Source organism: Streptomyces asoensis (genome assembly GCF_016860545.1).
Lineage (GTDB): Bacteria > Actinomycetota > Actinomycetes > Streptomycetales > Streptomycetaceae > Streptomyces > Streptomyces asoensis.
Genome location: NZ_BNEB01000003.1, coordinates 1,596,659 through 1,652,732, shown reverse-complemented (window position 1 = coordinate 1,652,732; position 56,074 = coordinate 1,596,659). Strand labels below are relative to the sequence as shown.

Below are 56,074 nucleotides of genomic sequence, written 5' to 3'. Positions count from 1 at the left end.
CGCGCTCCAGCTGGTCGTAGGCGCCCTCCTCCGCGCTGGCCATGTCCGGCATCGGCTTGGAGAGCAGCTTCAGGCCGAGGATGCGGCGGCGCAGGGCGGAGCGGGAGAGGTTGACGACCGTCTGGCGCAGATAGGCGAGGGTCTTCTCGGGGTCGCGGACGCGTTTGCGCGCGGAGTGGACCCGGATGAAGGCCTCCTGGACGACGTCCTCGCAGGACGCGGTGTCGTCGAGGAGGAGTGCGGCGAGGCCGAGCAGCGAACGGTAGTGCGCCCGGTAGGTCTCGGTGAGGTGGTCGACGGTGGTACCGGCCGCCACGGTGTTCTCGGTGGCGGAGGCCGCTTCGGCGGTGTCGGCGCCGTCGCGCTGGCTGGGTATGCGGGAGGGCCGCGCTGCGGGCATGGGCGCGATCACCGGCATGCCGCCGGACGCGCCGGGCGTACGGGGTCGGAGTACGGCTCGCGGCGGCCGCAGGGCCGCGCCGAGGGGCGCCACTGGGAGTTCGAGTACCTCTGCCACGCCAGTTGGACACACTTCCCCCCGTGGGGGTTGTACGCGTCCGGTGTCACTTCTGCGTCGACCAAGGCCACGCGCACCCGTCTCATGTGTCCCGCTCTTCCCCTGTATGCCATATGAACGGGCGTCCCCACGCCCGGATCACCGCGTCCCCGAACGCTGTGATCGTTCACACGTCTGCGCCACCCCGAGGGGTGACCGCAAAGACGCTCCCCGCCCTGCGCACGGTTGCGGAGAGCGGGGAGAAAAATCTTCGGACGTCAAAGGTGTCCGATACAAGTGGTTCGGACCGTCGACCGGCTCACATTGCTTCGAAGATCCTACAAAGCCGTCAAGCTCTGGCCAGCGCATTTCCTCGCGGGAAGCGCTTCCCGGTCGGCCGCCGGGCCGCCTCAGGACAGCTCGGCCGCCACCAACTCCGCGATCTGCGCGGTGTTCAGAGCCGCACCCTTGCGCAGGTTGTCCCCGCACACGAACAGTTCGAGCGCCGTCGGGTCGTCGAGGGCCCGCCGCACCCGGCCCACCCAGGTCGGGTCGGTGCCGACCACGTCGGCGGGCGTGGGGAACTCCCCCGCGGCCGGATTGTCGAAGAGGACGACACCCGGCGCGGTCGCGATGATCTCGCGGGCGCCCTCCACCGTCACCTCGTCCTGGAAGCGGGCGTGGACGGTGAGGGAGTGCGTGGTGACGACGGGGACACGGACGCAGGTCACCGCCACGGGCAGCTTGGGCAGCCCGAGGATCTTGCGGGACTCGTCCCGCACCTTCATCTCCTCCGAGGACCAGCCGTCCGCGCGCAGCGACCCGGCCCAGGGGACGACGTTCAGCGCCACCGGCTCGGGGAAGGGACCGGTGGCGTCGCCGACCGCCCGCCGCAGATCGCCCGGTCCGGTGCCCAGCTCGGTGCCGGCGACCAGCGAGATCTGCCGCCGGAGCGTCTCCACCCCGGCCCGCCCGGCCCCGCTGACCGCCTGGTACGACGACACCACCAGCTCGCGCAGCCCGTACTCGGCGTGCAGCGCGCCCAGGGCGACGATCATCGACAGCGTCGTGCAGTTGGGGTTGGCGAGGATCCCGCGCGGCCGGTTGCGCACCGTGTGCCCGTTGACCTCGGGGACGACCAGCGGCACCTCGGGGTCCATCCGGAAGGCGCCGGAGTTGTCCACCACGACCACGCCCTTGGCGGCCGCGATCGGCGCCCACTGCGCGGCGACCTCGTCGGGCACGTCGAACATGGCGACGTCGACCCCGTCGAAGACCTCCTCCGACAGGGCCGCCACCTCGACCTCCTCGCCGCGCACGGCCAGCTTGCGGCCGGCCGAGCGCGGCGAGGCGACGAGTCTGATCTCGCCCCAGATGTCCGCCCGCTGGGAGAGGATCCTGAGCATGACCGTGCCGACGGCGCCGGTCGCCCCGACGACCGCGAGGGTCGGCCGCACCTTGTCGGCCATCAGCGGCCGGTGCCCCCGTAGACGACGGCCTCGTCGCTGTCGGAGTCCAGCCCGAAGGCGGTGTGCACGGCGCGCACGGCCTCGTTGACGTCGTCGGCGCGGGTCACGACCGAGATGCGGATCTCGGAGGTCGAGATGAGCTCGATGTTGACACCCGCGTCGGCCAGCGCCTTGAAGAAGTCGGCCGTGACGCCCGGGTTGGTCTTCATCCCGGCGCCGACCAGGGAGATCTTGCCGATCTGGTCGTCGTAGCGCAGCGAGTCGAAGCCGATGCCCGACCGGTTCTTCTCCAGGGCGTCGATGGCCTTGCGGCCCTCGGCCTTGGGGAGCGTGAAGGAGATGTCCGTGAGGCCGGTCGAGGCCGCGGAGACGTTCTGCACGATCATGTCGATGTTGATCTCGGCGTCGGAGATCGTCCGGAAGATCGCGGCCGCCTCGCCCGGCTTGTCCGGCACGCCCACGACCGTGACCTTGGCCTCGGAGGTGTCGTGCGCGACACCGGAGATGATGGCCTGCTCCACCGGCTTGTCCCCTTGCTGCTGTGTCTTGAGTGGCTCACTGCTGACCCACGTGCCCTCGTGTCCGCTGAAGGACGAGCGGACGTGGATCGGGATGTTGTAGCGGCGGGCGTACTCCACACAGCGGTGGAGCAGCACCTTGGAGCCGGAGGCCGCGAGCTCCAGCATGTCCTCAAAGGCGATCCAGTCGATCTTCCGCGCCTTCTTCACCACGCGCGGGTCGGCGGTGAACACGCCGTCCACGTCGGTGTAGATCTCGCAGACCTCGGCGTCGAGCGCGGCGGCGAGGGCGACGGCCGTGGTGTCGGACCCGCCGCGCCCCAGCGTGGTGATGTCCTTCTTGTCCTGGCTGACACCCTGGAACCCGGCGACGATGGCGATGTTGCCCTCGTCCAGCGCGGTCCGGATGCGGCCCGGCGTGACGTCGATGATCCGGGCTTTGTTGTGGACCGAGTCGGTGATGACGCCTGCCTGGCTGCCGGTGAACGACTGGGCGCTGTGGCCCAGGTTCTTGATCGCCATCGCCAGCAGGGCCATGGAGATCCGCTCTCCGGCGGTCAGCAGCATGTCGAATTCCCGGCCGCTGGGCATCGGGGATACCTGCTCGGCGAGATCGATCAGCTCGTCCGTCGTGTCGCCCATCGCGGAAACGACGACGACCACCTGGTGGCCGTTCTTCTTCGCTTCCACGATCCGCTTGGCGACGCGCTTGATGCCCTCGGCATCGGCTACGGAGGAGCCTCCGTACTTCTGCACGACAAGGCCCACGTGCGCTCCTCGCTCAGTTTGTCTGTTTCCGCACATACGCCCTTGTACTGCGGGTCGGCTCAGTCTAACGAGCGCCCGAATTCCGCCCCCCGGGTACCGCATCGTGAGACTCGTGGAGACCCGCGGAAGAGGCCGGAGGGAGGCCCGGACGCCCGTCGTCGGATCTTCCCTTCCCACTGTCGCCGAAGTGATAGCTGTGAATTAAGTTTCAAGCACTATCGTGCGGCTGTGCACGTACTCCTGGTGGAAGACGACGAACCGGTCGCCGAGTCGCTGCGACGCGGACTGAGGCGCTACGGCTTCGAGGTCGACTGGGTCACCACCGGCGGCGCCGCGCTCGCCCACCCCGGCCCCTACGACGTCGTCCTGCTCGACCTGGGTCTTCCCGACACCGACGGCCTCGACGTCTGCAAGGCGCTGCGCGAGCGCGGTGACGTGCCGATCATCGTGATCAGCGCCCGCAGCGACGAGACGGACCGCGTGGTCGGCCTGGAGCTGGGCGCCGACGACTACGTGTCCAAGCCGTTCGGGGTCCGGGAGGTCATCGCCCGCATACGCGCGGTGATGCGGCGCGTGCGGCCGCGTACCGGGCCGGGCGCCGCGCCCGGCGGGCCGGAGCGGTACGGGTCCCGGCTGACCGTCGACCGCAAGGCGGCCCGCGTCCACGTGGACGGCCGGGAGGTCGCGCTCGCGCCGAAGGAGTACGACCTGCTGTCCTTCCTCACCGAGGAGCCCGGCGCGCTGATGTCGCGCGAGCAGATCATGGAAGCGGTCTGGGACGCGAACTGGTTCGGGCCGACGAAGACGCTGGACGTGCACGTGGCGGCGCTGCGCCGGAAGTTCGCCGGGGTCGTCGCCATCGAGGCGGTGCGCGGCGTCGGCTTCCGGCTGGAGATAGTCGGCGGGGCCGCCCCCGGCCCGGGCGGCCCGGCGTCATGATCAGGCAGCTCATCCGCAGCTATGTGCTGCTGGTGGCCGTCGCCGTCCTGCTGTTCACGGTGCCGGTGGCGTTCACCCTCACCGCCCAGTTGCGCGGCGACACCGAGGTCTCCATGGAGCGCGAGGCGACCACCATGGCGCTGCTGCTCGGCAACGGCGACCCCGCCTCCTGCCGGGCGCTGGAGAAGATGGCCGGCGCGTACGCCGCGGAGACGAAGGGCAAGGACGAGGTCCAGGTCACGGCCGCCGGCGGGTGCGCGGCCGGTGTGCCGCGTCCGGACCGGGACGCGGCGCTGGCCAGGGCCCTGGAGCAGGGCCGGCCGACCACCGACTGGGGTTCGGACCTCATCTGGGGCCGCGAGCTGGTGATCACCGTCCCCGCGCAGGAGGGCACCGCGGTCGTCGGCGCCGTCCGGATCGTCTCCTCGACCTCGGGACTCACCCACAGGCTGTGGACGATCTGGGGATTCCGGGCCGGCCTCGCCGTGGCGGTGCTCGGTGTGGCCGCGCTGATCGGCACGGCCGTCGCCCGCCGGATCACCCTTCCGCTGCGCCAGCTCAACGACATGGCGAGCAAGTTCAGCGACGGCGACCTGACCGCCCGCTCCCCCGTGACGGGCCCCCAGGAGACACAGACCCTCGCGCGCACGCTCAACCAGGCGGGCGAGCGCCTCGACACGCTGATCGCCTCGCAGCGCAACTTCGTGGCGGACGCCTCGCACCAGCTGCGGACCCCGCTGACGGCGCTGCGCCTCTCCCTGGACAACATCGCCGACGGTGTCGACGACGCGTTCGTCCGGGAGGACGTGGAGCAGGCCACGGCCGAGGTGGTGCGGATGAGCAGGCTGGTCAACGGCCTGCTGGTGCTGGCCAGGGCCGAGGCCAAGGTGACGGCGGCGGAACCGCTGTCGCTGACCGACATCGTGGCGGAGCGCCTGTCGGTGTGGAGGCCGGCCGCCGACGAGCGCGGAGTCACCATCGCGCTCAGGGGGAGTGGTGTCGACGACCGGCCGTCTGTGATGGCCGGCCCCGGTCATCTGGAGCAGGTGCTGGACAACGTGTTCTCCAACGCCCTGGAGGTGTCGCCCGACGGCGGGCGGATCACCGTGCGGACGGAGCCGGAGGGCGACCAGGTGGTGCTGTCGGTCGCCGACGAGGGCCCCGGCATGTCCGACGCGGAGAAGTCCCGTGCCTTCGACCGCTTCTGGCGCGGCCAGGGTCTCACCGGGCGCTCCGGGTCCGGACTCGGCCTCGCCGTCGTCCGGCAGCTGGTGACGGACGACGGCGGGACGGTGGCGCTGGCGGACGCGCCCGGGGGCGGCCTGTGTGTGCGCGTGACGCTCCGGGCGGCCCCGCGCACGGGCTGATCAGCCCTCGGGCATCGCGGACGAGTGGTGGTTGACGATCTTCCACACACCGCCGCGCTTCTCGTACTCGTAGGTGTAACGGGCCTCGACGACGCGCTTGGCGCCGGTGACCGGGTCGGTGAGGGTGAACGCGTAGACGCCCGTGTCGAGGGCGGAGTCGCGGTCCAGGACGTTGATGATCGTCCGCACCTTCTTGCCGACCGGCTTGTTCAGCAGGAAGTGCTCGAAGTAGTCGACGATGCCCGCGCGGTCGGTGCGCACCCGGTTGGAGACGGTGGGCAGCAGGACCGCGTCGTCCGCGTACCGGTCGGCCACCGTCTCGGCGTCGCCGGTCCGCAGCGCGGCGTTCCAGCCGTCGAAGAGGGCGGCGATCTGCTTCCTGGTGGGCTCGGAGGACTTCTCGGGACCGGCCGCGCTGACGCCGGCCGACACCGCGGTGGCGGTGACGACCGCGGTGGTGGTGACGAGGGCGGCGCGTATGCGGGTCTTGCGGGTCATCGCAACTCCTGTGCGGTTTGGAGCTCCTGGGAATGACCCAAGCCTCGCGTCCGGCCGGTCAACGCCCGTGCAGCGCCGGTGCAGCGGGCGTACAGGGCACCGCCAATTCCCGGGAACGGCGGCCCTGTTCGTCAGGAGGCGGGCCTCGCCCTGCGGTCGCGGACCAGGCCCGCGCCGGCCCCGAGGGACACGGCCCCCATGCCGGCCGCCGTCAGCACCCCCTGCGCTCCGTCGATCACGAAGGGGGCCGCGGCGGCGACCATGAGGTTGAAGAGGAAGAGGAACCACAGGACGGGACGGGAGGGGAGCAGGGCCTTCATGACGGGACTTCCTTCGGGACGCCGGAACGGGGCTCGCGCTTGCGAGACCAACGATCCCGCCCCGGACCTGCGCAAACGAGGGAGCGTGCTCCCCAGGTCATGGTGTAGACAGGTACACCATGACGATGGACGTACTGCGATACGTGGCCTTCACCACCGACCCGGCCGGCGGCAACCCGGCGGGGGTCGTCCTGGACGCCACCGGCGCCGACGAGGCGGCCATGCTCGCGACGGCGGCCGAAGTGGGCTACTCGGAGACGGCGTTCGTGGTGCCCGGTGACGACGGCACCCTGTCGGTGCGGTACTTCAGCCCGCTCGCCGAGGTGACCTTCTGCGGACACGCGACGATCGCCACCGCCGTCGCCCACGCGGACCGGCACGGCCCCGGGCCCCTGATCCTGCACACCAGGGCGGGCGTCGTCCCCGTCACCAGCACCGTGGCCGACGACGGGACGACCAGCGCGACCCTGGTGAGCGTCGCGCCGCGCACCGAGCCCCTCGCGGAGGCCGACCTGGCCGAACTGCTGTCCGCGCTGCGCTGGTCGGCCGGCGACCTGGACCCGGCGCTGCCGCCGCGGGTGGCCTACGCGGGCGCCTGGCATCCGGTGCTGGCCGCCGCCGACCGGGGCCGCCTGGCGGACCTCGACTACGACATGCCCGCGCTCACCGCGCTGATGGCCCGCCGGGGCTGGACCACGATCGACCTGGTCCGGCGGGAGTCGCCCACCGTCTTCCACGCCCGCAACCCGTTCCCGCCCGGCGGTGTGGTCGAGGACCCGGCGACCGGAGCGGCGGCCGCCGCCCTCGGCGGGTACCTGCGCGAACTCGGACTCGTCCCCGTACCCGCGACCCTGACGATCCATCAGGGCGAGGACATGGGACGCCCGAGCCTCCTCACGGTCTCCGTCCCCGAGGGAAGGGACACCGGCATCGCCGTCACGGGCGCGGCCGTCCCCGTCTGAGCGGGGAACGGGAGAGAGGGCTGTCCGGAGCCGGGTCGGCGCGCGGCCCCGGGCGGGGTGGCCGGTGGCCCCCGTTATCCCCGGTTCGCCGGGTGGACGCCCAGCCGCTCGCCGATCTCCTCCGCCATGACCCGGCCGGCCTCGAACTCGAGGGTCTCGTCGCCGAGCGTGCTCTGGTCGGTGTCGAGACCGTCCAGCTCCTCCAGGGGCTGGTTCAGCCGGATGTGCGCGAGCACCGAGTGCAGGGCGCGCAGGGTCGCCGAGGCGGTGGAGCCCCAGTTGGAGAAGTAGGAGAACTGCCACCACCACAGGGCCTCGGTGACCCGGCCCGCGCGGTAGTGGACCATGCCGTGGCGCAGATCGGCGATGACGTCGGCGAGGTCGTCGGAGATCCGGGCCGGCACGGGCGCCTTGCGGGGCTCGTACGGGTCGAAGACCTCCGAGTAGACGTCCACCGGCTCCAGCAGCCGGGCCAGGTTCTCGCGGAGCTCGTCGGCGTCGGGCTCGAAACCCGGGTCGGGCTCGTAGCGCTCGTCGGGGACGATGTCCTCGTGCGCGCCGAGCCGGCCGCCGGCCAGGAGCAGCTGGGAGACCTCCAGCAGCAGGAAGGGGACCGCCGAGCCCGGCTCGTCACCCTTCGCCACCTCGGTGACGGCCACCAGGAAGCTCTCGACCTGGTCCGCGATCTGGACCGCGAAGTCGTCCGGGTTCCGTCCCGTCGCGTGCAGCGTGGCGTCAGACATCTAGGAGTCGTCTCCCCTCGAAGGCGCGGCCGAGGGTGACCTCGTCCGCGTATTCCAGGTCGCCGCCCACCGGGAGGCCGCTGGCCAGGCGGGTGACCTTCAGGCCCATGGGTTTGATCATGCGGGCGAGGTAGGTGGCCGTCGCCTCGCCCTCCAGGTTGGGGTCCGTGGCGAGGATCAGCTCCGTGACCGTGCCGTCGGCCAGCCGCGCGAGCAGCTCCCGGATGCGCAGGTCGTCGGGGCCGACGCCCTCGATGGGGCTGATGGCGCCGCCCAGGACGTGGTACCTGCCGCGGAACTCACGGGTGCGCTCGACCGCGACGACGTCCTTCGGCTCCTCGACGACGCAGATGACCGCCGGGTCGCGGCGCGGGTCCCGGCAGATGCCGCACAGCTCCTCCTGCGCCACGTTGCCGCAGGTGGCACAGAAGCGGACCTTCGCCTTGACCTCCATCAGGGCCTGCGCGAGCCGCCGTACGTCCGTCGGTTCCGCCTGGAGGATGTGGAAGGCGATCCGCTGCGCGCTCTTGGGACCGACGCCGGGCAGCCGCCCCAGCTCGTCGATGAGGTCCTGGACCACGCCTTCGTACAACGGACTGCCGTCCTTCCTGAGGTTCCTTGCGGTACGTACGGTAGTCGGCCGAGGCCGGTCCGCGTAAGGCGGACCGGTCCTAGAAAGGCAGACCCGGGATGCCGCCGCCGCCCAGTCCCTGGGCCAGCGGGCCGAGCTTCTGCTGCTGGAGCGTCTGCGCGTTCTCGTTGGCCGCCTGGACCGCCGCGACGATCAGGTCGGCGAGGGTCTCGGTGTCCTCCGGATCCACCGCCTTCGGGTCGATCCGCAGTCCGCGCAGCTCGCCGGAGCCGGTCACGGTGGCCTTCACCAGGCCGCCGCCCGCCTGACCGTCGACCTCCGTGTTCGCCAGCTCCTCCTGGGCACGGGCCAGGTCCTGCTGCATCTTCTGGGCCTGCTGGAGCAGCTGCTGCATGTTGGGCTGGCCACCACCGGGAATCACGATCAGCTCCTGTGTCCTGCGACTGTCGGGCGTGCCTTCGGGCGGGTCTTTCCCGCTCGGCACGAGCCTACGTGGTCTGTGCGGGTGTCGCCCCAGCACTCTTTCGAGTGAGTTATGTGTGAGTCCTATACCTGATCAAGGCCCACTTCCAGGCGTAAAAGAGGCGAAACCTTCCTCTTCGCCACCCATTGGGAGGTAGGAAAGGTCCGGCGCGTCAGCATCAGCCGTCACGGGTGTCACGCGACGTGAGGGGTCGGACCGGTCGGGATGGAACGGTCCGGGTCGAGGGTCGGGATCAATCGGCCGGGATCGGTCGGGATCAGTAGGGAGTGCCGGGTGGGTCAGCAGCCGGAGATGCAGCCCGAGGGTCCGCCCCAGGACGGGCGGAGTGAGGGCGCGGCCGGACTGCGCCCGGGCGATCTGGCCGGGCGGACGCTTCCGCACGGGGACTGGGGCGAGCCCGCCGAGCGGCTGGACGAGCTGTACCGCTGGGTGGAGTCCGGGGCCCTGGCGACCGCCGCCTGGTACCTCGCGGACCGGGTGGGCAAGCGGCGGGCCGCCCGGGTCCTGCGCACCGGGGCGGCGGTGGGGGCGGTGTGCGCGGCGGCGCTGCCGCTGCTGGACGTGACCCGGGTGGTGGGCGGTGTCGCGCCCTGGGGCTATCTGGCCCTGCTGCTGGCGGTGGCGTGCCTGGCCGTGGACCGGTTCTTCGGCGTGACGTCCGGCTGGATGAGGGACGTGGCCACCGCCCAGGCCGTGCAGCGCCGGATCCAGGTGCTCCAGTTCGACTGGGCCTCGGAGAGCGTCCGCGAGGTGCTGGGCCCGGCGGAGGGCACGGCGAGCGAGGCCGCCGAGCGGTGCCTCGCGGTGCTGCGCCGCTTCTCGGAGGACGTCACGGAGCTGGTGCGCACGGAGACGGCCGACTGGATGGTCGAGTTCCGGACCGGGCCCGCTCCGATGGGGATGCAGGCGGCGGTCGCCCCCGGCGGACGCCCGGAGGCCGGTTCGGGATACGGCCGCCTGCCGATGCCGCCCGGCGCGAACACCCGCCCCAACATGCCCCGCCAACGCCCCCCGGAACCCCGCTGACACCCCCGGCCCGGACCGCCTCCCCGGTGGGCGCCCCGCCCCGTCACCCGGGCGAACGCGGAAGCCGCCCTGCGGTCGCCCGCAGGGACTCGCGGACCGGACGGCACACGCGAGGGCGGCTCGCTCGGGCGATCGCAAAGTCGTCGTGCGATCGCAGGCCGGACATCCCGGAATCGGCGGCCCCGGTGAGGGAACGGCCGCCCGCTCGCCCGCGCCCTCGGCAGCCGACCGCTTCCCCGGGCCCGGAGGTGACGGGGTCAGTTGCGGGTGTAGGTGAGTTTTTCGCCGGTTCCGGTGTTCTCGCGGCGCAGGCCGCCGTCGGTGAGGAGGGTGACCTCCGAGGCGGCGCCGGGGGTGCACGCGGAGAGGGGTTCTCCGGCGGTGACCTTCGAGGGGCCGATCTCCAGCGGGCCGTCGCCGCCCGGGCGACGGGAGAGCGTGGCGCTGAACTCGCAGTGGTAACCCTTGCCGTCGGCGATGAGCGCGAGCACCGTGTCGCCCACCTTCCCCTGGGTGAGGGTCAGCCGCCGGGTCTCCTTGCCGCCCGCGCCGGTGACCGTGGTGGTCCAGCTCCCGAGGTAGGAATCGGGAACCACGCCGTCCGCCGCGGACGCGGAGGGGGACGCCGAGGACGGGGCGGACCCGGTCGGGTCCGGTGACGGCAGCTGCGAGCCCTTCGCCGCGGAGGACCCCGCGGGCGTGGGCTGCGCGGTGGTGTCGCCGTCCCCGTTCATGAACGCGTACACCGATCCGCCCGCCGCGACCGCGACCACCAGGGCCACCGCCACGAGCAGGCCGGTCGTACGGCCGCTGCGGCGCGGCGGCTCCTGCGGCTCCTGCGGGTCCGCCGGTCCGTACCCGCCGTACCCGGCGCCGGTACCGGGGCCCGCCGGACCGTCCGCGTACGGGTTGTACGGCGCCTGTCCGCCGGGCGCGGGCGACCAGCCGTCCGGCAGGGCCGGGGGCACGGACGGCTGCGGATGCTGCTGAGGGCGGCCGTACGCCGGGTGGGCCGGGGCGGTCGCCCCGGGCGGGAGGGGCTGCGCGGGGATGCCGTCGGCGCCCGCGAGCAGCGTGGGGCGGTGGTCCGCCGAGGACGCGTCCTCGCGCGGGCCGGAGTGCTGCGGGAAGGCCTCGGAGGCGGCCGCCGGGTAGGCGCCCGCGGCGGGCCGGGCCGGCGGACCCGACTGCGCGGGGGCCGCGGGGTGGACGGACGGGCCGGAGTAGGAGGGGGACGGGAAGGGGGAACCCGGACCGGACAGGTCCGCACCCGCCGTTCCGCCGGTGCCCTCGGGGTCCTCCACCTCCAGCAACCGCACGGCGTGACGGCCGAGCTCGGCCACCAGGGAGCCGGGCAGCCACGGATCGCGGGAGCGGCCGTCGGAGACGGTGTCGTCGACCCCGGTGAGCTCCAGGACGCGGTCGAGGGAGGGACGGGCGCCCGGGTCCTTGCGCAGACAGCCGCGGACCAGGTCGGCGATGCCCTCGGGGACGCCCGACAGGTCGGGTTCGTTCTGGGCGATGCGGAACATCAGGGCGTGCGGCCCGCTGTCGGCCGGACCGAAGGGCAGCCCGCCGGTGGCGGCGTAGGTGATGACGGAGCCGAGGCAGAAGACGTCGCTCGCGGGCGTGACCGGGGCGCCGCGCAGCTGCTCGGGGGCCATGAAGCCGGGCGAGCCGATGACCGCGCCGGTCTGGGTCAGCCGGCTGTCCCCGCTCACGCTCTCCAGGGCCCGCGCCACACCGAAGTCGATGACGCGCGGCCCCTCGATGGTGACCATCACGTTGGACGGCTTGAGGTCACGGTGGACGATCCCGGCCGCGTGGATGTTGGCCAGCGCGTGGGCGAGCCCGGCGGCGAGGATGCGCACCGACCGCTCGGGCAGCGGGCCGTGGTCGTGGCTCACGACCTGCTGGAGGCTCGGCCCCGCGACATAGCCGGTGGCCACCCAGGGCACGGCGGCCTCGGTGTCGGCGTCCAGGACGGGCGCGGTCCAGAACCCGCCGACCCGCTGGGCGTTGCGCACCTCCTGCCGGAACCGCGCCCGGAACTCCTCGCGTGCCGCCAGCTCCCGCCGGACCAGCTTCACGGCGACGGTCCGCCCCCGGTCCGACCGGGCGAGGTAGACCTGCCCCATGCCGCCCGCGCCCAGCCGCGCGAGCAGCCGGTAGCCGCCGATGCGCTGCGGGTCCTCCGGGCCCAGCTTCTCCATCGCAGCGCCGCCTCTCCCGCACATGTGTGATCGGTCCATGTGCATTCCAGCCGAGAATAATCCGGCGGTCCGGGCCGTAGTGCGGCGCGCTGTCTACGGTTGCGTAACAGCGCGCTCGGCCCGCCCGGCGGCTCGGACAGCCGTTCCCCCGGGGCCGGGGTCCGCCCACCCCCGGCCCGCCGGCGTGCGCGGACCCGTCCGCACGCCCGACAACCTGTCGCTAAAACGTCCCCTCCACGGAACAGGACGCCGATACCGCTTCCGCATCGCGGACATTTACGCTCACCGGCATGACCCCTCAGACCGACCCCCAGGCCGGCGCCGCCGTGAAGGCCGCGGACCGCGCGCATGTCTTCCACTCCTGGTCCGCCCAGGAGCTCATCGACCCGCTCGCCGTGGCCGGCGCGCAGGGGTCCTACTTCTGGGACTACGACGGCAAGCGGTACCTCGACCTCACCAGCGGGCTCGTCTACGCGAACATCGGCTACCAGCACCCGAAGGTCGTCGCCGCGATCCAGGAGCAGGCCGCCCACCTGACCACCTTCGCGCCCGCCTTCGCCGTCGAGGCCCGGTCGGAGGCGGCCCGTCTGATCGCCGAGCGCACCCCCGGCGACCTCGACAAGATCTTCTTCACCAACGGCGGGGCGGACGCGGTCGAGCACGCCGTGCGGATGGCCCGGCTGCACACCGGGCGCGCCAAGGTGCTGTCCGCCTACCGCTCGTACCACGGCGGCACCCAGCAGGCCGTGAACCTCACCGGCGACCCGCGCCGCTGGGCCTCCGACACCGCGACGGCCGGCGTCGTGCACTTCTGGGCGCCCTACCTGTACCGCTCCCGCTTCTACGCGGAGACGGAGGAGCAGGAGACCGCGCGGGCGCTGGAGCACCTGGAGACGACGATCGCCTTCGAGGGGCCCGGGACGATCGCCGCGATCATCCTGGAGACCGTCCCCGGCACCGCCGGGATCATGGTGCCACCGCCCGGCTACCTCGCCGGGGTGCGCGAGCTGTGCGACACCCACGGGATCGTCTTCGTCCTGGACGAGGTCATGGCCGGGTTCGGTCGCACCGGCGAGTGGTTCGCGGCCGACCTGTTCGACGTGAAGCCCGACCTGATGACCTTCGCCAAGGGCGTGAACAGCGGCTATGTCCCGCTCGGCGGGGTCGCGATCTCCGGCGCCATCGCGGAGACCTTCGCCAGGCGGCCCTACCCGGGCGGTCTGACGTACTCCGGGCACCCGCTGGCCTGCGCGGCCGCCGTCGCGACGATCGGCGTCATGGCGCAGGAGGGCATCGTCGAGAACGCGAGGGACCTGGGTGCCTCGGTCGTCGGTCCGGGGCTGCGGGAGCTGGCCGAGCGGCACGTCAGCGTCGGCGAGGTTCGCGGGGTCGGCATGTTCTGGGCGCTGGAGCTGGTCAAGAACCGGGAGACCCGCGAGCCGCTGGTGCCGTACAACGCGGCCGGCGAGGCCAACGCGGCGATGGCCGCGTTCGGGGCGGCCGCCAAGAAGGCCGGTGCGTGGCCGTTCGTGAACATGAACCGCACCCACTTCGTTCCGCCGCTCAACGTCTCCGAGTCCGAGGTCAAGGAGGGCCTTGCGGCCCTGGACGCGGCCCTCACCGTGGCCGACGAGTACACGGAGCGCTGACACCACCCGGCGGGAACCGGGGTGCGTCCGGGGCGGATCACGGGGTCCGTGCGCAGCCGGTCCGGAATTCGTCGAACGCGTAAGGTGGCGTGCTCGTACATACCGACGAGCACGCCCTTTCCTTCCGCACCGACGATGGAGACGCCCCGACCATGCCCGGCAGCACCGGCAGCGGAGCCGTGACGCGCAGCACCCTGCGTCAGCAGATCGCCGACGCGCTTCGCGACGAGGTGCTGGGCGGACGGCTCAAGCCGGGCCAGGAGTTCACCGTCAAGGAGATCGCCGAGCAGTACGGCGTCTCCGCGACCCCCGTGCGCGAGGCCCTGGTCGACCTCTCCGCGCAGGGGCTCCTGGAGGCCGACCAGCACCGGGGCTTCCGGGTCCACGAGTACTCCGTGCAGGACTTCCGGGGCATGATCGAGGCGCGCAGCCTGATCATCGAGGGCATGTTCCTCGCCCTGGACGAGGGCCGGCGGCACCACCACGACTACGAGGACCCGCGGACCGCCGCCGCCATCGCGGGGGTGCGCCGCCGCGGCGAGGAGGCGCAGCGGGCCGCGTCCGCCGGCGACCTCACCGTGCTCATCGGCTACGACCTGCGTTTCTGGCGCGAGTTGAGCGCCCTGTTCGGCAACCCCTATCTCGCCGACTTCCTGCACCGGCTGCGGTTGCAGTCCTGGGTCTGCACGGTCCAGCACCTGCCCCGGCCGGCCGATCTGCGCGGCCTGCTGTGGTCGGGACACACCGAACTGGTCGACGCCCTGTACGACCGCGACACCGCCACCGCGCGCGTGATCCTCGCCGCGTACAACGACGACTCCATGGCCCTGATCGAGCGGCTGGCCGCTCAGTGAGCGGGGCACAAGCCCCCGGCCCGCCCCGCACCGCACGGCACACGGGGCCCGTCGCGCTCTCCGTCGTCATCCCCGCCTACAACGAGGAACGCCGGCTGGGCCCCACCCTGGACGCCGTCACCCGCCACCTCGACGGGGAGGGCGGCCGCTGGGGCAGCTGGGAGGTCCTGGTCGCCGACGACGGCTCCACCGACGCGACCCGTGAACTCGTCACCGTCCGCCGGGACCCCCGGATACGGCTCGTCGCCGGACCCGGCACCGGCAACCGGGGCAAGGGCCACGCCCTGCGCAACGGGGTCGCCGCCAGCCGGGGCCACCACGTCCTGGTCATGGACGCCGATCTCGCCACCCCCGTCGAGGAACTGGAACACCTGGAGAAGGCGCTCGCCGACGGCCACGCGGCGGCGATCGGCTCACGGGCCGTGCCCGGCGCGACCCTCGGCGACCGCCAGCACCGGATACGCGAACTCCTCGGCACGGCGGGCAGCGTCCTCATACGCCGGACGACCCTGCGCGGCACGCGGGACACCCAGTGCGGGTTCAAGCTGTTCGAAGGCGACCGGGCCCGCACCGCGTTCGCCGCCTCCCGCCTCAACGGCTGGGCCATCGACGTGGAGGTGCTGAGGCACTTCCAGCGCGCCGGCTGGCCGGTCGCCGAGGTGCCCGTGCACTGGTCGCACCGGCCCGGCTCGAAGGTGCGGCCCGCGGACTACCTCCGGTTCCTGCGCGACCTGGTCCGGCTGCGGATACCGGTCCCGAGGGCGGCGGACGTCGTCGCCGTCCTGCTGTTCCTCGCGATGGCGGCGGCCCTGCACTCGGGCCACCTCCTCGACCCGGCCCACCGCTACCTCACCGACTCCCTCCAGGACCAGAACCAGTGGGAGTGGTTCTTCGCGGTCACCGCGGACAACGTCGCCCACCTGCGCAATCCCCTGTTCACCGACCTCCAGGGCTTCCCCGGCGGCGTGAACCTGATGGCCAACACCACGATGCCGGGTCTCTCCGTCCCGCTCACCCCCCTCACGCTGCTGCTCGGCCCGGCCGTGACGCTCACCCTGGTGCTGACGCTGGGGACGGCGGCGACGGCGGCCGCCTGGTACCGGCTGATCGTGAAACGCCTGGTGCGCCAGCGCGCGGCCGCCTTCGCCGGGGCCGCGCTGGCCGCGTTCGCCCCGCCCCTGGTCAGCCACGCCAACGCCCACCCGAACTTCGTCGTGCTGTTCATGATCCCGGCGATCATCGAGCGCGCGCTGCGGCTCACGACCGGGGAGCGGGTCACCCGGGACGCGGTGGTCCTCGGCCTGATGACGGCCTACCAGGTCTTCCTCGGCGAGGAGCCCCTGCTGCTGGCCGCGGTCGGCATGCTGCTGTTCGCCGTCGCCTACGGCGCGGTCCGCCCCGACGTCGCCCGCCGGGCGGCGCGGCCCCTGCTGACCGGTGTGGCGATCGCCGCCGCCGTGTGCCTGCCGCTCGTGCTCTACCCCCTGGCCTGGCAGTTCTCCGGACCGCAGAGCTACACCGGCATCGACCACGGCACCGCGCCCGGCGTCGCCAACTCCGTGCGGGCGCTGCTCTCCTTCGCCGAGCGCTCGCTGATCGCGGGCGACGCCCGCCGGGCCGACGCGCTCTCCCTCAACCCCACCGAGCAGAACGCCTTCTACGGCTGGCCGCTGGTCCTGCTGGCCCTCGCGATCACGGTGGGGCTGTGGCGGCGGCCCGCGGTCAGGGCGCTGGCCTTCACGGCGGCGGGCGCGGCGGTGCTGTCGCTGGGGTCGCGGATCGCCCTCCCCCTCACCGGCACCTCCGTCCCCGGGCCGTGGGCCGCGCTCGCCGCTCTCCCGCTCTTCGAGTCGGTCATCGAGAGCCGGTTCGCGCTGGTCTGCGCCCCGCCGCTGGGCATGCTGCTCGCCCTGGCGGTCGACCGGCTGGCGCGCGCCCGCCGCCTGGGCACGCAGTACGCGGGCGTGCTCGCCGTCTGCCTCGCCCTGCTCCCCCTCGTCCCCGCCCCGCTGAAGTCCGGGCCGCGCGCCGAGGTGCCCGCCTTCTTCACCGAGGGCACCTGGAAGACGTACGTCAGGGACGGCGAGACGCTGGTCCCGGTGCCGCTCGCCGACCCCCAGGACGCCGAGGCGCTGCACTGGCAGACGGTGTCGGGCCTCGGCTTCCGGATGCCGGGGGGCTACTTCAACGGCCCCCAGGGCGACGGCGACCGCACCGGCGTCTACGGTGTCCCGCTGCGCTTCACGGCGAGCCTGCTGCGGGACGTGCGGTACACGGGCGTCGTCCCGGTGGTGGACGCCCGCGCCCGGGCCGCGGCCCGCGAGGATCTCGCCCACTGGCGGGCGGGCGCGCTGGTGCTGGCCCCGCAGCCGCACGCGGACCGGCTGCGTGAGACGGTGGACGAGCTGGTCGGCCGGCCGGGTAGGCGGGTGGCCGGAGTGTGGGTATGGGACCTGCACGAGGGGAGCTGATGCGTGCCGCACCGACTAGTCTTCCCTGACCGGTCAACGTACTGAGTGAGGAGCTCTCTTTGGCCTGTGACCTGTGGCTGGTGCCGCTCGTCGACGTGTTGTGCCACACCCCCGACAACCCCTTCGCCGACGAACTCGCCCAGTACAACAAGGTGCTGGCCGAGGCGGGTCTCCCGCCGGTGCCGGTGTACCAGTACATGCCCGGGCTGTCCGGCGAGGTCGCCCCGGTGGCCGGCTTCGACTACGACGCCCTGCACTTCCTGCGCCGCGCCTACCTCCTCCAGGTGTGCGGTCTGCCGGTGACGCCGGTGGACGAACTCGGCGGCGACTACGAGCAGCTCCTCGAGATGTTCGAGGCGACGGCCAAGCAGTCGCACCTGGTCTGGCACTACGACCACGCGGGCGCGTACGTCCCCGTGGACTTCCCGCAGCCGCTGTCCAATGACGAACTCCTCGCGGGCGGCGGCCCGTTGGGTTCCGCGCAGTCCCTGTTGCGGGAGCTGGAGTTCGTGGGTCCGTCCATCGGCATCGATCCGGCCAATCCGCCGGCCGCCCCGCAGCCGCCCGCCGGTCCGACGGAGTTGGAGGAGCCCGCCGTCGCGGCGCCGTACGATCCCAGTCCGTTCGCGCGCGAGCGCCACGTGTGGCTGGGGCTGTACGCGGCGGCGACGCGGAGCCTGGCGCAGGGTTCGATGATCGTCTTCAGCTGACCGGACGTTCAGCGGCCGAGCTGGGACAGACCCCGCTGCACGTCCTCCATGTTCATCACGGGCGTGTAGGAGATCTCGGCTCCGAGGTTGAGGAAGAACGGTTCGCTCAGCACCGGCATCTGCGCGCTGTCCTGCATGTCGAAGAACACGTAGGCGGTGCGCTTGCCGTGGTCGGTGGTGAAGTAGGCCGCTTCGGGCTTGATCTGCTCCATCGACTCCTCGATCAGCTTCGCCAGGGTGCCGCTGCGGATCGCCTCGTTCGCCTTCTCCGTGTCCATGGACGCCTTGAGCAGTACGCGCATCGCACTCACCTTCCTCGGCCGACGCACGTGGATCGTGCAATGCCCAGAATATTCCCGTTCGACCCGTATCGCCCGGTTCGAACAGCGGCTTGGGGAGCACAGCGGAACGGGCCGGCCCGGGGTGTCCCGGACCGGCCCGTGAAGGCGGCGACGGCGCGCCGCCCCGTCGTCACAGGAACGAGTTGATCTCGATCGTCTCGTCCCGGCCCGGGCCCACGCCGATCGCGGAGATCGGGGCGCCGGACATCTCCTCCAGCGCCTTCACGTACGCCTGGGCGTTCTTCGGCAGGTCGGAGAAGGACTTGGCCTTGGTGATGTCCTCGGACCAGCCCGGAAGCGTCTCGTAGATCGGCTTCGCGTGGTGGAAGTCGCTCTGCGAGTACGGCAGTTCCTCGACGCGCTTGCCGTCGATCTCGTACGCCACACAGACCGGGATCTGCTCCCAGCCGGTCAGCACGTCGAGCTTGGTGAGGAAGAAGTCCGTCAGGCCGTTCACCCGGGTCGCGTAGCGGGCGATGACCGCGTCGAACCAGCCGCAGCGGCGGTCGCGGCCGGTGGTCACGCCCCGCTCGCCGCCGATGCGGCGCAGCGCCTCGCCGTCCTCGTCGAAGAGCTCGGTCGGGAAGGGACCCGAGCCGACCCGCGTGGTGTAGGCCTTCAGGATGCCGATGACCCGGCTGATCTTCGTCGGGCCCACGCCCGCGCCCGTGCAGGCGCCGCCCGCGGTCGGGTTGGACGAGGTGACGAAGGGGTACGTGCCGTGGTCGATGTCGAGGAGCGTGCCCTGACCGCCCTCGAAGAGGACGACCTTGTCCGCCTCCAGGGCCTGGTTGAGGAGCAGGACCGTGTCGGTGACGTACGGAGCGAGCTTCTCCGCGTAGCCGAGCAGTTCCTCGACGACCTGGTCGACGGCGATCGCGCGGCGGTTGTACAGCTTGGTCAGCAGCTGGTTCTTGCCGTCGAGCGCCGCCTCGACCTTCTGGGTCAGGATCGACTCGTCGTACAGGTCCTGGACCCGGATGCCGACGCGGTTGATCTTGTCGGCGTAGGTCGGGCCGATGCCGCGCCCGGTGGTGCCGATCTTGCGCTTTCCGAGGAAGCGTTCCGTCACCTTGTCGACAGTGACGTTGTAGGGGGTGATGATGTGCGCGTTGCCGCTGATCAGCAGCTTCGACGTGTCGACGCCGCGCTCGTTCAGACCGCTCAGCTCGGAGAGCAGGACCGACGGGTCGACAACGACACCGTTACCGATGACCGGCGTACAGCCGGGTGACAGAATGCCCGAAGGGAGCAGGTGGAGTGCGTACTTCTGGTCGCCCACGACGACCGTGTGGCCGGCGTTGTTGCCGCCCTGGTAGCGCACTACGTAATCCACCGAGCCACCGAGAAGGTCGGTGGCCTTTCCCTTGCCTTCGTCACCCCACTGAGCACCGAGCAGCACAAGTGCGGGCACGCGCGTACACCCCTTCCGGGTGGGGCATGTCCAAGGCCAGGGGCGTACGCGGTGGCACTTTCCACCGCGTGCACCACGTGCACCGCGACCGCCGTCGGTCGCCGCTTGTCGGACCCGGATGCCCCGGAATAGACCAAGCCCCTGGCGCAATAGCGCAAGGGGCTCTTGCACAAAGATGCTACCCGAGGAAGCGAGGCAGGACCGAGGTGGCGACTTCTCCGACGTCCGATCAGCTGCTGGTGATCGTCGACCCGGCCGCCCGGCGCACGGACGGGGAGTCCGTACGGATCGCGAAAGACGTGCTCAGCGCGGGTGCGGCGAGCACCAAGGTGTGCCTTCCGGAGGACCCGGAGGAGTTCGCCCGGGTCCTGGCCAGGCGGGGTTCGCGGCGGCCCGTGGTGATCGGGGACGACCGCGCCCTGATCCGCGCGGTGGCCCTGCTGCACCGGCAGCGGGCCCTGGCCGAGTGCGTGCTGTCGGTGGTGCCGGTGGGCGCGGCCCTGGGCGTCGCGCACGCCCTGGGGGTGCCCACGGGGGCCGTGGCGGCGGCCCGCGCCGTCCTGGACGGCGCCGAACGCCGTCTCGACGTACTGGTGGACGACAGCGACGGGGTGGTGCTGGGTGCGCTGCGGATACCGCCGGTGCCCCTCGCCACCGCTCCCGAGCCGTCCGTCGCGCAGGCCGGGCTCGTCGCGGGCGGTCATCCGTGGCTGCGGACCTACCAGTCGCTGTTCCGCACGCTGGTCCCGTCGCGGCCGTCCCGGCCCTCCCCCGCGCTCGCCCCGCCCGGACCCGCGCGGCTGCGCATCGAGGTGGACGGCGTGACGCTGGTCGACCTCGACCAGCCGGTGGAGGCGGTGTCGGTGACCCCGGGACCTTCCGGCACGGCGGTCGTGGAGGTCCGGCCGCTGTCCCTGGGCGCGGTGGCGGTGCCCCTGGAGGCGCGGGGGCGGACGGTCACCGTGTCCGGCGCGGACTTCCGCTACCGGGCGGACGCGACGGTCGCCGGCCCGGTACGCCGGCGCACCTGGACGGTGCGGGAAGGGGCCCTCGGCCTGATGCTGCCGGGGCGCTGAGCCGGCTAGCCCTCCTCGAACAGCGTCGCCCGGTGCACGCGCCAGCGCTCCGTCATGGCCACGAGCTCGCCCTCCACGAACTCGAAGAACGCGAGTGTCTCGGCCATCCGGCGCCCGGCGGGCGTGTGCGGGCCGAGACTCAGGACACCCTCGCGCAGCGCGCCCTCCCACCGTTTGACGATCGCGTCGCGGCTGGTCAGCGCCTCGTACCACTGGTCGCCGTGCACCCGGTAGCGCTCCCGCCGCGATCCGGGCTCCCGCTCGCGGGAGACCATGTGCGCCTGGGCCAGGTAGCGCACCGCGCCGGAGACGGCGGCGGGGCTGATCCGCAGCTGTTCGCCCAGTTCGGCGGAGGTCAGCACACCCTCGTCGGAGGAGAGGAGCGCGGCGAAGACCCGCGCCGCCATGCGCTGCATCCCCGCCTCGACGAGCTGGGCCGCGAAGGACTCGACGAACTTCGACACGGCCTCCGCGTCGCGCCCACCCGGGCGTCCACCCGCTGTCTCGCTCATGACCCCATCCTAACGTTTCTTCATGAACTTCCTTATCTTCACAAATTTCTGAAAGAAGCGTAGGTTCGGAGCCATGACGAAGGCCATCTCGGTGTCCGGACTGCACAAGTCCTTCGGCCGTACCCGCGCACTCGACGGACTCGATCTGGAGGTCGGGACGGGCGAGGTGCACGGCTTCCTCGGCCCCAACGGCTCCGGCAAGTCCACCACCCTGCGCGTCCTGCTCGGCCTGCTGCGCGCCGACTCCGGCACCGCGCGGATCCTCGGCCTCGACCCGTGGACCGACGCCGTCGAGGCGCACCGCCGCATCGCGTACGTGCCGGGCGACGTGACCCTGTGGCGCAACCTGTCCGGCGGCGAGGTCATCGACCTGTACGGCAGGCTGCGCGGCGGACTGGACGCGGGCCGCCGGGCCGACCTGGTCGACCGCTTCGAACTGGACCCCACCAAGAAGGGCCGCACCTACTCCAAGGGCAACCGGCAGAAGGTCGCCCTGGTCGCCGCGTTCGCCTCGGACGTCGACCTGCTCGTCCTGGACGAGCCGACCTCGGGCCTGGACCCCCTCATGGAGGAGGTCTTCCGGCGCTGTGTGCGGGAGGAACAAGGCCGCGGCCGCACCGTCCTGCTCTCCTCCCACATCCTCGGCGAGGTCGAGGAGCTGTGCGACCGCGTCAGCATCATCCGCAAGGGCCGCACGGTGGAGACGGGATCGCTGGCCGAGCTGCGCCACCTGACCCGGACCACCGTCACGGCGGAACTCGCGGGCGAACCGGACGGGCTGACCGGACTCCCCGGCGTGCACGACCTCGACGTGCGGGGCCGCCGTGTGAAGTTGCGGGTCGACCCCGACGGACTCGACGCCGTCCTGCGGTCGCTGACCCGGTCGGGCGTCCGCTCGCTCACCTCGGCGCCGCCGACCCTGGAGGAACTGTTCCTGCGCCACTACGAGACGAGCGGGCGGTGAGCGCCCTCGCCGGCACCGGCACCCTGCTGCGCTTCGCGCTGCGCCGCGACCGGCTGCTCGTCCCGGTCTGGGTGGCCGTGAACACCCTGATGGTCCTCTCCATGCCGAGCACCCTGGAAGGGATCTACTCCACCCCCGCCGACCGCGCCCGTCTGCTCCGCCAGATGGACGCCAACGCCTCCTTCCGCGCGCTGATCGGTCCCGTCTTCGACGACTCCCTCGGCGCGCTCACCGCCTGGCGGGTGGGCGTCTTCGCGGGCCTGATCGCCGCGGTGACGAGCCTGCTGGTCGTCGTACGGCACACCCGGGACGAGGAGGAGAGCGGCCGTCAGGAACTCGTCGCGTCCGGTGCGGTGGGCCGCCGGGCCTCCCTGACGGCGGCGCTGCTGGCCGCGGGCGTCGCGAACGGCGTCCTGGCCCTGCTGGTGACGGCGGGCCTGGCGGGGCAGGGGGCGGCGGGCGCGGCGGCCCTGGGCCTCGGCCTCGCCGGGGTCGGCATGCTCTTCGCGACCATGGCGGCGATCGTCGCGCAGCTCACCGAGAGCGCCCGGGCGGCCCGGGGCCTGACGTCCGCCGCCCTCGGCTGCGCGTTCGTCCTGCGCGCCGCGGGCGACTCCGCGGCCGACGACGGGTCGGCGGCGCCGACCTGGCTGTCCCCGCTGGGCTGGCTGGAGAACCTGCGGCCGTTCGCCGGCGAACGCTGGTGGGTGCTCGCGCTGTTCGCCGGCGCGGCCGCCGCACAGGGGGCGGTGGCGTACCTGCTGGCCGGCCGCCGGGACGTCGGCATGAGCTTCCTGCCGGCCCGGCCGGGGCCGGCGACGGGCCGCCTCGGCACGGCCGCCGCGCTGGCGTGGCGGCTGCAACGCGGCGCGGTGGCCGGCTGGAGCGCCGGCTTCCTCCTCGCCGGAGTGGTCTACGGCGGGCTGACGGACGGCGTGGCCGATCTGGTCGGCGACAACGACCGGGCCCGGCAGATCTTCGAGCGGATGGGCGGCCGGTCGGGGCTCACGGACGCGTTCCTCGCCTCGATGGCCGGCATGCCCGGCCTGATCGCGGCGCTGTACGTCGTCGGGTCCGTCCTGCGGCTGCACGGTGAGGAGACGTCGGGCCGCGCGGAACCCGTCCTGGCGAACGCGGTGGGCAGGCTGCGCTGGGCGGCCGGCCACCTCGTGGCCGCCTTCGGCGGCTCGGCGCTGATCATGCTCCTGGCCGGCGCGGGGCTGGCGCTGGGCCACGGCCGGGACGTCCTCCCGCTCCTCGGCGCCTGCCTGGTGCAGCTCCCCGCGATCTGGGTGGTCGGCGCTTCGGCCGTCCTGCTGTACGGCACGGCCCCCCGTCTCGCGCCGGCGGCCTGGGGCGTGGCGGGCGCGATCCTGCTCATCGGCTGGATCGGTCCCGCGCTGGACGCTCCGCGGGCGGTCATGGACCTGTCCCCCTTCGCCCACCTGCCGAAGCTGCCCGGCGGCGGGATGCGGTGGACCCCGGTGCTGCTCCTGCTGACGGCGGCCGCCGCCCTGACCACCGCCGGCCTGGCCGCCCTGCGCCGCCGCGACATGACGACGTAGACAGCCGCGCGGGGCGGCAACCGGGGCGGGCGGGGCCGCGTCCGTGTCCGGTATGGGACAACGTACGCAGGCGGCCGGCGGGTGCCTCGCCATGGCGCTCGGCTGGGGCGCGGGCCTCGCGGTGTGGTCCGTCGACGTCCGCGCCCGCTTCTGGCGCTTCGAGCAGAGCCCCGACTTCAGCGTCCTCTACGCGCAACTGCCGCTCGCCCTGCTGGGCGGGACGGCCGCGGGCCTGGCCCTGTGGGCCGTGTCCACCCGCCTCGCGAGCCGCCTCAGACGGTGACGTCGAGCCCCTCCAGCCCTCTGATCACGAAGTTCGGCTTGCGCCGGGGCTCCGCCGCCAGGGCCAGCTTCGGCGCCTTCTCCAGCAGGGCCGTCATCGAGGCGGCGAGCTCGATGCGGGCCAGCGGGGCGCCGATGCAGTAGTGGATTCCCGCGCTGAAGGAGATGTGCGGGTTGTCGGCGCGGGTGAGGTCGAGCCGGCCGGGCTCGGCGAACACGGCCGGATCGTGGTTGGCCGACCCGAAGAGCATCGCGATCTCGGCGCCCCGCGGCACGGTCGTCCCGTCGATCTCGATGTCGTCGAGCACCCACCGCTCGAAGAGCTGGAGCGGGGTGTCGTACCGCATCAGCTCCTCGACGGCGGTGGGCACCAGCGAGTGGTCGGCGCGCAGCGCGTCCAGCTGCCCGGGGTTCCTGAAGAGCGCCCACCAGCCGTTCACGGTGGCGTTCACGGTCGCCTCGTGGCCCGCGTTGAGCAGCAGCACCGCGGTCGAGATCAGCTCCTGCTCGGTGAGCCGGTCGCCCTCGTCGTGCGCGGCGATGAGACCGGAGATCAGGTCGTCGCCCGGCCGCGCGCGCCGCAGGGCGATGAGCTCGCGCAGGTACGCGGAGAACTCCTCGGATGCCCGCACGGCCCTCGCCGCGGTCTGCGGCGACGGGTTGAGCTCGTACATCCCGCAGATGTCCGCCGACCAGGGCCGCAGAGGCCCCCGGTCCGACTCGGGGATGCCGAGCATCTCGGCGATCACGGCGACGGGCAGCGGTTCGGCTACGTCGACGAGCAGGTCTCCCCCGCCGGCCTCCACCAGCCGGTCCACCAGTTCCCCGGCCAGCCGCCGTACGTACGGCTTCAGCCGCTCCACCGTGCGCGGGATGAACGCCTTCGACACCAGCCGCCGGATCCGGGTGTGGTCGGGCGGCTCCAGGTCGAGCATCCCGTGGTCGTTGAGCGTGTGGAACGGCTCCTGATCCGCCGGGGGCGCCGTCCGCCCGAAGTCCTCGTGCGTGAAACGGTGCTGGTACGTCCGCCCCAGCCGCCGGTCCCGCAGCAGCGCCGACACGTCCGCGTGACGCGGTACCAGCCACTGGCCGGTCGGCTCGTAGCGGATCACCCGCCCCCGCTCCCGCAGTTCGGCGTACGCCGGGTACGGGTCCGACAGGAACGCGGGATCCCAGGGATCGAAGGAGAGGTCGTCGACTGCTGCCATGGACGGACGCTAGCCGCTGGACGGGCTGCTGACCAGGGGGGTCCTGGCACGACGGGTACGGCGGGAGGAGGCGGGCGGGCACGACGGCCCGCCGCAGGAGACAGCCGCGGGGCGCCTCCGCCCCGGCCCGGCCGCCCCGGCGCGGGCGGTGCCGGACGCCCCCCTGGGGCGTGTTTCGCCCTAGCCCGGTGTCACCAGCCTCGCCTCGTACGCGAAGACCGCCGCCTGGGTGCGGTCCCGCAGCCCCAGCTTGACCAGGATCCGGCTCACATGGGTCTTGACCGTCGACTCGGCCACCACCAGCCGCCCGGCTATCTCCAGGTTCGACAGGCCCTGGGCGATCAGGACCAGCACCTCCGTCTCCCGCTCGGTCAGGTCGCCGTAGGCCGCGAGGGCGGTCGGGGACAGGCGCGGGGTGTCCGACAGCTTCGAGAACTCGGTGATCAGCCGCCTGGTGACGGACGGGGCCAGCAGTGCCTCGCCGGCCGCCACCACCCGGACCCCGTCCGCCAGTTGCCGGGCCGACGCGTCCTTCAGCAGGAAGCCCGAGGCACCCGCGCGCAGCGCCTGGTAGACGTACTCGTCCAGATCGAAGGTCGTCAGCACCAGGACCTTCGCCGCGCCGTCCGCCGCCACGATCTCCCGCGTCGCCTCGATGCCGTTCAGCTCGGGCATGCGGATGTCCATGAGGACCACGTCCGGGGCCAGCTCCCGCACCCGCTCGACCGCCTGGCGGCCGTTGACCGCCTCGCCCACCACCTCGATGTCCGGCATCGCGTTCAGCAGGACCGAGAAGCCCTCGCGCACCATCATCTGGTCGTCGGCGATCAGTACTCGGATGGTCATGTCCCACTCTCGCTCGCGGCGGCCACCGGCAGGAACACCGTCACCTCGTAGCCGCCCGCCGGCGTCGGCTCCGCGGTCATCTCGCCGTTCAGCATGCCCACCCTCTCCCGCATCCCCGTGATGCCGTGCCCGGCCCCCGGCGAGGGCTTGACCAGGGACGGGTTCGGCGGCGGGGCGTTGACCACCCGAAGTCCCAGACCGCCCAGGACGTACCCGATCTCCACGCGGGCGCTCGCGCCGGGAGCGTGGCGCAGCGTGTTGCTCAGCGCCTCCTGCACGATCCGGTACGCCGAGAGCTCCACGCCCTGGGGCAGTTCCCGGACCGCGCCCGTGACCGTCTTCTCCACGTCCAGGCCGGTCTCCCGCACGTTCGCGAGCAGACCGTCCAGTTCGGCGAGCGTGGGCTGCGGGGCGTCGGGGACCTCGTAGTCCTCGGCGCGGACCACCCCCAGCACCCGGCGCAGCTCGGTGAGGGCGGCCACCGCGTTCTCCCGGATGGTGGCGAAGGCCTTCTCCAGCTCCGGCGGCGGGTTCTCCACCCGGTAGGGCGCGGCCTCCGCCTGGATGGCGACCACCGACATGTGGTGGGCGACCACGTCGTGCAGTTCGCGGGCGATCGTGGTGCGCTCCTCCAGCAGGGTGCGGCGGGAGCGTTCGTGGGCGGTGACCGTCTGCTGGGCCGTCACCTCCTCCTCGGCCTGCCGGCGGATGTGCCGGACGGTGACGACGAGGAGCACGATCGCGGAGAAGACCAGCATGGGGGCGACGTCCGTGTCGTAGTGGCCCCAGCTGAAGAAGGTGTCGGCCACGAAGCCGTAGGCCGCGGTCAGCATCCACATCCACGCGGCGATGCGCGGGCGGGTGCGTATCGCCACGACGGTCAGGACGATCAGGTGGGCGGCGAAACTGCCCGGCAGCCAGGGCCACTCGCCGTACGTGGAACCGATGGCGGCGACGACGGTGGTCGCCGCGAGCGACAGCCAGAACGCGCCGACCGGCCGCACCAGCGTCAGCAGCACCGGGGCCAGGGCGAGCAGGCCGGTCAGCATGCCCGTACCGCCGCCCGGGTCGTCCGCCCACGCGATGAACATCGCCAGGGCCCCGGCCACGCCGACCGTGATGTGCCGCGACCATGCCGCGTACTCCCGCCTGCGGCCCTTCGTACCGCGCAGCAGGCGTCCCTGCGGCTCCTTGCGGGGCAGCGGACGGTAGGCGAAGGCGTCGTCGAAGAGGTCCTCGCGCAGGCCGCGCAGGGCGTCCACGGCTGCCCGGAACTCGGGGCTGCGCGGCCGGTAGGCCTCGTAGGAGTCGTCCGGGTCGCCCGGCGCGGGGTGCGGCTGCGTCATGTCGGTCACGTTCGAAACGGTAAGCGCGCGCGGGGCCGGCGTCGTCAGCAGTGAGGGGGGTTCCGACCGGTCCCCCTCAAGTACTACGGGTCCCGCGGGCGGCCCGCCGGCACCCCCGGTTCAGTACCCCGACGGCCGCACCAGCCCCGACTCGTACGCGAACACCGCCGCCTGGGTGCGGTCCCGCAGGCCCAGTTTCACCAGGATCCGGCCCACGTGCGTCTTCACGGTCTGCTCGGCCACGAAGAGCCGCTCGGCCATCTCCGCGTTGGACAGGCCCTGCGCGATCAGCGTCAGCACCTCCGTCTCGCGCTCCGTGAGGTCGCCGACCCGTTCCCTGCGGGGGGACCTGGGCCTGCCGTCGAGACGGGAGAACTCGGCGATCAGTCTGCGGGTCACGCCGGGCGCGAGCAGGGCGTCACCGGCCGCCACCACCCGGACCGCCTCGGCGAGCCGGTCGGCGGAGGCGTCCTTGAGCAGGAACCCGGAGGCCCCGGCCCGCAGCGCGTCGTACACGTACTCGTCGAGGTCGAAGGTGGTGAGCACCAGCACCTTGACGTGCGGGTGCGCGAGGGTGATGCGGTGGGTGGCCTCGATGCCGCCGAGTTCGGGCATGCGGATGTCCATCAGCACGACGTCCGGGGCGAGTTCGTCGACCTTGGCGACGGCGTCCAGGCCGTGCACGGCCTGTCCGACCACCTCGATGCCCGGGTGGGCGTCGAGCAGCACGGTGAAGCCCTGCCGGACCATCTCCTGGTCGTCCGCGATCAGTACGCGGATGGTGCCGCCGGTCGTCATGGGATTCCTTCTCCTGTCGGTGGGGCGGGGGCCGGGCGGGGCGTCGTGTCGTCCGGGTCACGCGCCGGGGCCGTCGGCGGGCGGCGCCGTGCCGTCCCGCGGGAGGAACGCGGACACCGCGAAACCGCCCTGCGGGGTCGGGCGGGCACTGACCCGGCCGCCCAGCATGGCCGCCCGCTCGCGCATCCCGAGCAGACCGTGCCCGGCCCCCGGGGAGGACGGTACGGGGTCCCGCGGGCGCGAGTTGACGATCTCCAGGTACAGGCCGCGGGGACGGTGGGCGACCTCCACCCGCACCCGCGAACCCGGCGCGTGCCGCAGGGCGTTGCTGAGCGCCTCCTGGACCATCCGGTACGCCGACAGCTGCACCCCCGGCGGGTACACGGGCATCTCGCCCTCGACGGTGGCGACCACGTCGAGACCGGCGGCGCGGGTGTTCTCCATGAGGGCGTCGAGGCGGTCGAGCGTCGGCTGGGGCGTGTCCGGGGCGGCGCCGGTGCCGGCCGCGCCGAGCCCGTAGGGGTCATCGGGGTTCTCCGAGCGCAGCACCCCGAGCACCCGGCGCAGTTCGGCAAGGGCCTCGAGGGCGTTCGTCCGGATGCCGGCGAGGTTCTCCTTGAGCTCCTCGGACGGGTTCTCCACCAGGTGCGGGGCGACCTGGGCCTGGATGGAGATCACCGACATGTGGTGGGCGACCACGTCGTGCAGTTCGCGCGCGATCCGGTTGCGCTCCTCCAGCAGGGTGCGGCGGCCGCGTTCCTCGGCGGTGATCGTCTCCTGTTCGACGAGCCGGGTGCGGGCCTCGCCGAGGCCGCGGAAGGCGGCGCCGACGAGCACGACGGCACCGAAGACGCCGACCGCGGTGACCCCCGTCGAGGTGTAGGTCGCCCCGCCGACCAGGCCCTGGACGACCCAGGTCGTCACGGCGGTGGCGGCCAGCGCCGCGAACGACACCCGGGTCCGCGCGCGCAGCGCCAGCAGCAGGAGCACGAAGGCGTGCGCGAGGACCTCGGCGTCGTTCCAGGGCCAGTCCGGGCCGGGCAGCGGGTGCCCCACCAGGACCGGCCGCGCGGCCACCGCGGCGACGACGACACCCGCCAGGGACAGCGCCCACGCGGGCGCAGGCCGCCACAGGGCGAGCACGACCGCCGCGCCCTGGGCGAACCCGGTCACGACCGACAGGTCCGTGCCCAGGCCGTAGCGGCCCATCTGGTCCGTGACGGAAAGCGCGATACCGAGGGCCGTCCAGCACACCACCAGGTACCCCGGCAGCCTCAGCCGGCGCAGCACCCGCCTGCCCAGGTCCCGGCGCCGCCGCGGGCCACCGGCGGACCGGCCCGCCCCGGGAACCTCACCGCCCGGCGCACCCCGGGCGCCACGGGAACGACGAACGACCCGCCCGCCGACCTGCCCCGCAGCACGTCGGGCGGACGGCACGGGGGTGCGGCCGGTGGGGGCGGCGGGGTCGTCGGTGGGGGTGTCGCCGTCGTCGGGGGTCTCCTCGCCGTTCACGGCCCCAACCCTAGGCACCGCGCGCCGCCTTCGACCCGGCCCGGTCGCGGCGGTGCTGGACGCGGACCACCCGGGTCGCACGTCCGCGGGGAGCGCGCGGCCCGCGTTCGCAGCAGTGGAACGCCGCCCGGCACACCGCCAGCACCAGGGCGAAGACCGGCAGCCACAGCAGCCGGGCCGCCACCCACCGCGGCCCGTCGGGAGCCGTGTGCAGACCGTCCAGGCGGCCCGCGAGCAGGCCCACGGCGGTGGTCGCCATCAGCGCCGTCTGGTGCCAGAGGAACACCGTCATCGCGGACAGGTTGAGGAGCGCGACCACCGCCCAGACCAGGGGCGCCCGCATGGCCCGGCGCAGCCGGTCCCGCAGCAGCAGGGCCACTCCGCACTGGGCGAGACCGAACGTGACGGCGGCCAGCGTGGGCGGGTCGAGGTTCGACACCGCCGCGCCCGGCACGCCCACCATCGACGCGGGGTACCCGGCGCAGCCGACGAGCAGCGCCGTCGCCACCGTCCCGCCGACCAGCAGGACCCGTCCCGCCCGGGGCCCTTCGAGTTCCCCCCGGGTCCAGGCCGCGCCCAGGGTGTACGGCACCAGCCAGCCGGCCGCGACGTTCACCCAGCCCAGCCACGCCGGGCCGTCCAGGCCGAAGCGCACCACGTCCACGTGCAGGACGACGGCCAGCGGCCACAGGGGGCCGAGCCGCAGCAGCAGCGGGGTGGCGGCCGTCAGCACGGCGAAGACCAGCAGGAACCAGAGCGGGGACAGCGCGAGCTTGACCACGGTGTGCACGGTGACGAAGGAGGCGCCGCCCAGGACCAGCCCGGCCGCCGCGACCGTCCACACGGCCGTCACCGCGGCGACCGGGAGGAACAGCCGCACCAACCTGCCCGCGAGCCACGCGCCGTAGGTCCCGCCCCGCGCCCGGGCCGACGTCCAGCCGCGGGTCGCCACATGGCCGCCCACCATGAAGAACACCGCGAGCGTCTGGAACGCCCACGACACCGGCGCCAGCCCGGGCATCGCCCCCAGCGGGCTCGCGGCCCGCAGGGTCGCGCCGTCGGCGACCAGCGCCGTCACCAGCCAGTGCCCGAGAACCACCCCGAGGATCGCCAGGGCGCGCAGGGCGTCGACGGCCCGGTCGCGCTCCGGCGGTGTGGCGGCGTCGATGCGCAGGGCGGCCCGCCGGATCCCGGACGGCACCCACCCGCGCCCCCGTCCGCGGTTCTCACCCACCGGTGACCTCCCCGACCGCTCCGACGACGATCCGGGCGATGTTGGCCAGGGAGGGCGACCCCGGCCTGAAGTAGTCGCTGTGCCCGCCGGACCCGGCCGCGAAGACCCGGGCGCCGAACGCCGGGGACAGGGGATCGGCGCCGAGACCGACCGTCGTGCCGAACAGGTCGGCGCTGACGTGCGGGACGTCCGCCACCCAGTCGTCGGCGCCCCGGGCCGCCCAGACCCGCGCGCGGGTGCCCAGGCCGGCCGCGGACTGCGCGCCCGTGCCCGGGCTGCCGAGCAGCACGAGATCCGTCACGTCGAGGTGCGGTGCGGCGCGCCCGCACACGACCGTGCCGTACGAGTGGCACAGGAGCGTGAACCGGGCGCCCGGCGCGGTGACGTCGCGCAGCCCGCGCAGGAACTCCGCCAGGGCGGGGGCGGCCTCCCCGGCGCGGCCCGGGGTGAGCACGGCGGGGCTGACCGTGCCGGGGGTGGTGTAGCCGAGCCAGGCCACCACCGCCGTCCGGGGGCCGGTGCCGGTGTTCCCCGGGAGCAGGCGGTGCAGTGCGGCCGCGCCGGCCCTGAAGCGGCCGAAGGTGTCCAGCGAGGTGTCGGAGCCGGGCACGAGGACGGCGACCCGGTCGGCGCGGGCGAGGTCGCCGAACACCTCGACCGCCCGGCCGGCGCCCCGGCCGTCGAAGGCGAGCAGATCGCGGGAGGGATCGGCCAACTCCCGCTCCGCGGCGGCCCGGTGACGGTCCCCGTGGGCGGCGGCCATCCGGGACGCCAGCGCGGCGTCGGCCCGGTTGACGGCGTACGCCTGCTCCAGGGTCGCCGGTGTCAGCGGGGCGAGGACGGCGGGTGCGGGCGCCGGGATGCCCGGCCGGGCCGCGGCCGCCGTGAGGGGGACGACCACGGCGGCGGTGATGAGGACCGCCAGCAGGGCGCGGACCTGGCGCCGCCCCCGGCGCGACCCCCGCGCACGACGCCACCACCCGCGAGAACGACGCTCCGCCATCCTGCCCTCCCCCGCCCGTACGCCCGGCCATCGGGCTTGTACGGCTGGGAAGTTACGGAGCGGAGGCCGTCGTCCGCGTCCCGCTGAGGAGCTCTTCCGCGACGTAGCTCTCAGGTACTACGGGTACGACGACCAGGGATCGGTCGGGGGCCGGTCGGGGGCGGGTCAGGGGGTGGTCGGGTGTACGGCGGCCGGGCCCGGCGCCCGTCACCAGGCCAGCTGGGCGATCTCCTCCGCCACCACCGCGCACGCGTCCGCCGTCGGGTCGATCAGCGGGAAGTGGCCCACGTCCTCCAGCAGGGTCAGGCCCACCACCTCCCCCGCCTTCGCCGCCGCGTCCGCGTACGCCTCGGCGACCGCCTGCGGGACGACGAGGTCGGTACGGCCCTGGACCAGGGTCGTCGCGACCCCGGTCGGCAACAGCAGCGCGGGGTCGGCGTACGGCCGCCGCTCCTCGAACAGCTCCTCCGCGCCGAGGAGTTGACCGGCCGCCCCGCCGCACACGTCCAGCTTTCCGGCGACCTCGAAGTCAGCGATCGGGGCCAGCGCGACCACACCCCGCAGCGAGGCCGAACCGCCGGTGCGCCAGGGCGCGTCGGCGGGCAGGACGTGCCGGGCCGCCGCCCACAGGGCGAGATGGCCGCCCGCCGAGTGACCCGTCAGCACCGTGCGGCGCGAGTCGGCCTGCGGCACGGCCTCCCGGACGAGCGCGGGAAGCGCGTCGAGGGCCGCGGCGACGTCGTCGAAGGTGTCCGGCCAGCGTCCCGCGACCGGAGAGGCCCCCTCCGCGTCCGGGCCGTCGGCACCCCGCCGGTACTCCACGTTGGCCACGGCGAAGCCGCGCCGGGCCAGGAAGTCCGCGAACGGCGTGATGTGGCGCCGGTCGTACGGGGACCGCCAGGCTCCGCCGTGCAGGACGACGACGAGCGGGACGGATCCCCCCGGGCCGGCCTGCACCCGCGGGACATAGAAGTCGATCACCTGGTCGGGGTGATCGCCGTACGCCGCGGTGACGTCGGGCCCGACGGGCGGATGCGCGAAGGCCGACGCCTCCTCGGCGGCGGCCCGGGCTGCGACGACGTCGTCCGGCATGCTCCAACCTCTCAGCGGCGATGGGCACTTCCCGGACCCACGGCCCTGGGAAGTTCTTGCGGACCAGGTGGGAATCCGGCCGTTGGCCGGGACGGTATCAGGCCCGTGACGTGCGCGGACACGCGGATGTCACGCTCGGTGAGAGGTAAACGGTTCTGCTCCCGCGTCACCCGCCCGGCCGTCGGCCCAGGGACCGGCCTCCTGGACGTACCCCCAAGTACGCCCAGGAGAGCCGGCCGGCTCAATCGGCACGGCGCAGGATCAGCGCAGCTCCTCCGCGAGCAGCCGCGCCGCCCGCTCCACGTCCGCGAACCCGACGTAGAGCGGGGTGAAGCCGAACCGCAGGACGTCCGGGCTGCGGAAGTCGCCGACGACCCCACGCCCCACCAGCCGGTCCATCACCTCGGCGGCATCCGCGCAGCGCAGCGCCACCTGGCTGCCGCGCTCCTCGTGCCGCACCGGGGTGAGCGACTCGACGCGCCCTGCGGGGACGTAGGCCGCGACGCACTCCAGGAAGAAGTCCGTCAGGGCCAGCGACTTCTCCCGCACGTCCTCGACGCGGACCCCGTCCCAGACGTCGAGCGCGGCCTCCAGCGCCAGCATCGACAGGATGTCCGGGGTGCCGACCCGCCCGCGCCGCGCACCGGCCACCGGCGCGTACTCCTCCCGCATGCCGAAGGGCTCGGTATGCGAGTTCCAGCCGGGCAGCGGCGAGTCGAACCGGTCCTGGAGACCCTGGCGGACGTACAGGTACGCCGGTGAACCCGGGCCGCCGTTCAGGTACTTGTAGGTGCAGCCCACCGCGAGGTCCACACCGTGCTCGTCGAGGCCGACGGGCAGGGCGCCCGCGCTGTGGCACAGGTCCCAGACGGCGACCGCGCCCGCCGCGCGCACGGCGGCGGTCAGCGACGGCAGGTCGTGCAGCCGTCCGGTGCGGTAGTCGACGTGGTTGAGCAGCACGGCGGCCGTCCGCTCCGACAGCGCCGCCGGCACCTCGTCCGGCGTCACCGGGCGCAGGGTGCGGCCGGTGAGACGGGCCGCGGACCCGGCGATGTAACCGTCCGTGGGGAAGGTCGTCGCGTCGACGAGGATCTCGTCCCGGCCGTCGTCCACCAGGCGTACCGCGCCGACGAGCGCCTTGAAGACGTTGACGCTGGTGGAGTCACCGACCACGATCTGCCCGGCCGCCGCGCCCACCAGCGGGGCGATCCGGTCGCCGATCCGCTCGGGCGCCGTCCACCAGCCGCTCTCGTCCCACGACCGGATCCGCAGCTCGCCCCACTGGCGGCGCACCACGTCCTCGACCCGGCCGGGGACGGCCGCGGGCAGCGCGCCCAGCGAGTTGCCGTCCAGGTAGACCACGTCGTCCAGGACGAACCCGGCGCGCCGGTCCGCCAGCGGATCGGCGTCGTCCCGTTCCTTCGCCGCGAGGACCAGGCGCTCAGACATGGGACCTGGCCGTCCACAGCTCGGGGAACACGTTCTTCTGCGCGCGCTTCTCCAGCCAGGCCACCCCGGCCGAACCGCCGGTGCCGGCCTTCGCGCCCATCGCGCGGCGGGTGGCGACGAGGTGGTCGTTGCGCCAGCGCCACACCAGCTCGGCCACGTCCGTCAGCGCCTCGCCGAGGCGTGCGACCTCGTCGCCCTCCTCGCCCGAGTACACGGCCGTCCAGACCGCCTCGACCTCCGCGGAGGGCTCGTAGCGCCGCGAGACGTCCCGCTCCAGGACGGACGACGGGATCGCGTGACCGCGCCGGGCCAGCAGCCGCAGCACCTCGTCGTACAGGCTGGGCTCGTGCAGCGCCTTCTCCAGTTCCGCGTGGACGCGGGGCGCGCCCCGGTGCGGCACCAGCATGGACGCGGACTTGTCCCCGAGGAGGAACTCCATGCGGCGGTACATCGCCGACTGGAAACCCGACCCCTCGCCGAGCGCGGAACGGTACGAGTTGAACTGCGCCGGGGTCAGCTGGCCGAGCGGCCGCCAGGACGCGTTCAGGGCGTCCAGTTCACGGACGGAACGCTTCAGCGCGTCGATCGCCACCGGCACCCGGTCCTCGCGCAGCGCCTGCGCGGCGGTCTCCCACTCGTGCACGATGACGGTGAACCACAGTTCCATCACCTGGGTCGTCACGAGGAAGACCATCTCTCCGGGGTCGTCGGAGAGGGTGTGCTGGAGGTGGGTGAGCACGTCCGCCTTGACGTAGTCCTCGTACGGCGTCGTGCCGGCGAAGTCGAGATGCGGGGTCTCGGGCTCCGAAGCCTCTTGGGGCTGAGCCTGCTGGGACATCGCTGTCTCCTGTTGTACTCCGGGTAGCGGTCCGCCCCTGCCGTTACCGACACGGGGGCCCCGGTCCCCACCGGCACATAGTGCGCAATGCCGTCCGCAAAACGCAAGGCCCGCACGGGTCACACCCGGGCGGGCCTCGCGGGAAAGCGCAGGTGAACGGCTATCCCAGGGTCTGGGCCGCCGTGGGCGAGGAGTCCTTCAAAAACTCCGAGCAGCGCTCCCACTCCTCCTGCTCGCCGATCGCCTGGGCGGCGCGGGCGAGGCCGTGCAGGGCGCGCAGGAAGCCGCGGTTCGGTTCGTGTTCCCAGGGCACCGGGCCGTGGCCCTTCCAGCCGTTGCGCCGCAGGCTGTCCAGGCCGCGGTGGTACCCCGTACGGGCGTAGGCGTACGACTCCACCACGCTGCCCCGCTCGAACGCGTCGTCACAGAGCTGGGCCCAGGCCAGCGAGGACGTCGGGTACTTCGCGGCGACGTCGGCGGGCGCCGTGCCGTTCGCGAGGAGCTCGCGCGGCTCGGGGTCGTCGGGAAGGTGGGTCGGGGGCGGTCCCCCGAGAAGGTTTTCGTGAATGGACATGCGTCCAGTCTGCGCTATCGGCGGCCGGGAGGAAGGCGGCCCCGCCCTCCTGGCCGCCCTCCTCCCGGACGGCCGCCGCCCGGCCGGGTCAGTGCCCGTCCGGCCGGGTCAGCCGTCGCCCAGGGTCAGGCGTCCCTTGGTGCGCTCGCCCTCCAGCGGGGGCGCGAGCACGCTCCCGTGTGTCCTGCACTCCGGCCTGCGGCAGTCCGGGGCCGGGCGGCGCACCGTCGCGAAGGCGAGCACCGCGCCCACCACGAGCACCGCCGCGCACAGGACCATCGCCCGCCCGAAAGCCTCGTCGAAGGCGGTGGCCGAGCGGTACGCCTCCGCGCTCATGCCGGTCAGCAGCGGCAGCGCGGCCACGGCCACCAGACCGGCTGCCCGGGCCGCCGCGTTGTTGACGCCGCTGGCCACACCGGCCCGGGAGACGTCCACGGAGGCCAGGACGGTCGCGGTGAGCGGCGCCACCAGCGTGACCATGCCGCAGCCCAGCACCAGCACGGCGGGCAGCACGTCGGCGGCGTAGGAGGCGCCCGGCCCGACCCGCAGCATCAGGAGCATGCCGGCGGCGCACAGCAGCGGGCCGACGGTGAGCGGGATCCGCGGCCCGATGTGCTCGGCCAGTTCGCCGGAGCGGGCGGACAGCAGCAGCATCAGCACGGTCGTCGGCAGCAGCGCCGTACCCGCGCCGAGGGCGGACCAGCCGACCACGACCTGGAGCTGGACCGCCGACAGGAAGAAGAAGCCGCCGAACGCCGCGTACACGCACAGGGTGACCAGGTTGACGGCCGTGAACTGGCGCGAGCCGAAGATGTCCAGCGGCAGCATCGGGTCCGCGCTGCGACGCTCCACCACCACGAAGGCCGCCCCGGCGGCCAGTCCCGCCACCGCCGCCACCGAGACCACCCCCGTGGAACCGCCCGGGGCCTCGATCAGCGCGTACGTGACGAGGGCGAGCGCCAGCGCGCCCAGGAAGGCGCCCAGCACGTCGAAGGGGACGTGCGGACGGCCGTGCGGACGGGCCTTCCCCGCGCCGGCACCGGCCCCGGCGGCAGCGCGGGCGGACGTGTCGCCGGACGGGCCGGCGGCGCCCGCGGCCGCGTCGGCCCGCACGGGACGGCCGTCCGACTCCGGTACGTGCCGCAGCGCGACCGGTACGCACACCACCGCGAGCGGCACGTTCAGCAGGAACACCCAGCGCCAGCCCGGACCGTCCACCAGCCAGCCGCCCAGGAACGGGCCCACGGCAGCGCCGATGCCCCCGAAGCCGGACCACAGGCCCACGGCCCGCCCCCGGTCGTCGTGGTGGAAGGAGGCCTGGATGAGCGCCAGGGAGCCCGGTGTGAGGAGCGCGCCGCCGACCCCCTGCAAGGCGCGCGCGGCGATCAGCACGCCCGCGTTCGGGGCGATCCCGCACAGCAGCGAGGCGGCGGCGAACCACACCACCCCGATCACGAACACCTTCCGGCGCCCGTAGTGGTCCCCGAGCGACCCGCCGAGCAGGATCAGCCCGGCCAGCGTCAGCAGGTACGCGTTGACGGTCCACTGGAGGACGGCCAGGTCGGCGTCCAGGTCGCGGCCGATGCGCGGCAGCGCCACGTTGACGACGGTCGAGTCCAGCAGGGCCATGCTGGAGCCGAGGACGGTGGTGAGCAGGATCCACCTGCCGCGGGGCGAGGCCATCCGGACGTCGGGCATGCCCCCAGGTATACAGCGAGCCCGGCGCCGTAGACAGACGCCGGGCTCACCCGTACCCGTGGAACCGCGGGGTCACCCGGGAAGCGCCCCGGGGTGACCCCTCGCGGGACTACTTGATCTTCTGGCCCGCGGACCGCAGGTGCTGCGTGGCCTCGGTGACGCGGGCGGCCATGCCCGCCTCGGCGAGCTTGCCCCAGGTGCGCGGGTCGTAGGTCTTCTTGGAGCCGACCTCGCCGTCGACCTTCAGGACGCCGTCGTAGTTGCGGAACATGTGGTCGGCGACGGGACGCGTGAAGGCGTACTGCGTGTCCGTGTCGATGTTCATCTTGACGACGCCGTTCTCCAGCGCGGTCGCGATCTCCTGCGGGGTGGAGCCCGAGCCGCCGTGGAAGACGAAGTCGAACGGCTGGGAGCCGGCCGGCTTGCCGTACTTCGCGGCGATGCCCTCGTTCAGCTCCTTGAGCAGGTCGGGGCGGAGCACGACGTTGCCCGGCTTGTACACGCCGTGCACGTTGCCGAAGGACGCGGCCAGCAGGTATCGGCCCTTCTCGCCCAGACCGAGCGCCTCGACGGTGCGCACCGCGTCGTCGACCGTCGTGTACAGCGAGTCGTTGATCTCGTGCGAGACGCCGTCTTCCTCGCCGCCCGTCGGGGTGATCTCCACCTCGAGGATGATCTTCGCGGCGGCGGTGCGGGCGAGCAGCTCCTGCGCGACGGCGAGGTTGTCGGCGAGGGTCTCGGCCGAGCCGTCCCACATGTGGGACTGGAAGAGCGGGTTGCGGCCGGCCTTCACGCGCTCCTCGGAGATGGCGAGCAGCGGACGGACGAACCCGTCGAGCTTGTCCTTCGGGCAGTGGTCCGTGTGCAGCGCGACGGTGACCGGGTACTTCTCGGCGACGATGTGCGCGAACTCGGCGAGGGCCAGGGCGCCCGACACCATGTCCTTGCTGTACTGGCCGCCCGCGAACTCGGCGCCACCCGTCGTGATCTGGATGATGCCGTCGCTCTCCGCCTCCGCGAAGCCGCGCAGTGCCGCGTGCAGGGTCTGGCTCGAGGTCACGTTGATGGCCGGGTAGGCGAACTTGCCTGCCTTCGCCCGGTCGAGCATCTCGTTGTAGACCTCGGGGGTTGCGATGGGCATCTGTCCGCTCCTTGGTATCTGCGGGTTGGCGATCTGTCGATCTGCGTACTACGGCCCTGACCTAGACCTTGGGTGCGACGTCATCGTCGATCCCATCTTTCCAGACATGCGCGAATGGTCCATGCCTGGTCCACACGCCGGTCACGTGCAGGTCGGAGCGGCCCGTCAGTCCAGACCCAGTTCATCCTTCGAGAAGGCGAACAGGTACGGCACGCCCGCGCCCTCGCGGATCTTCTCGTCGGCGCCGGTCGCCCGGTCCACGATCGTCGCCACCGCCACGACCTCGGCGCCCGCCTCGCGCACGGCCTCCACGGCGGCGAGCGGTGAGCCACCGGTGGTGGAGGTGTCCTCGACGACCAGGACGCGCCGGCCCTTGATCTCGGGGCCTTCGACCCGCCGCTGCAACCCGTGCGCCTTCGCCGCCTTGCGGACGACGAAGGCGTCCAGCCGCCGGCCGCGCGCGGCGGCCGCGTGCAGCATGGCGCCGGCCACCGGGTCGGCGCCCATGGTCAGCCCGCCCACCGCGTCGAAGTCGAGCCCGTCGGTCAGGTCGAGCAGCACCTGCCCGACCAGCGGAGCGGCCTCGCCGTCGAGGGTGACCCGGCGCAGGTCGATGTAGTAGTCCGCCTCCAGGCCCGACGACAGGGTCACCTTGCCGTGCACCACGGCCTTGTCCTTGATCTGTTGCAGCAGCGCGCCGCGTGCATCCACGTCCGTCATGCCCCTCAGCTTAGAGGCGTGCCCCGGGGCCGGAGGTCAGAGCCTCGTCCAGCGCCAGGTGGTGGTGGCCTCCAGCGGCTCCAGCGGGGTGACCAGGCGCGGAAGCGTGTTCAGACCGTCCGGCGGGCCGGTCTGCGGCTCCACGCACACGGCCGCCTCCTGCTCGTCGTAGACGACGACCCACTCCTCGGGGCTGGTCACCCGCAGCTCCAGCAGACCGGGCCAGGTGAGGCCGACGTCGACACCGCCGGGCATGCCGAAACAGTCGTCCCAGGGGCCGGGCCGCGGTGCGACGCGGTTGCCGGTCGGCAGGTGGTCGGCGCCGCGCTCCTCCTGCCACGCGGGCTCGAAGGAGACCCGCACGTCCTGGCCCTCCCGGCCGCCCAGGGCACGGTTGAACCAGGGGTGCCAGCCGATCTGCGCCGGGAAGGACGAGTCGTACGTCTCGACGGACATCGCGAGGGTCAGGTCGTCCCCCGTCAGCGTGACCATCTGGGTGACCAGGCCCGTGAAGGGCCAGGGCGCCACCAGTTCGTACGTCAGCACGGCCTCGGCCGCCGACCGCCGCGCCACCTTCCACGCACCGTCACGGGCGGTGCCGTGGATGGCGTTCGGCGCGGCGTTGAGCGGCATCTGGTGCACGGTCCCGCCGTCCCGGAAGCGCCCGTCGCGGATCCTGCCGCACCAGGGGACCATCGGGAAGCAGCCGAACCGCTCTCCCTGACGCAGCAGTTCGAGGCCGCCCACGCGCAGCCCACCGACCCGGCCGCCGTTGCCCGGCTGCACGGTCACCTCCGCGTCACCCGCGGTCAGCGTGATGTCTTCGTCGCTCACGGGACGACCCTACTGGGACGATCAGGCGGTCGCGGTGGCGGTCCGGCCGGGAGGCGGCGCGCGACCGGCACCGCCCGTCCGCCCCGAACCCGGCCGGTCGCCGCGGCCGTTGACGACGGCGGTCGGGCTCAGCCGCGTCGGCGCAGTGCCCTGCCGACCACGATCGCGGACGCCACCACCAGCGCGGCCGCCGGAGCGGCCCACCGCAGGGTGCTGTTCGGTACGACGGTCTGCGGCGCGGGGACCGGTGCGTAGCGCCCGCGGGGCGGGGCGTGGTCCACCTCTTCCGCGCTGCGCCCGATCATCGTCCGGCGCGCGTGCGCGGCCTCCGCGGGCGGCTCCGCGGGCCCGGTGAGGTCGTCGAGCCCGCCGGGGGGCACCTCCGCCTCGAAGACGGCCGCGGAGGCCCCGTCGTCCACGACGTCGTCGGCCTCGTCGGCCTCGTCGACCTCGTCCACATCGTCGACGTCGTCGACGTCGTCGACGTCGTCCAGTGCCTCGGCGTCGTCCACCTCGTCGTCACCGCCGCCGGTGACGTCGTGGGCGTCCGTCCCGCCGGTGGCGGCCGCGGTGCCGGCGGGCTCCGCGGTCCCGGCCGGGCCCTCCGGGGCCGTCTCCTGCGTGAGCGTCGCCGTGAGGTTCGCCGCGAAACGGTTCAGCAGCCGGGTGACGGCCGAGTCCACCGCCTCGGACGGCAGCTCCGTGATCCGGCCCTGCGCCGACGCCGTCCCCTCGACGCGGAGCGTCACGCCCTCCCCGGACTGCGCCAGCCGGAGCGTGAGGGCCAGTTTCACCCCGCCGCCGCCGCGCGCCTCGGTCGCGTCGCCCTCCACGGCGAAGGCGCCGTCCGCGCGCGGGGAGACCCGTACGGTGCCCCGGTACGTGATGGTGTGGCCGCCGACCCGCATCTTCAGCCGCCCCGCGACGGGCTCGGTGCCGGCGTCCTGCTGGAGGCCGGGGACCGCCCGGGCCACCTGCGCGGGATCCGCGAGGGCCGCCCTCAACCGCTCGGCCGGAACCGGAACGAACACCTCTTGCTCCATGACAGCGGAGCCTACCCAGCGGTCACCGGAAAGCACCCGGCGAAACCGGGAATCGCACCCGGCGGGCCACGCCCGGTGGTACGCGCCGGGTACCGCCGCTCAGTACCGCGGGTGCAGCAGCGTCGAGGCGCTCAGCCCGTCGACCCGGGTGCCCTCCACCGCCCGCGCGTCCGCGGTCAGCTCGGCCTGGGTCAGGGTGCGCGGCGCGGGTTCGCGCCGGTCGAGGCAGAGCGGCGGGCGGGTCTCGGCGGTGGCCAGGACGAACCCCCAGTCGCGGGGCGCCCGGGAGGCGTCCGCGCTGCGGTCGGGGTCCGTGGTGCGGCCGAAGTCGCGGCCGGCCACGCGGTAGGGGGCGGTGTGCAGGCCCGCCGCCCGCATCGTGGCCTCCACCGTCCAGAACACGCGCGGCCGGGTGGCGACCTGTCCGGCGTGCACGACGAGACGGCCGCCGGGGGCGAGGGCGCGGCGGGCGAGGCCGTAGAACTCCTGCGAGTAGAGCTTCGTGCTCGCCGTGATCCCGGGGTCGGGCAGATCCGCCACGATCACGTCGTACGCCGCCGCGGGGGCGCCGCGCAGCCACCGGAAGGGCTCCCCTGCGGAGACGCGGACCCGCGGATCGCCGTACGCGTGAGCGTTGAGCCGGGACAGGGCCGGGTCGGTACGGGCCAGCCGGACCAGGCCGGGGTCGACCGCGACGACGTCCACCCGGCGCACCCCGGGATGGCCGAGGGCCTCGCGGGCGGCCAGGCCGTCGCCGCCGCCGAGGATCAGCACCCGGGCGTGCGGGCCGCTCATCGCGGGGCGGACCAGGGCCTCGTGGTAGCGCCGCTCGTCGCGGCCCGCGAAACGCAGGCGGCCGTCGAGGTAGATGCCGAGCGGACGGCCCTCGGTACCGCCGGTCAGGACGATCTCCTGCACCCCGGTCCGGACCGCCACGCGCACGTCGTCGCCGTACACCGCCTGCCGCGCGGCCCGCTCGAAGTCGTCCACGAGCACGGCGGCGCAGGCGAGGACGCCGAGGACGGTGATGTTGGCGACGAGCAGGACGCAGCGGGCCCGGCAGGTGAGGTCGCGCCGGAAGAGGCCCAGCACCAGCGCGGCCCCGGCCAGGACGTTGACCGCGCCGGTCAGCAGCGAGCTGGTCAGCTGGCCCAGGAACGGCAGCAGCAGGAAGGGGAACGCGAGGCCGCCCACCAGCGCGCCCACGTAGTCGGCGGCGAACAGGTCGGCCACCGCGCCGCCCGCGTCCTGGCGGCGGATGCGCTGGATGAGCTCCATGAGGAGGGGGACCTCGGCGCCGATGAGCAGCCCGATGGCGAGGGAGAACGCGACGAGGAGCACACGGGGGCCGTCCGCCCACAGGCCGCCCCAGTCGCCCGTCCAGGCGAACACCGCGTACAGCGTCATGGCGCTGCATCCGCCGACCAGGGCGAGGGTCGCCTCCAGGGCGCCGAACCCGGCCGCGGCGAACCGGCGCAGCCGTTTGGCGGCGAGGGAGCCGATGCCCATCGCGAAGACCATCACGGACAGCACGACGGACGCCTGGGTGACGGAGTCGCCCATCAGCGAGGACGCGAAGGCGACGAGTTCCAGTTCGTAGACGAGACCGCAGGCGGCGCAGACGAAGACGCACGCGAGGACCAGGAACCGTCCGGTGTCCGGCCTGACGGGGAGCCGCGCCGGCCCGTGCCGGGGCGGCCCTCCGTCGGGCCGGACACCGGGCCTCGCCGGCGCGTGCGGTTCGATCACGACTGCGACGTTACGTGACGGCACGGGTGCCCTTCGTCACCCACACGTGTGTAATCGAGGGCCAGGTGCATCCGCGGACGTTTGGGCCGCCGCCGGTTCAGACTCCCGCGGCGGGGGCACTCGCGGCCAGGCCGGGCTCGGCCGACCGGGCGCGCACCCCCACCCTCGTCCTGGTCGCCACCAGCTCCCCGTCCTGCGGGTACGCGTGCCAGGTGCGCCAGTGCACCTGGCCCTCGCTGCGGTGGGCGAGCAGGGCCGTGAAGGCGTGCGGGCTGCCGGGGAAGACGCCGGCGAGCCCGTGCGGGTGCTCGGAGACGAGGGCGAGGAGTTCCTGGGCCCGGGCCGCGAACCGGCCGGGCGAGAGCACCTCGACGCGGGCGGCGAACTCGTACTCCCAGGCGCCGACGCGCTTGGCGACGCCCAGGGGGAGCGGGGTGCTGCTGCCGGGGATGCAGGCCACGGTCTCCGAACAATGGCCCTGCTCCGCCTCCAGCAGGACCTGGTGCGACGCGCCGAGCAGTCTCAACTGCATCTTGGCGTCGCACAGTTCGAGGTCGAGTGTGGCGAGAGCGGGCAGCGGTTCACGCCCCAGGGCCCAGGCGAGGTCGGCCGCGCGCGTGTCGGTGTAGCAGGTGTTCAGGGTCGTGAGCATGGGTCGGCTCCGCGAAACGCAAAGAGAGAAGGGGGCAGGTCGGTGCACCCCGGTCGAAGCCGGGAGAACGGCCACGGTCGGCCCGGTCCGGGAGGTCGTCCGCCGGGGACGTCCGAAGGGGTCCGATGGGCTGCGTCGATGGTTTAGAGGGAATCATGAACTGTGGTGGCTCCACAGCGTTTTTACCCAACTTCGTGGGGTTTCCATCCCTCGGGTGGACCACAGCTCAATTGTTCAACCATGACGTACCCCGGGCGGCCCAGGCGTGCTTCCGCGCGCCCCGCATGAAAGGCGCGAGGGCGGGTAGCCATGGCGCCCGCCCCGCGTGGTACGACCGCGGAGCCCGTGGTCGGATCGGGCCCCGCGGTCCGGATGCGGCTCCCCCCGCGGGGAGCTCAGCTGCCCCGTGTCAGCTGCCTCCGCCGCATCCGCCGCCTCCGCCGCAGGACGACCCGCCGCCGCAGGACGACCCGCCCCCGCAGGAGGAGCTTCCGCCACAGGAGTGGCCTCCCCCGTGGCCCCCTCCGTGATGCCCGCCGTGGCCGCCGCCCGAGCCGCCGTCACCGCCGGCCCACCAGCTCGCCCCGCCGCCGGCGGTACCGCTCCCGCCGTACCTGCGCGCCCGGCCGGCGCGGCGCGACCGCGCGGTGGCGTTGCTGCGGACGTTGACCGTCAGGGCCGCCACGAGCACGATCGCGACCACCACCGCCAGGATGATGCCGAAGACCATGGCGCCACCCTCCTTCCGTGTCCCCCGAAGCGGCCCCCCGTGGGCGCTTCGCGCGGTGCCGGGGCGCCGCGTGAACGGGGGATGCCCGCCTGCCTCCGCGGCCAAAGCAGAGTTGAGCAAGTTCAGAGGGTTCCTCCGGGCGGGCAGCGCCTGACCTGCGCGGAAGGGCAGGTCACGGGCCCTTCGACGGACCGGCGTGCGGCAAGGTGCCGGGGGGAGCGGCGCCGGAGGAGCCGGACGGCACCGCCGTGGCCGGTGCAGGTCTTGATCCTTGGGCCTCGGTTGAGGAACTCCGCGGCTTCGGCGCAGGATGACGGGCATGACCTCCACCGCGCGCCCCTTCCTCAACCGCCGTCTCGCCGAGTTCGGGACGACGATCTTCGCCGAGATGTCCGCGCTGGCCGCGGCGACCGGGGCGATCAACCTGGGGCAGGGCTTCCCCGACACCGACGGCCCCGAGGAGATCCGCGAGGCCGCCGTACGGGCACTGCGCGACGGGCGCGGCAACCAGTACCCGCCGGGCCCGGGCGTCCCGGAACTGCGCACGGCGATCGCCGGCCACCAGCTCCGCCGCTACGGCCTCTCCTTCGACCCGGACACGGAGGTCCTGGTCACCGCGGGCGCCACCGAGGCCATCGCCGCCACCCTCCTCGCGCTGCTGGAGCCGGGGGACGAGGTCGTCGCCCTCGAGCCCTACTACGACTCCTACGCGGCCTGCATCGCGATGGCCGGCGCCACCCGGGTCCCGGTCACCCTGCGTCCGGACCCCGGGCAGGCCCGCTTCCGCCTCGACCTGGACGAGCTGCGCGCCGCGGTCACCGGCCGCACCCGCCTGCTGCTGATCAACACCCCGCACAACCCCACCGGCACGGTCCTCACCCACGAGGAGCTGACGGCGATCGCCGAGCTGGCGGTCGAGCGGGACCTGCTCGTCGTCACGGACGAGGTGTACGAGCACCTGGTCTTCGACGGGGCCGAGCACGTGCCGCTGGCGACCCTGCCGGGGATGCGGGAGCGCACCGTCACGATCGGCAGCGCGGGCAAGACGTTCTCGTTCACCGGCTGGAAGGTCGGCTGGATCACGGCGGCGCCCGGGCTGGTCACGGCGGTGCGCTCGGCGAAGCAGTTCCTGACGTACGTCGCCTCCGGACCCTTCCAGTACGCCGTGGCCGAGGCACTGCGCCTGCCGGACTCGTACTTCGAGGAGTTCCGCGCCGACATGCGGGCCAAGCGCGAGCTGCTCGCGGGCGGTCTGGAGCAGGCAGGATTCACGGTCTTCCGTCCGGCCGGTACGTACTTCATCACCACGGACATCAGGTCACTCGGCGAGTCGGACGGCTTCGCCTTCTGTCGTGCGCTGCCCGAGCGTTGCGGGGTCGTGGCGATCCCGAACGCGGTCTTCTACGACCACCGCGAGCAGGGCGCGCCCTTCGTCCGGTTCGCGTTCTGCAAACGGGCGAGCGTTCTTGAGGAGGCGGCTTCCCGGCTCAAGGGGCTGGCCGCGTAGCAGCCAGCAACCGTACGAGCGAGGGTACCGGCCGCACGGCATCGGCTGCTCCGAGCCGCCGCGCACAACACCACCACACCGGAGGAACCACGTAGCGCGCCCGTGACCTGCGCAGACATCGATCGACGGATCCGTACGTGCCTACGAACTGCGGAACTCAGGTGGCTGATGGCCTTGCGCGGTCGGGGGCTTGCGTAGCGTCATGCGTGAGCGGGTGTGCCCGCGATCTGCACGCGTCAGGCTTTGATGACCTCGACGGCGGGTCCACAGAGCAGGCTGATGTCCTCAAGGTCGGAGGTGAGGACGGTGACGGGTCTTGGCGCCGAGCGTGCAATGGCCGCGAGGACGGCGTCGATGGCGTACTTGTGGCCGCTGAGGTGGTGGTCGCGCAACAGTGCTGCCGCTTGGTCGGTGACGCTCTTGGTGACGTCGTGGACGTCGATCCGGGAGAGCACCCACCGGATGCGGGCGGGGTGGATGCGATCGTCGTCCGCCTCGATCGTGGTCATGGCGGTCGTGGCCACGCGGATGCCTTCTTCCGAGGCCGCTTGGACGAGAGCCAGGACGGTGCGGTCCTTGAGGTAGAGCTTGGACAGGCCCTCGCTGTCGAGGAGGAGCGTGCCGGGCATCAGGCTGCGGCACCGCTCGAGTCGCGCTGATCATGGCGCAGTACGGCGCGGGCCGCTTCGATCTCTTCCCGGGACAGCGGGTCGTTGTCGGTCTCGAAGTCGGCGACCATCTCACGAAGCTTGTCCATGGCCACACGCTGCTCGAGGGCCTCGGCCACGTAAGCGGAGAAGCCGCCTGGACCTACGTGGGTGCGTGCGGCCTCAGCGAGGTCTTCAGGGAGGCTGATCGAGTATTTCTTGCTACCACTCATGGTCCAGATCCTACCAAGGGTAGCAATTCGGTGTCTCTGAAGCCGGGCTGGGCGGATGGCCTTTAGTGCAGGCAGCCGGGCGAGGTGTCAGCGGGCAGGGAGACTCGGCGCCAGATCGGCGGGCCGGTGCCTCGCAGGGCGATCTTCAACCGTCAGGTCGGCACGCGCTCGGCGGTCACGGCGAAGGGTTCCCTCGGGGCGGAGGCGGATTCGACCCGCCCCGGATGGGGACGGATGGCGTTCTGCAAGCGCGCCGACGTGCTGGCCGACGCGGTGGAGCGGCTGCGCAAGGCCTTCACGCCCTGACCGGCGCGGCGCCGCGGGCCCGCCCCTGACGCACCGGGAAGGGCGGGAAACGGGTGCGGGCGCCCGTCCACAGGGTGTGGACGGGCGCCCGTACGAGGTGCGGCAGGTCGTGGACCTACTCGTCGTCCCCGGACTTCTCGGTGCCCTCGGCGTTCTCGGCGCCGTCGACGGGCTTCTCGTCGGCGTCACCGGCCGACGACTCCAGGCCCAGCTGCTCCACGAGCCACTTGTCGAACTCGATGGCCGCCCGCACCCAGCTCACCGTCGAGGAGACGAAGAGCTCGATGTTGACGCCGGCGCCGATCAGCAGCTGCGCCTCGCCGATGAGACGGACGGTGCCGTCGTCGTGGGTGTGCGTGTAGACCTTGGGCCACAGGGTGCGGCGGTTCCAGTCGTCGATCGACTCGAGCAGCTGCGCCTTGTCGTCGATGCCGTGGGGCCGGTCGTAGAACGTCCGCACCGAGTAGACCGCCTGGTCACCCTCGCCGCGGAACATGAAGTACGTACGGAACTCCTCCCACGGCGCCGCGAGGTCACCCTCGTCGTCGACGACGTACTTCAGCTCCATCTGGTCGAGGAGCTGCTTCACGAGGTCCTGATCCGGGACGACGGGGCCCGTCGGTCCACCCTGGGGCTGCGGCTCGGGCTGGCCCCCGAAGTTCGGAATCGAGGACGGGTCGATGCTCACCGTGATTTTCCCTTCGTACGGATCCCGCCATCCTCCCCCATGCGGGGAGGGGGGTGGCAAGCCCGGCCGTGCCGTGTAAGCCCTGAGCTGACATGATCCGGCCTGTTGTACCAAGGGGCGGTCAAGGGCGGAGGGGGAGACTCGTGGCGGACGGGCGGAGCGGGGCCGGGGAACGGCCCGGGCCGCAGGAGCGGAGTGCGGCGCCCGGCGGGTCCGGGGTGCCGGCGCCGCCCCCGCTGCCGGGGCGGACCCGGTGGGGCGTCGTGGCGGCGATCCTGGCGCTGCCCGTGCTGCTGGTGGCCGGGCTGCTGGTGCTGATCGGCGTCTGGGTGCTGAGCGACGACGAGGAGACGGACGGGACCCGGCTGAAGGAGGTTCCCTGCGCCGAGGCGCTGGCGTTCGGCGGGGCCCGGATGCCGGAGGGCGCCGGGGACGCGAAGTGCACGGTGCAGTCCTGGCTGGACACGAACTACCAGGCCGACTTCCGTGTGCCGCGCGCGGGCTTCGACTCCTGGCTGGAGGACGCCTACCCGCAGGCCCCCGCACCGGGCGGTCCCGGCACCCAGGCGTGCGCCCACGGCTCGGACTACTGCTTCCAGCTCGACGTCTCCGGACGCCCCGGTACGGACGCCTGGTACGTGAACATGGACGTGACGTACGTGAACGCCGAGACCGTGCGGGTGCGGTACTCGGCGTTCACGACATGACGTGAGCGGCGCGGGCGGGGGCGGGACCGCTACAGCGTCTTGCCCGTCACCGGACCCACGATCAGACCCTCGCCCTCGCCGAAGGCGTCCACCCGGACCGTGTCGCCGTCCTTGACCTCGCCCGCCAGGATCTCCTTGGCGAGCCGGTCGCCGATGGCCGTCTGGACCAGGCGGCGCAGCGGACGGGCACCGTACGCCGGGTCGTTGCCCTCGTCGGCGAGCCAGGCCAGGGCCGCGTCGGTGACCTCCAGGGTCAGCCGGCGCTCGGCGAGCCGCTTGGCGAGCCGGTCGATCTGGAGGCGGGCGATCCGCCCCAGCTCCTCCTTGTTCAGGGCCGAGAAGACGACGAGGTCGTCGAGCCGGTTGAGGAACTCCGGCTTGAAGGAGGCCCGCACGACCTCCAGGACCTGCTCCTTCTTCTCCTCCTCGGTGGACACGGGGTCGACGAGGTACTGGCTGCCCAGGTTGGACGTCAGCACCAGGATCGTGTTGCGGAAGTCGACCGTGCGGCCCTGTCCGTCGGTCAGCCGGCCGTCGTCCAGGACCTGGAGCAGGACGTCGAAGACCTCCGGGTGCGCCTTCTCCACCTCGTCCAGCAGGACCACGCTGTACGGCCGCCTGCGCACCGCCTCGGTGAGCTGGCCGCCCTCCTCGTAGCCGACGTAGCCGGGGGGCGCGCCGACCAGGCGGGCGACGCTGTGCTTCTCGCCGTACTCCGACATGTCGATGCGGATCATCGCCCGCTCGTCGTCGAAGAGGAAGTCGGCGAGCGCCTTGGCCAGTTCGGTCTTGCCGACGCCGGTGGGGCCGAGGAACAGGAAGGAGCCGGTGGGCCGGTCGGGGTCGGCGATGCCGGCCCGGGAGCGCCGTACGGCGTCGGAGACCGCCTCGACGGCTTCGCTCTGGCCGATGAGACGGCGGCCCAGCTCCTCCTCCATCCGCAGCAGCTTCTGCGTCTCGCCCTCCATGAGGCGGCCCGCCGGGATGCCGGTCCAGGAGGCGACGACGTCGGCGATGTCGTCCGACCCGACCTCCTCCTTGACCATGGTGTCCTTCGCGGCCTCCTCCTCGGCCTCGGACGCGGCTTCCAGATCGCGCTCCAGGGTCGGGATCTCGCCGTACAGCAGCTTGCTCGCGGTGTCGAAGTCACCGTCGCGCTGGGCGCGTTCGGCCTGGCCGCGCAGTTCGTCGAGCTTCTCCTTGAGCTCACCGACCCGGTTGAGGGACTGCTTCTCCTTCTCCCAGCGGGCGGTGAGCTGGCGCAGCTCCTCCTCCCGGTCGGCGAGGTCGCGGCGCAGCTTCTCCAGCCGCTCGCGGGAGGCGGCGTCCGTCTCCTTGCTCAGCGCCAGCTCCTCCATCTTCAGCCGGTCGACGGAGCGCTGGAGCTCGTCGATCTCGACCGGGGAGGAGTCGATCTCCATCCGGAGCCGGGAGGCGGCCTCGTCGACCAGGTCGATGGCCTTGTCGGGCAGGAAGCGGGAGGTGATGTAGCGGTCGGAGAGGGTCGCGGCGGCCACCAGCGCCGAGTCCGCGATCTGCACCTTGTGGTGGGCCTCGTAACGGCCCTTGAGACCGCGCAGGATCGCGATGGTGTCCTCCACCGACGGCTCCGCGACCAGCACCTGCTGGAAGCGCCGCTCCAGCGCCGGGTCCTTCTCGATCCGCTCGCGGTACTCGTCGAGCGTCGTGGCGCCGACCATGCGCAGCTCACCGCGCGCGAGCATCGGCTTGAGCATGTTGCCGGCGTCCATCGCGGAGTCGCCGCCGGCGCCCGCGCCGACGACCGTGTGCAGCTCGTCGATGAACGTGATGATCTGGCCGTCGGAGTCCTTGATCTCGGCCAGGACGGTCTTCAGCCGCTCCTCGAACTCGCCCCGGTACTTGGCGCCCGCGACCATCGCGCCGAGGTCGAGCGCGACCAGCCGCTTGTTGCGGAGGGACTCGGGCACGTCGCCCTTGACGATCCGCTGCGCCAGGCCCTCGACGACGGCGGTCTTGCCGACGCCCGGCTCACCGATGAGCACGGGGTTGTTCTTGGTGCGCCGGGAGAGGACCTGCACGACCCGCCGGATCTCCTGGTCCCGTCCGATGACGGGGTCGAGCTTGCCCTCGCGGGCGGCGGCGGTGAAGTCCGTGCCGAACTTCTCCAGGGCCTTGTACTGCCCCTCGGGGTCGGCGCTGGTCACCCGGCGGCCGCCGCGGGCCTTCTGGAAGGCCTCCTGGAGCTTCTTCGGGGTCGCGCCCTGCCGGCCGAGCACGTCGGCGGCCTGTCCGCCCTTGGCGGCGATGCCGATGAGCAGGTGCTCGGTCGACAGGTACTCGTCACCGAGGTCACGGGCCCGGCTCTGCGCGTCGGCGATGACGGCGAGCAGTTCGCGGTTGGGCTGCGGGGGCGCGACGGTCGACCCGGTCACGCTGGGCAGCGCGCCGATCACCTTCTCGGCCCCCGACCGTACGGCGGCCTGGTCGGCGTCGACGGCGGCCAGCAGATCGACGATGTTGTCGTTTTCCTGCCCCTGGAGCAGCGCCAGCAGCAGATGGGCGGGGATGAGGTCGGCGTGCCCCTGGGACACGGCGGTGTTGCTGGCCGCGTTGATCGCGTCCCGGCTCCGGTTGGTCAGCTCGGCGTCCACGTTCGCTGTCTCCTCCTTGCGTCAGCGCTCTCCCGTACTGACTCTGTCAGCGTACACAAAGTTGAGTCTATTCCGCTCAAGGTGTGCGCGGGGAGTCCCGGACGGGTTAGGTTCCGGACCATGGCCGCATACCCCCAGGACCCGGGCAGCCCGGACGCGCCGTACCTCGCCTTCTGGCGCGAACGGCATCTGTGCACACTGACCACACCACGCGCGGACGGCTCTCCGCACGTCGTTCCGGTCGGAGTGACATACGAACCCGAGGCCCGGCTCGCTCGGGTCATCGCCGACAAGGCCAGCACGAAGGTGCGCAACGTAGTGGCGGCGGGCCCGGAGGGCGCCCGGGTGGCGGTGTGCCAGGTGGACGGCCGGCGCTGGGCCACCCTCGAGGGCCGGGCGCACGTGCGCAGGGAGCCGGACCGGGTCGCGGAGGCCGAGCGCCGGTACGCCGAGCGCTACGGGCGCACGCCCGGCCCCAACCCCACGCGCGTGGTGATCGAGATCGAGCTGACCCGGGCCATGGGCCGCGGCTGACAGAAGGGCGGGGCGCCGGGCACGGCCGCCGCGCCCGGCACGGCTGACCGAATCCGCCCCCGGCGTTTTTCGGCCAAGGCTCAAGCCGACGCATGTACGGAAATGTCGGCGCAAACTGCAGCGGCGTCACCGTGTTCAGGTCACGGTGACGCCGCTGCGGGGGGAAGCACCTGAGCGATCTGTTACGACGGGGGAATCGCGTCAGGCACTGCGGGGGGTGGCTGAGATGGTCTTCAGGGGCGGAGCCTCGGGCTCCACCATCCGGTGGTCCCGCTGGTCCAGGTTCACAAAGATCATTCCGTACCGGATGGCGCACCGCACGGGCTGCGGGGCGCCCCGGGGCTTGCGCAGGCACCGGTAGGCCCGTACGTCCTCGTCCTCGTCGCGCGTCACGACCACCGGCTCGCCGAACACGGTCACCATCAACGAGTCACCGCTGTGGGGGATGGCGGTGACCAGGTCGATGAAGTGCCAGCCGGAGCGGTAGGCGGTGGCCATTTCGCGGCGGAAGGACCGGTCGTCGGGTGGCGTGGTCATGACTCGGCGACCCACGTACTGTCACTGGGCGCGACCCACGTGCTGTCACCCGGCACCGCCGCCGTGACCACCCACGTGCTGTCGCCGGGGGCGACCCACGTGCTGTCCCCGGGCGCCGCGACGGTCCCGGCACCCGTGCTCCACGTACTGTCGCGCGCCGTGTCACCCGTCGTTCCCGCAAGGCCGCTCAGCGCGCCGAAGGCCAAGGCGGCGGAGAAGGCGGCGGCAAGCGCCGAGCGAAGCATTCTCTTATGCATAGTCGGCTTCGTCCTCATTTGAAGGTCACCTCTCCCCCGTCCACTACGACGATGGCCCATTCGGGCACGTCATGGCCACACAATCGATGCATCATGTTCCTGCACGTTCAGGACCCTGGGGGGTGGAGATTTGACGAAAAATCAGACAAAGCAGACACATCCTCACGCGGCGACTGAGCTGTGCGAGGAAGGTCGCCGTCTCTACGGGAACGCTCTTCGGACGGGCCGCATAGCCCGCACGGACGTGGAACCCGCTCCGTGTCTGATGGAGTTCGCCCTGCTCCACGCGGACCCCGACGACGCGAACTGGCTACGTCCCGTGCCCCCGTCGATCGCACTGTCCCAGCTGCTCAACCCGATCGAGCACGAGATCACCCGGCGTCGCCGACTGTCGGTGGAGCTCGCCGACGCTTTCGAGCCGTTCATGACCCTCAGCGCCCAGCCGACGCCGACCACACACTCGATCACGGTGCTGGAGGGCATCGACCGGATCAACGCGGCACTCGATCTGGCCACCTCCCAGTGCCAGACCGAGATGCTCACCGTCCAGCCCAGCCGCAGGCGCCTGGAACACACCCTCGTCCAGGGCCTCGAACGCGACAGACCGCTCATCGACCGCGGCTGCCGCATCCGGACCCTCTACCAGCACACGGCCCGGTACAGCCCCGAGACGCTCGGCTACGTCTCGCAGTTCACCGACGGCAAGGTGGAGTACCGCACCATCGACGAACTCGTGGAGCGGCTCATCATCTGCGACGAGACCGTCGCCTTCATCCCCACCCGGGACGACGGCCAGGTCGCCCTCGAACTCCGTCACCCGGGGCTCGTCCGCTACCTGATCAAGGTCTTCGAGTTCATGTGGGGCCGCGCGGTCCCCCTGGCCACCGGCGCACCCTACGAGACCGCGCCCGACGGCATCACGGACATCCAGCACTCCATCGCCAAGCTCCTCGTCGAGGGGCACGTCGACGAGGCCATCGCCCGCCGGCTGGGCATGAACGTCCGCACCTGCCGGGCCCACATCGCCAAACTCGCCACCGCGCTCGGCAGCGGCAGCCGCGCCCAGCTCGGCTTCCTCATCGCCCAGTCGGGGATCCTCCGGCAGGAACCCTGACCACCGCCCCGACCACCCCGCCGCCGGCCGCCCGAGGCCGCCCCCCACCGGCCGGGCCCACCCGGACACCCGAACAGGAGAACAAGACGCAGTGAAGGCGCCGCCGCACCCCCACCACGGCGTGGAGAACCTGTGCGCCGCGGGCACGGATCTCTACGAACAGGCTCTGCGGGCCGGACGCGTCAAGGCGCGGGATGCCGAGGCGGCGGCCCCCTGTCTGCTCTCCTTCGGCCTGCTGCACCCCGTCGTGGACGACCCCGACCTGCTCGAGCCCGTGTCCCCGGCCCTCGCCCTGCACCGGCTGCTGCGCGCCTCGGGCAGCCGCATCGCCGACGAACGGCGCCGCGAGGAACGCCTGGCGACCCTGTTCGAACCCCTCATGCGGATCACCGGCACCCGCACCGCCGGCCCCGACCCCGCCTCCCTGCGCCTCCTCAGCGGCACCGAGCAGATCAACGGGGCCATCACCGAGGCCACGGACGAGGCGACGGACGAACTGCTCTGCATCCAGCCCAACGTCCACTACAGCGGCCCCCGCGGCGAGACGGCCCAGACCGTCGCCATGGCCCGCGACCAGGCCCTGCTCGACCGGGGCTGCCGCATCCGCACGCTCTACCAGCACACCCAGCGCCACCAGCCCCTCGTCCTGGCCCGCTACGAGCAGCTGCGCGGCGACGTCGAGGCGCGCACCCTCGACGAGGTCACCGACCGCCTCATCGTCATCGACGGCACGGTCGCCTTCATCCCCGCCGGCGAGGACGGCAGGCTGGCCCTGGAGGTCCGCCACCCGGCCCTGCTGACCTACTTCACCATCACCTTCGACCGGCTCTGGCGGCTCGCCACCCCGATGTACCCCCAGGCGGTCCACCGCCAGTCCTTCAACGGCGTGACACCCCGGCAGCAGGCCATCGCCGCCCTCCTCGTCGAAGGGCACACCGACGCCGTCATCGCCGACCGCCTCGGCATGAACGTGCGCACCGCCCGCGTCCACATCGCCAAGCTCGCCACCACCCTCGGAAGCGAGAGCCGCGCCCAACTCGGCTACCTCATAGGGCGGTCGGGGATCCTTGACCGGGAACAGGGCCGGAACCCGGCGCCGGGGCAGGAGACGGAACCGGGTCAGGACCCGCCCCCGGCGCCGGAAGACTGACCGGCGGCGGATCCGCCTCCCCGGACGGCCGGTCCAGCCCGACCTGCGCGATCCGCACCCCCAACTGGGTGCGGCTGGCCGCGCCCAGGGTCTCCGAGAGACGGGCGATGTGCGCCCGGCAGGTGCGCACGCTGATCCCGAGCCGCTCGGCGATGACGGCGTCCTGATGACCCTCCGCCAGCAGGGCGGCGATGGACTGCTCACGGTGGGAGATGCCCTCGATACGGGTCTCCGGCAGCGGCGCGGTCAGCGGGACCGCCAGCCGCCAGAGCCGCTCGAAGACCGTCACCAGGTAGGACACCAGCGCCGGGTGACGCAGCTCCAGGGCCATCGTGCGGTCGGTGTTGGCCGGGATGAAGGCGACCGTGCGGTCGAACAGGATCAGCCGGTCGATGACCTCGTCCAGCGTGCGGGCCTCCACCGCGTCGCCCATCAGCTCCAGATAGGTCAGCAGGCCCTGACCGTGCCGGGCCACGTGGTTGTAGATGTCCCGCATGCGCACACCCCGGCCGCGCAGCTCCAGCGCCCGGTGCAGGCCCTCCGACAGCTCGTGCTCACGCCGGATGCCGCCGGGCTGCACGGTGAGCACCTCGGCCGTGCACGCCTCGGTCGCCGCGTCCAGGGCCGCCTGGATGCGCGAGGCGCCGTCCAGGACACGGATCGCGGCGCCCTCACCGGCCGCCGCGCCCCGGGCCGGCCCGCCCAGGCCCGCGTACCACTCGAAGGCGGCGACCGCCGAGCCCATCCGCCGACGGCTCGCGCTCACCTCGTCGTACAGACCGCGCAGCAGCCGGGTCATGACCTCCTGAGGAGAGGTCGGCACCAGCCAGTCCATGTCGTCGGGGTCGGGGTGCAGCAGGGCGAGTTCCAGGAGACACGGGACCGGCTCGGCGTCGGTCCGCGCCACCCGGCCGCGCCGCACGGCCCGGGAGTACACCCGGTCCCCGGCCTCGCACAGTCGGTCGGCACCGTGTGGATGCTGCTCCGTCCCGTGCCCGGCCATCGCCCATCCCACCCCCGCCGTCCGCCTCTTCCGGAGCGCAACTATGCGCGGCCCGGAC

At 72.9% G+C, this 56,074-nt stretch carries 55 protein-coding genes (1 of these 55 only partly in view); 18 read left to right on the top strand and 37 right to left on the bottom strand.

Going from position 1 to position 56,074, the window contains the following annotated elements; all coding sequences use genetic code 11:
• From Saso_RS20105 to Saso_RS20095, 3 genes are all read right to left on the bottom strand, one after another.
• Nucleotides 1-517, bottom strand: partial view of a SigE family RNA polymerase sigma factor gene (locus Saso_RS20105; protein WP_189927028.1) — the 5' portion only. 185 nt of this gene lie to the left of the window's left edge; only the first 517 of its 702 coding nucleotides appear in the window; it begins with the start codon at nt 515-517; its stop codon lies off the left edge, out of view.
• Nucleotides 518-906: 389 nt separating this feature from the next.
• The gene (locus tag Saso_RS20100; RefSeq protein ID WP_189927029.1) at nt 907-1,965 is read right to left on the bottom strand and encodes an aspartate-semialdehyde dehydrogenase; all 1,059 of its coding nucleotides are present in this window, start codon (nt 1,963-1,965) and stop codon (nt 907-909) included.
• Nucleotides 1,965-3,251, bottom strand: a complete 1,287-nt coding sequence (locus Saso_RS20095) for an aspartate kinase (RefSeq protein ID WP_189927030.1) — start codon at nt 3,249-3,251, stop codon at nt 1,965-1,967. Before Saso_RS20095 ends, Saso_RS20100 begins: the two co-directional genes overlap by 1 nt.
• 228 nt (nt 3,252-3,479) lie before the next feature.
• Between Saso_RS20095 and Saso_RS20090 the strand changes: the two genes are divergently transcribed.
• Complete coding sequence (locus Saso_RS20090) at nt 3,480-4,190, top strand: response regulator transcription factor (protein WP_189927031.1); 711 nt, start codon at nt 3,480-3,482, stop codon at nt 4,188-4,190.
• Nucleotides 4,187-5,557 carry a HAMP domain-containing sensor histidine kinase gene (locus tag Saso_RS20085; protein WP_189927032.1) on the top strand — a complete coding sequence of 457 codons (1,371 nt, stop codon included), beginning with the start codon at nt 4,187-4,189 and terminating at the stop codon, nt 5,555-5,557. Before Saso_RS20090 ends, Saso_RS20085 begins: the two co-directional genes overlap by 4 nt.
• Here Saso_RS20085 and Saso_RS20080 read toward each other — a convergent pair whose 3' ends face one another.
• Nucleotides 5,558-6,055: an SgcJ/EcaC family oxidoreductase gene (locus Saso_RS20080; protein WP_189927033.1), complete on the bottom strand. Its 498-nt coding sequence runs from the start codon at nt 6,053-6,055 to the stop codon at nt 5,558-5,560.
• Nucleotides 6,056-6,186: 131 nt separating this feature from the next.
• Nucleotides 6,187-6,375: a hypothetical protein gene (locus tag Saso_RS20075; protein ID WP_189927034.1), complete on the bottom strand. Its 189-nt coding sequence runs from the start codon at nt 6,373-6,375 to the stop codon at nt 6,187-6,189.
• Between the two features lie 125 nt (nt 6,376-6,500).
• On the opposite strand from Saso_RS20075, the gene Saso_RS20070 reads away from it, so the two are divergent.
• Nucleotides 6,501-7,337: a PhzF family phenazine biosynthesis protein gene (locus Saso_RS20070; RefSeq protein ID WP_189927035.1), complete on the top strand. Its 837-nt coding sequence runs from the start codon at nt 6,501-6,503 to the stop codon at nt 7,335-7,337.
• A 74-nt stretch (nt 7,338-7,411) separates the two neighbouring features.
• Here the strand turns inward: Saso_RS20070 and Saso_RS20065 are convergent, their stop codons facing one another.
• The 3 genes from Saso_RS20065 to Saso_RS20055 form a co-directional block, all read right to left on the bottom strand.
• Nucleotides 7,412-8,080: a DUF5063 domain-containing protein gene (locus Saso_RS20065; RefSeq protein WP_189927036.1), complete on the bottom strand. Its 669-nt coding sequence runs from the start codon at nt 8,078-8,080 to the stop codon at nt 7,412-7,414.
• The gene (gene recR / locus Saso_RS20060; protein ID WP_189927037.1) at nt 8,073-8,672 is read right to left on the bottom strand and encodes a recombination mediator RecR; all 600 of its coding nucleotides are present in this window, start codon (nt 8,670-8,672) and stop codon (nt 8,073-8,075) included. The genes Saso_RS20065 and recR overlap by 8 nt, the downstream gene beginning before the upstream one ends.
• A gap of 79 nt (nt 8,673-8,751) precedes the next feature.
• Nucleotides 8,752-9,093 carry a YbaB/EbfC family nucleoid-associated protein gene (locus Saso_RS20055; RefSeq protein ID WP_189927038.1) on the bottom strand — a complete coding sequence of 114 codons (342 nt, stop codon included), beginning with the start codon at nt 9,091-9,093 and terminating at the stop codon, nt 8,752-8,754.
• Nucleotides 9,094-9,447: 354 nt separating this feature from the next.
• On the opposite strand from Saso_RS20055, the gene Saso_RS20050 reads away from it, so the two are divergent.
• A complete protein-coding gene (locus tag Saso_RS20050; protein WP_372442476.1) occupies nt 9,448-10,182 on the top strand; it encodes an SLATT domain-containing protein in 735 nt (244 codons plus the stop codon).
• A 257-nt stretch (nt 10,183-10,439) separates the two neighbouring features.
• Here Saso_RS20050 and Saso_RS20045 read toward each other — a convergent pair whose 3' ends face one another.
• The gene (locus Saso_RS20045; protein WP_189927040.1) at nt 10,440-12,395 is read right to left on the bottom strand and encodes a serine/threonine-protein kinase; all 1,956 of its coding nucleotides are present in this window, start codon (nt 12,393-12,395) and stop codon (nt 10,440-10,442) included.
• Nucleotides 12,396-12,685: 290 nt separating this feature from the next.
• On the opposite strand from Saso_RS20045, the gene Saso_RS20040 reads away from it, so the two are divergent.
• The 4 genes from Saso_RS20040 (at nt 12,686) to Saso_RS20025 (ending at nt 18,079) form a co-directional block, all read left to right on the top strand.
• Nucleotides 12,686-14,044: an aspartate aminotransferase family protein gene (locus Saso_RS20040; protein ID WP_189927041.1), complete on the top strand. Its 1,359-nt coding sequence runs from the start codon at nt 12,686-12,688 to the stop codon at nt 14,042-14,044.
• A 152-nt stretch (nt 14,045-14,196) separates the two neighbouring features.
• Nucleotides 14,197-14,898, top strand: coding sequence for a GntR family transcriptional regulator (locus tag Saso_RS20035; RefSeq protein ID WP_189927042.1), 702 nt, complete (start codon nt 14,197-14,199; stop codon nt 14,896-14,898).
• Nucleotides 14,895-17,369, top strand: coding sequence for a dolichyl-phosphate beta-glucosyltransferase (locus Saso_RS20030; protein ID WP_189927043.1), 2,475 nt, complete (start codon nt 14,895-14,897; stop codon nt 17,367-17,369). The genes Saso_RS20035 and Saso_RS20030 overlap by 4 nt, the downstream gene beginning before the upstream one ends.
• A gap of 59 nt (nt 17,370-17,428) precedes the next feature.
• Nucleotides 17,429-18,079 carry a hypothetical protein gene (locus tag Saso_RS20025; protein WP_189927044.1) on the top strand — a complete coding sequence of 217 codons (651 nt, stop codon included), beginning with the start codon at nt 17,429-17,431 and terminating at the stop codon, nt 18,077-18,079.
• An 8-nt stretch (nt 18,080-18,087) separates the two neighbouring features.
• Here Saso_RS20025 and Saso_RS20020 read toward each other — a convergent pair whose 3' ends face one another.
• Complete coding sequence (locus tag Saso_RS20020; protein ID WP_189927045.1) at nt 18,088-18,381, bottom strand: hypothetical protein; 294 nt, start codon at nt 18,379-18,381, stop codon at nt 18,088-18,090.
• Nucleotides 18,382-18,550: 169 nt separating this feature from the next.
• Nucleotides 18,551-19,834, bottom strand: a complete 1,284-nt coding sequence (locus tag Saso_RS20015; RefSeq protein WP_028806748.1) for an adenylosuccinate synthase — start codon at nt 19,832-19,834, stop codon at nt 18,551-18,553.
• A 206-nt stretch (nt 19,835-20,040) separates the two neighbouring features.
• Between Saso_RS20015 and Saso_RS20010 the strand changes: the two genes are divergently transcribed.
• The gene (locus Saso_RS20010) at nt 20,041-20,910 is read left to right on the top strand and encodes a diacylglycerol kinase catalytic domain-containing protein (protein ID WP_189927046.1); all 870 of its coding nucleotides are present in this window, start codon (nt 20,041-20,043) and stop codon (nt 20,908-20,910) included.
• Nucleotides 20,911-20,915: 5 nt separating this feature from the next.
• Here the strand turns inward: Saso_RS20010 and Saso_RS20005 are convergent, their stop codons facing one another.
• Nucleotides 20,916-21,422 (bottom strand): GbsR/MarR family transcriptional regulator, encoded by a 507-nt coding sequence (locus Saso_RS20005; RefSeq protein WP_189927047.1) that lies wholly within the window; start codon nt 21,420-21,422, stop codon nt 20,916-20,918.
• A gap of 73 nt (nt 21,423-21,495) precedes the next feature.
• On the opposite strand from Saso_RS20005, the gene Saso_RS20000 reads away from it, so the two are divergent.
• The 3 genes from Saso_RS20000 to Saso_RS19990 are packed head-to-tail and all read left to right on the top strand — an operon-like array spanning nt 21,496 to nt 24,234.
• Nucleotides 21,496-22,386: an ABC transporter ATP-binding protein gene (locus Saso_RS20000; protein WP_189927048.1), complete on the top strand. Its 891-nt coding sequence runs from the start codon at nt 21,496-21,498 to the stop codon at nt 22,384-22,386.
• Nucleotides 22,383-23,951 (top strand): ABC transporter permease, encoded by a 1,569-nt coding sequence (locus tag Saso_RS19995; protein ID WP_189927049.1) that lies wholly within the window; start codon nt 22,383-22,385, stop codon nt 23,949-23,951. The genes Saso_RS20000 and Saso_RS19995 overlap by 4 nt, the downstream gene beginning before the upstream one ends.
• 52 nt (nt 23,952-24,003) lie before the next feature.
• Nucleotides 24,004-24,234: a hypothetical protein gene (locus Saso_RS19990; RefSeq protein ID WP_189927050.1), complete on the top strand. Its 231-nt coding sequence runs from the start codon at nt 24,004-24,006 to the stop codon at nt 24,232-24,234.
• Here Saso_RS19990 and Saso_RS19985 read toward each other — a convergent pair.
• From Saso_RS19985 to Saso_RS19895, 19 genes are all read right to left on the bottom strand, one after another.
• Nucleotides 24,224-25,441 carry a cytochrome P450 gene (locus Saso_RS19985; RefSeq protein ID WP_189927051.1) on the bottom strand — a complete coding sequence of 406 codons (1,218 nt, stop codon included), beginning with the start codon at nt 25,439-25,441 and terminating at the stop codon, nt 24,224-24,226. The genes Saso_RS19990 and Saso_RS19985 overlap by 11 nt on opposite strands.
• Before the next feature lie 180 nt (nt 25,442-25,621).
• Nucleotides 25,622-26,287 (bottom strand): response regulator, encoded by a 666-nt coding sequence (locus tag Saso_RS19980; RefSeq protein ID WP_189927052.1) that lies wholly within the window; start codon nt 26,285-26,287, stop codon nt 25,622-25,624.
• The gene (locus Saso_RS19975) at nt 26,284-27,633 is read right to left on the bottom strand and encodes a sensor histidine kinase (RefSeq protein ID WP_189927112.1); all 1,350 of its coding nucleotides are present in this window, start codon (nt 27,631-27,633) and stop codon (nt 26,284-26,286) included. The genes Saso_RS19980 and Saso_RS19975 overlap by 4 nt, the downstream gene beginning before the upstream one ends.
• A gap of 120 nt (nt 27,634-27,753) precedes the next feature.
• Complete coding sequence (locus Saso_RS19970; RefSeq protein WP_189927053.1) at nt 27,754-28,431, bottom strand: response regulator; 678 nt, start codon at nt 28,429-28,431, stop codon at nt 27,754-27,756.
• Nucleotides 28,432-28,488: 57 nt separating this feature from the next.
• Entirely contained in the window at nt 28,489-29,721 is a 1,233-nt protein-coding gene (locus tag Saso_RS19965; protein ID WP_229901502.1) for a sensor histidine kinase, read from the bottom strand.
• 232 nt (nt 29,722-29,953) lie between these two features.
• Nucleotides 29,954-31,177, bottom strand: a complete 1,224-nt coding sequence (locus tag Saso_RS19960) for an acyltransferase family protein (protein ID WP_229901490.1) — start codon at nt 31,175-31,177, stop codon at nt 29,954-29,956.
• Nucleotides 31,170-32,180 carry an alpha/beta hydrolase gene (locus tag Saso_RS19955; RefSeq protein WP_189927054.1) on the bottom strand — a complete coding sequence of 337 codons (1,011 nt, stop codon included), beginning with the start codon at nt 32,178-32,180 and terminating at the stop codon, nt 31,170-31,172. Before Saso_RS19955 ends, Saso_RS19960 begins: the two co-directional genes overlap by 8 nt.
• A gap of 207 nt (nt 32,181-32,387) precedes the next feature.
• Nucleotides 32,388-33,272, bottom strand: coding sequence for an alpha/beta hydrolase (locus Saso_RS19950; RefSeq protein ID WP_189927055.1), 885 nt, complete (start codon nt 33,270-33,272; stop codon nt 32,388-32,390).
• A 261-nt stretch (nt 33,273-33,533) separates the two neighbouring features.
• Complete coding sequence (gene kynU / locus Saso_RS19945) at nt 33,534-34,721, bottom strand: kynureninase (RefSeq protein WP_189927056.1); 1,188 nt, start codon at nt 34,719-34,721, stop codon at nt 33,534-33,536.
• A complete protein-coding gene (locus Saso_RS19940; RefSeq protein ID WP_189927057.1) occupies nt 34,714-35,559 on the bottom strand; it encodes a tryptophan 2,3-dioxygenase family protein in 846 nt (281 codons plus the stop codon). Before Saso_RS19940 ends, kynU begins: the two co-directional genes overlap by 8 nt.
• 160 nt (nt 35,560-35,719) lie before the next feature.
• Nucleotides 35,720-36,133: a DUF3151 domain-containing protein gene (locus Saso_RS19935; RefSeq protein WP_189927058.1), complete on the bottom strand. Its 414-nt coding sequence runs from the start codon at nt 36,131-36,133 to the stop codon at nt 35,720-35,722.
• A 108-nt stretch (nt 36,134-36,241) separates the two neighbouring features.
• Complete coding sequence (locus tag Saso_RS19930) at nt 36,242-37,831, bottom strand: MFS transporter (protein ID WP_189927059.1); 1,590 nt, start codon at nt 37,829-37,831, stop codon at nt 36,242-36,244.
• A 109-nt stretch (nt 37,832-37,940) separates the two neighbouring features.
• Entirely contained in the window at nt 37,941-38,972 is a 1,032-nt protein-coding gene (gene fbaA / locus Saso_RS19925) for a class II fructose-bisphosphate aldolase (RefSeq protein ID WP_189927060.1), read from the bottom strand.
• A 165-nt stretch (nt 38,973-39,137) separates the two neighbouring features.
• The gene (gene pyrE, locus Saso_RS19920) at nt 39,138-39,692 is read right to left on the bottom strand and encodes an orotate phosphoribosyltransferase (RefSeq protein WP_189927061.1); all 555 of its coding nucleotides are present in this window, start codon (nt 39,690-39,692) and stop codon (nt 39,138-39,140) included.
• A gap of 36 nt (nt 39,693-39,728) precedes the next feature.
• A complete protein-coding gene (locus tag Saso_RS19915) occupies nt 39,729-40,526 on the bottom strand; it encodes an aldose epimerase family protein (protein WP_189927062.1) in 798 nt (265 codons plus the stop codon).
• A gap of 128 nt (nt 40,527-40,654) precedes the next feature.
• Nucleotides 40,655-41,569, bottom strand: coding sequence for an SRPBCC family protein (locus Saso_RS19910; RefSeq protein ID WP_189927063.1), 915 nt, complete (start codon nt 41,567-41,569; stop codon nt 40,655-40,657).
• A gap of 99 nt (nt 41,570-41,668) precedes the next feature.
• Complete coding sequence (locus Saso_RS19905) at nt 41,669-43,318, bottom strand: polyamine aminopropyltransferase (RefSeq protein ID WP_189927064.1); 1,650 nt, start codon at nt 43,316-43,318, stop codon at nt 41,669-41,671.
• A gap of 97 nt (nt 43,319-43,415) precedes the next feature.
• A complete protein-coding gene (locus Saso_RS19900; protein ID WP_189927065.1) occupies nt 43,416-43,970 on the bottom strand; it encodes a DUF2617 family protein in 555 nt (184 codons plus the stop codon).
• 409 nt (nt 43,971-44,379) lie between these two features.
• Entirely contained in the window at nt 44,380-44,700 is a 321-nt protein-coding gene (locus Saso_RS19895) for a hypothetical protein (RefSeq protein WP_189927066.1), read from the bottom strand.
• 310 nt (nt 44,701-45,010) lie between these two features.
• Between Saso_RS19895 and Saso_RS19890 the strand changes: the two genes are divergently transcribed.
• Nucleotides 45,011-46,207 carry a pyridoxal phosphate-dependent aminotransferase gene (locus Saso_RS19890; protein WP_189927067.1) on the top strand — a complete coding sequence of 399 codons (1,197 nt, stop codon included), beginning with the start codon at nt 45,011-45,013 and terminating at the stop codon, nt 46,205-46,207.
• Between the two features lie 236 nt (nt 46,208-46,443).
• Here the strand turns inward: Saso_RS19890 and Saso_RS19885 are convergent, their stop codons facing one another.
• Both Saso_RS19885 and Saso_RS19880 read right to left on the bottom strand, forming a co-directional pair.
• Nucleotides 46,444-46,836, bottom strand: a complete 393-nt coding sequence (locus Saso_RS19885) for a type II toxin-antitoxin system VapC family toxin (RefSeq protein WP_189927068.1) — start codon at nt 46,834-46,836, stop codon at nt 46,444-46,446.
• Nucleotides 46,836-47,087: a hypothetical protein gene (locus tag Saso_RS19880; RefSeq protein WP_189927069.1), complete on the bottom strand. Its 252-nt coding sequence runs from the start codon at nt 47,085-47,087 to the stop codon at nt 46,836-46,838. The genes Saso_RS19885 and Saso_RS19880 overlap by 1 nt, the downstream gene beginning before the upstream one ends.
• A gap of 126 nt (nt 47,088-47,213) precedes the next feature.
• Between Saso_RS19880 and Saso_RS19875 the strand changes: the two genes are divergently transcribed.
• The gene (locus tag Saso_RS19875; protein WP_189927070.1) at nt 47,214-47,393 is read left to right on the top strand and encodes a hypothetical protein; all 180 of its coding nucleotides are present in this window, start codon (nt 47,214-47,216) and stop codon (nt 47,391-47,393) included.
• A gap of 115 nt (nt 47,394-47,508) precedes the next feature.
• Here the strand turns inward: Saso_RS19875 and Saso_RS19870 are convergent, their stop codons facing one another.
• Nucleotides 47,509-48,081, bottom strand: coding sequence for a type III secretion system chaperone family protein (locus Saso_RS19870; protein WP_189927071.1), 573 nt, complete (start codon nt 48,079-48,081; stop codon nt 47,509-47,511).
• 263 nt (nt 48,082-48,344) lie between these two features.
• On the opposite strand from Saso_RS19870, the gene Saso_RS19865 reads away from it, so the two are divergent.
• A complete protein-coding gene (locus Saso_RS19865; RefSeq protein ID WP_229901491.1) occupies nt 48,345-48,788 on the top strand; it encodes a hypothetical protein in 444 nt (147 codons plus the stop codon).
• A gap of 29 nt (nt 48,789-48,817) precedes the next feature.
• On the opposite strand, the gene clpB is transcribed toward Saso_RS19865, so the two are convergent.
• Nucleotides 48,818-51,421 carry an ATP-dependent chaperone ClpB gene (gene clpB / locus Saso_RS19860; protein WP_189927072.1) on the bottom strand — a complete coding sequence of 868 codons (2,604 nt, stop codon included), beginning with the start codon at nt 51,419-51,421 and terminating at the stop codon, nt 48,818-48,820.
• Between the two features lie 120 nt (nt 51,422-51,541).
• Between clpB and Saso_RS38795 the strand changes: the two genes are divergently transcribed.
• Nucleotides 51,542-51,955: a pyridoxamine 5'-phosphate oxidase family protein gene (locus tag Saso_RS38795; protein ID WP_189927073.1), complete on the top strand. Its 414-nt coding sequence runs from the start codon at nt 51,542-51,544 to the stop codon at nt 51,953-51,955.
• A gap of 201 nt (nt 51,956-52,156) precedes the next feature.
• Here Saso_RS38795 and Saso_RS19850 read toward each other — a convergent pair whose 3' ends face one another.
• Nucleotides 52,157-52,492, bottom strand: a complete 336-nt coding sequence (locus Saso_RS19850; RefSeq protein ID WP_189927074.1) for a Rieske (2Fe-2S) protein — start codon at nt 52,490-52,492, stop codon at nt 52,157-52,159.
• A 522-nt stretch (nt 52,493-53,014) separates the two neighbouring features.
• Between Saso_RS19850 and Saso_RS19845 the strand changes: the two genes are divergently transcribed.
• Together Saso_RS19845 and Saso_RS19840 are read left to right on the top strand one after the other, a co-directional pair.
• A complete protein-coding gene (locus Saso_RS19845) occupies nt 53,015-53,863 on the top strand; it encodes a helix-turn-helix transcriptional regulator (protein ID WP_372442475.1) in 849 nt (282 codons plus the stop codon).
• Between the two features lie 91 nt (nt 53,864-53,954).
• Complete coding sequence (locus tag Saso_RS19840) at nt 53,955-55,013, top strand: helix-turn-helix transcriptional regulator (RefSeq protein WP_189927076.1); 1,059 nt, start codon at nt 53,955-53,957, stop codon at nt 55,011-55,013.
• Here Saso_RS19840 and Saso_RS19835 read toward each other — a convergent pair.
• Nucleotides 54,910-56,016, bottom strand: coding sequence for a helix-turn-helix transcriptional regulator (locus tag Saso_RS19835; protein WP_189927077.1), 1,107 nt, complete (start codon nt 56,014-56,016; stop codon nt 54,910-54,912). The genes Saso_RS19840 and Saso_RS19835 overlap by 104 nt on opposite strands.
• Between the last annotated feature and the right edge of the window lie 58 nt (nt 56,017-56,074).

Bases quoted from the DNA above. Each gene is read 5' to 3' on its own strand.
- Saso_RS20100 (WP_189927029.1), bottom strand. From the start codon at position 1,965: ATGGCCGACAAGGTGCGGCCGACCCTCGCGGTCGTCGGGGCGACCGGC.
- Saso_RS20085 (WP_189927032.1), top strand. From the start codon at position 4,187: ATGATCAGGCAGCTCATCCGCAGCTATGTGCTGCTGGTGGCCGTCGCC.
- Saso_RS20080 (WP_189927033.1), bottom strand. From the start codon at position 6,055: ATGACCCGCAAGACCCGCATACGCGCCGCCCTCGTCACCACCACCGCG.
- Saso_RS20075 (WP_189927034.1), bottom strand. From the start codon at position 6,375: ATGAAGGCCCTGCTCCCCTCCCGTCCCGTCCTGTGGTTCCTCTTCCTC.
- Saso_RS20070 (WP_189927035.1), top strand. From the start codon at position 6,501: ATGGACGTACTGCGATACGTGGCCTTCACCACCGACCCGGCCGGCGGC.
- Saso_RS20065 (WP_189927036.1), bottom strand. From the start codon at position 8,080: ATGTCTGACGCCACGCTGCACGCGACGGGACGGAACCCGGACGACTTC.
- Saso_RS20050 (WP_372442476.1), top strand. From the start codon at position 9,448: ATGCAGCCCGAGGGTCCGCCCCAGGACGGGCGGAGTGAGGGCGCGGCC.
- Saso_RS20045 (WP_189927040.1), bottom strand. From the start codon at position 12,395: ATGGAGAAGCTGGGCCCGGAGGACCCGCAGCGCATCGGCGGCTACCGG.
- Saso_RS20040 (WP_189927041.1), top strand. From the start codon at position 12,686: ATGACCCCTCAGACCGACCCCCAGGCCGGCGCCGCCGTGAAGGCCGCG.
- Saso_RS20035 (WP_189927042.1), top strand. From the start codon at position 14,197: ATGCCCGGCAGCACCGGCAGCGGAGCCGTGACGCGCAGCACCCTGCGT.
- Saso_RS20020 (WP_189927045.1), bottom strand. From the start codon at position 18,381: ATGCGCGTACTGCTCAAGGCGTCCATGGACACGGAGAAGGCGAACGAG.
- Saso_RS20005 (WP_189927047.1), bottom strand. From the start codon at position 21,422: ATGAGCGAGACAGCGGGTGGACGCCCGGGTGGGCGCGACGCGGAGGCC.
- Saso_RS20000 (WP_189927048.1), top strand. From the start codon at position 21,496: ATGACGAAGGCCATCTCGGTGTCCGGACTGCACAAGTCCTTCGGCCGT.
- Saso_RS19990 (WP_189927050.1), top strand. From the start codon at position 24,004: ATGGGACAACGTACGCAGGCGGCCGGCGGGTGCCTCGCCATGGCGCTC.
- Saso_RS19985 (WP_189927051.1), bottom strand. From the start codon at position 25,441: ATGGCAGCAGTCGACGACCTCTCCTTCGATCCCTGGGATCCCGCGTTC.
- Saso_RS19980 (WP_189927052.1), bottom strand. From the start codon at position 26,287: ATGACCATCCGAGTACTGATCGCCGACGACCAGATGATGGTGCGCGAG.
- Saso_RS19975 (WP_189927112.1), bottom strand. From the start codon at position 27,633: ATGACGCAGCCGCACCCCGCGCCGGGCGACCCGGACGACTCCTACGAG.
- Saso_RS19970 (WP_189927053.1), bottom strand. From the start codon at position 28,431: ATGACGACCGGCGGCACCATCCGCGTACTGATCGCGGACGACCAGGAG.
- Saso_RS19955 (WP_189927054.1), bottom strand. From the start codon at position 32,180: ATGGCGGAGCGTCGTTCTCGCGGGTGGTGGCGTCGTGCGCGGGGGTCG.
- Saso_RS19950 (WP_189927055.1), bottom strand. From the start codon at position 33,272: ATGCCGGACGACGTCGTCGCAGCCCGGGCCGCCGCCGAGGAGGCGTCG.
- kynU (WP_189927056.1), bottom strand. From the start codon at position 34,721: ATGTCTGAGCGCCTGGTCCTCGCGGCGAAGGAACGGGACGACGCCGAT.
- Saso_RS19940 (WP_189927057.1), bottom strand. From the start codon at position 35,559: ATGTCCCAGCAGGCTCAGCCCCAAGAGGCTTCGGAGCCCGAGACCCCG.
- Saso_RS19935 (WP_189927058.1), bottom strand. From the start codon at position 36,133: ATGTCCATTCACGAAAACCTTCTCGGGGGACCGCCCCCGACCCACCTT.
- Saso_RS19930 (WP_189927059.1), bottom strand. From the start codon at position 37,831: ATGCCCGACGTCCGGATGGCCTCGCCCCGCGGCAGGTGGATCCTGCTC.
- fbaA (WP_189927060.1), bottom strand. From the start codon at position 38,972: ATGCCCATCGCAACCCCCGAGGTCTACAACGAGATGCTCGACCGGGCG.
- pyrE (WP_189927061.1), bottom strand. From the start codon at position 39,692: ATGACGGACGTGGATGCACGCGGCGCGCTGCTGCAACAGATCAAGGAC.
- Saso_RS19910 (WP_189927063.1), bottom strand. From the start codon at position 41,569: ATGGAGCAAGAGGTGTTCGTTCCGGTTCCGGCCGAGCGGTTGAGGGCG.
- Saso_RS19900 (WP_189927065.1), bottom strand. From the start codon at position 43,970: ATGCTCACGACCCTGAACACCTGCTACACCGACACGCGCGCGGCCGAC.
- Saso_RS19895 (WP_189927066.1), bottom strand. From the start codon at position 44,700: ATGGTCTTCGGCATCATCCTGGCGGTGGTGGTCGCGATCGTGCTCGTG.
- Saso_RS19890 (WP_189927067.1), top strand. From the start codon at position 45,011: ATGACGGGCATGACCTCCACCGCGCGCCCCTTCCTCAACCGCCGTCTC.
- Saso_RS19885 (WP_189927068.1), bottom strand. From the start codon at position 46,836: ATGCCCGGCACGCTCCTCCTCGACAGCGAGGGCCTGTCCAAGCTCTAC.
- Saso_RS19880 (WP_189927069.1), bottom strand. From the start codon at position 47,087: ATGAGTGGTAGCAAGAAATACTCGATCAGCCTCCCTGAAGACCTCGCT.
- Saso_RS38795 (WP_189927073.1), top strand. From the start codon at position 51,542: ATGGCCGCATACCCCCAGGACCCGGGCAGCCCGGACGCGCCGTACCTC.
- Saso_RS19850 (WP_189927074.1), bottom strand. From the start codon at position 52,492: ATGACCACGCCACCCGACGACCGGTCCTTCCGCCGCGAAATGGCCACC.
- Saso_RS19845 (WP_372442475.1), top strand. From the start codon at position 53,015: ATGGAGTTCGCCCTGCTCCACGCGGACCCCGACGACGCGAACTGGCTA.
- Saso_RS19835 (WP_189927077.1), bottom strand. From the start codon at position 56,016: ATGGCCGGGCACGGGACGGAGCAGCATCCACACGGTGCCGACCGACTG.